Below are 54,905 nucleotides of genomic sequence, written 5' to 3'. Positions count from 1 at the left end.
TTCAAGGATCGCGGCGTCGAGGTGGATTTCCAGCCGGCCCTCGGCAAGGACAAGGACAAGCTTGCCGAGATCATCGGCAATTATGACGGCCTCGCCATCCGCTCGGCCACCAAGGTGACGCCGAAGATCCTGGCGAACGCCACGAGGCTGAAGGTGGTCGGCCGCGCCGGCATCGGCGTCGACAATGTCGACATCCCGGCCGCCACCGCCAAGGGCGTGATCGTGATGAACACGCCCTTCGGCAACTCCATCACCACCGCCGAGCACGCCATCGCCATGATGTTCGCGCTGGCCCGCGAGATCCCCGCCGCCGACGCCTCCACCCAGGCCGGCAAATGGGAGAAGAACCGCTTCATGGGCGTCGAGCTGACCGCCAAGACGCTTGGCATCATCGGCTGCGGCAATATCGGCTCCATCGTCGCCGACCGCGCCCTCGGCCTGAAGATGAAGGTCATCGCCTTCGACCCGTTCCTGTCGCCCGAGCGCGCCCTCGACCTCGGCGTCGAGAAGGTGGAGCTGGACGATCTTCTTGCCCGCGCCGACGTCATCACCCTGCACACGCCGCTGACCGACAAGACCAGGAACGTCCTCTCGGCCGAGGCCATCGCCAAGACCAAGAAGGGCGTGCGCATCGTCAACTGCGCGCGCGGCGGCCTCGTCGACGAGGCGGCGCTGGCCGAGGCGCTTCAGTCCGGCCAGGTGGGGGGCGCGGCCTTCGACGTGTTCGTCACCGAGCCGGCGACCGAGAACCCGCTCTTCGGCCTGCCCAACGTGATCTGCACCCCGCATCTCGGCGCCTCCACCACCGAGGCGCAGGAGAACGTCGCGCTGCAGGTCGCCGAGCAGATGAGCGACTATCTGCTGCGCGGGGCGATCTCCAACGCGGTGAACTTCCCCTCGATCACCGCGGAAGAGGCGCCCAAGCTGAAGCCCTTCATCGAGCTCGCCGAGAAGCTCGGCTCCTTCGCCGGCCAGCTCACCGACACCGACATCAAGACCGTGCGCATCACCTATGACGGCGCGGTGGCGAGCCTGAAGATCAAGGCGCTGACCTCGGCCGCGGTGGCCGGCCTGCTGCGCCCGGCGCTGCAGGACGTGAACGTCGTCTCCGCCCCGAGCGTCGCCAAGGAGCGCGGCATCGTGGTGGAGGAGACCACCCGCGAGGTCGCCGGTGACTATGAGAGCCTCGTCACGCTCACCGTCATCACCGACAAGATGGAGCGTTCGGTCTCCGGCACCGTCTTCGCCGACGGCCGCCCGCGCATCGTCGAGATCAAGGGCATCAAGGTGGACGCCGAGTTCGCGCCGTCCATGCTCTACGTGACCAACGAGGACAGGCCCGGCTTCGTCGGCCGCTTCGCCTCGCTGCTCGGCGACGCCGGCATCAACATCGCCACCTTCGCGCTCGGCCGCGACCGGCAGGGCGGCGACGCCATCGCGCTGGTCGAGGTCGACGGCAAGGTGCCGGCCGAGCTGCTCGACAAGGTGCAGCAGATCCCCTCGGTCAAGCAGGCCAAGCCGCTGGTGTTTTGAGGCGACTTGGTGCTTTGACGGATCATCCATGTCGGGCGATCATGTGCCCGACATGGATGGAGGACTGATCCGATGCGCGTGGTCGTCGCGAGGGCAATCTGGGATCAGGAAGCGCAGGTCTGGAGCAGCGTCGTCGAGGACCTGCGCATCTTCACCGAGGCGCCATCGATCGAGGTGCTGCGCGAACGGCTCAAGCTGGTCGTTCCCGATGCTCTCGAAATCAATGGTGAGACGGCCGACGACGTTTCGATCGAGATCATCGCGCACGTATCCGACCACGTGAAGCTCGACGCTGCATGAGCGATTTCTGGCCGGCGCTGCGCCGTATCCTGATGGACAACGGCTGGGAGCATCTGCGCGAGGCCAAGGGCGATCACGTCGTGTGGTGGCACCCGACGACGGGACGCACCCTGATCATCGACAAGGGTACGAAGTCCCGGCACACGGTAAACGGCATCCTCAAGGAAGCGGCCTGCCCAAGGCCTTCTGAGCCCGTTCTGCCTCACCCGAAATCCGACGTCGTCGGCATCACCACGATGTCGCGCACGCAGATACGCTGGGGCTGGCTCCAGCAGAAGAACACGATCTCCGCCAGCTCTTCCGCACTGATGAACTCGGGATTGCCGAGGCGACGGCAATATTCCTCGAAGCTGATGCCCATGGTGGCGTGGATATTGGTGCGCACCAGCCCCGGCGCGACGTTGATCACCCGCACATTGTCCGCCGCGCGGCCCTTCTGCAGCGAGGCGGAGAGTGAACGCACCGCGGCCTTGGCGGCGTGGTAGGGCTCGCCCTCGGGGCCGGGGGTGCGGTCGCCGATGGAGGTGATGTTGATGATGGTGCCGCTGCGCCGCGCCTTCATGCCGCCGAGCACGGCATGGATGCCGTTCAGCACGCCCTTGAACAGCACGTCGACCTCATAGCCGATGTCGGCCGGGTCGCGCTCTTCCAGCGTGCCGATATGGATGAAGCCGGCATTGTTGATCAGGCATTCGGTCGGCCCGAACGCGGCTTCGGCGCCGCGGATGGCGGCATGCATCGCCGCCGCGTCGGTGACGTCGACCGTCGCCTGGCGGATCGTGTCGCCCGACAGCTCCTCGCCCAGCGGCTCGGCATGGCGGGCGATCAGCAAGAGCGGATGGCCGTCGGCGGCGAAGCGGGCGGCGAGCGCCCGGCCGATGCCGTGGGTGGCGCCGGTGATGACGACGAGCGGCTTACCCATGCGGCGCGCTCCTGCTTCGGCCTATGGGAAGGCCGCCCGTGACAGCTTCGCCGCGGCCTTGGCGAGCGCCACGATCTGCTCCCAATCGCCGAGCGCGATGGCCTCGCTCGGGGCGACCCAGGAGCCGCCGACGGCGAGGATGTTGGACTGCGCCAGATAGGTGCCGACGTTCGACGGGCCGATGCCGCCGGTCGGGCAGAAGCGCAGGTCCGGGAGCGGGCCGGCGAGCGACTTGATCAGGCCGACGCCGCCGACCGATTCGGCCGGGAACAGCTTCAGCACCGGGAAGCCGAGCGCGTGCAGCGTCATCGCCTCGGTGGCGGTGGCGCAGCCCGGCATGACCGGCACCGGCGCCTCGGCCAGCGCCTCGGCGAGCGCCGGCGGACAGCCGGGGCTGACCAGGAAGCGCGCGCCGGCGTCGATGGAGGCTTGGATCAGCTCGGGGCGGGTCACGGTGCCCGCGCCGACGATGGCCTCCGGCACCTCGGCGGCGATGGCGGCGATGGCCTCGAGCGCGGCCGGCGTGCGCAGCGTTACCTCGATCAGCGGCAGCCCACCCTCGGTCAGCGCCTTGGCGAGCTTCACCCCGGCGGCCACGCTCGGCACGGTGACGACAGGCACGACGGGGGCGCGGGCGAGGAGGAAGCTGGGATCGGGAAGCGGCATCGGGCACCTTGGGTAGCTGTTCGCGAACATCAAGACCGCCGAGCGCGGTGTTGTCGAGAGGCGATGCAAGATTTATGCGGCGGACTTTACGCGGCGATCCTGCGGGAGTGTTCCTCACCCGCCTCTAACCGACTAGCCTGACGGCTGGACGACATCGCCTTGCCCGGGACAGCCATGTTCAAGCTCGATTCCGCCTATCCCCGCGACATGATCGGCTATGGCCGCACCCCGCCGGACCCGAGATGGCCGGGCAGCGCGCGCGTCGCCGTGCAGTTCGTCATCAATTACGAGGAGGGCGGCGAGAACAACATCCTGCATGGCGATGCCGCCTCCGAGGCGTTCCTGTCCGAGATCGTCGGCGCCCAGCCCTGGCTGGGCCAACGGCACATGAACATGGAGTCGATCTACGAATATGGCTCGCGCGCCGGCTTCTGGCGGCTGTGGCGGCTGTTCACCTCCCGCGCCATCCCGGTCACCGTCTATGGCGTGACCACCGCGCTCGCCCGCAACCCGGAAGCGGTGGCGGCGATGAAGGAGGCGGGGTGGGAGATCGCCAGCCACGGGCTGAAATGGATCGACTACCGCAACCATTCCTACGAGGCGGAGAAGGCCGACTTCGACACCGCCATCCGCCTGCACACGGAGATCGTCGGCGAGCGCCCGCTCGGCTGGTACACCGGGCGCACCTCGGAGAATTCGCGGCTGATCGTGATGGAGGAGGGCGGCTTCCTCTACGATTCCGACATCTATTCCGACGACCTGCCGTTCTGGGTCGAGGGGCCGAAGGGGCCGCACCTCTCCATCCCCTACACGCTCGACACCAACGACATGCGCTTCGCCACGCCGCAGGGCTTCAACACGGGCGAGCAGTTCTTCGCCTATCTGCGCGACAGCTTCGACGCGCTCTATGCGGAAGGGGCCGAGGCGCCGAAGATGCTGAGCGTCGGGCTGCATTGCCGGCTGGTCGGCCGGCCGGGGCGGGTGCTCGGCCTGCAGCGCTTCCTCGACCATATCGCCAAACACGACCGCGTCTGGCTGCCGCGCCGCATCGACATCGCGCGGCACTGGCATGAGAACCACAAGCCGGAGTGAAGATGATGAAGGCTGCCATCCTCGCCCTCGCCTTGCTCGTCGTGCCCGTGGCGGCACAGGCGGACAACATCGTCATCCCGCTGCCGGGCGGAGCGAAGCCGGAGACCATCAAGGCGAATTACGACTGCGGCGCCTTCGGGCCGGTGGCGGTCAGCTACATCAACGCGCCGCCGGTGGCGCTGGCGACGCTTTCCTTCAAGGGCCAGTTCCTGGTGCTGTCCAACGTGCTGTCCGGCTCCGGCGCGCGCTATGCCGGCGGGCCATACATCTGGTGGAGCAAGGGGCGCGGCGCCGACCTCTACGACCTCACCAAGGGTGAGGACGCCCCGCCCATCGCTTCCTGCACGGAGAAATAGACCTAGTCCTCGCGGTGGCGGACGAGGCGCGGCATGTGGTCCTGCAGCACGAAGATCATCAGCGCCGTGGTCCAGCCGAACATCATGATGCCGCTGCCCGCCGCCATCGGGCCGAGCAGGCGGGTGTGCTCGCCCTGCTGCAGGTCGCCGAAGCCGAGCGTCGTGTAGCCGACGAAGGCGGAATAGAAGGCGGCTTCGAGGGTCGGCACCAGTTCGCGGTAGAGAAACACGCCGGCCCAGAGGCTGACCTCGACCAGATGGGCGATGAGCAGCACGCTGCTGGTGACGAGAAGCGCGAGCGTCAGCCGCATGCGTGGAAAGGCGGCCAGCCGGTGCGCCAGCGGGCGGACGAAGGAGACGAGCAGGAACGTCGCCGCCAGATGCACGAGGATCACGGCGATGTTCACGAGGGTGCCGATGACCATTTCACCGAGCATGATGGACACTCCAGCAACGAATCAGCGGTTTCAGCAATGACCGGCTCCCTCACTATCCGTTCGCTGCGGCCGGAGGAAATAAGGCTCGCCATCGACTGGGCGGCGGGGGAGGGGTGGAATCCCGGCCTGGATGACGCCGCCTGCTTCAGTGTGGTGGACCCCGAGGGCTTCCTCGTCGCCGAGCTCGACGGAGAGCCGGCGGCGGTGATCTCGGTGGTCAACTACGACGAGGCCTTCGCCTTCCTAGGCTTCTACATCGTGCGGCCGGAGCTGCGCGGGCGTGGCATCGGCTTCAAGCTGTGGCAGGCCGGCCTTGCCCATGCCGGCGCGCGCACCATCGGCCTCGACGGCGTGGTGGCGCAGCAGGAGAACTATGCGAAGCAGGGGTTCACGTTCGCCTATCGCAACATCCGCTTCGCCGGCGCGCCGGGAGACGGCGAGGCGGGTGATACGGTCGATCTTTCGACGCTGCCCTTCGCGGTCGTCGAGGCGAGCGACGCGGCGATCTTCCCGGCGTCCCGCACGGCCTTCCTCAAGGCGTGGCTGAGCACGCCGGGCCATGCCGGCCGGGCGCTCATCCGCGACGGCGCGCTCGCCGGCTGGGGCGTGGTGCGGCCGGCGCGGGCGGGCTGGAAGATCGGTCCGCTGGTGGCGCAGGACGAAGAAGCGGCTGAGATCGTGTTCCGGGCGCTTCGCGCGGCGGCGGGAGCGGGCGAGATTGTGCTCGATGTGCCCGAGCCGAACGTCGCGGCCCTCGCCTTGGCGCGCCGGCACGGCCTCGCCCCGGTGTTCGAGACCGCGCGCATGTATACCGGCCCGATCCGGCCGGTGGCGCTGGAGAGGCTCTACGGCGTCACGAGCTTCGAGCTGGGCTGACTCGTTTGGGCGCCCAGAGGGTGGCGATGATCACCCCCGACAGAACCAGCGCGTAACCGGCGGCGTGGTAGAGGTGCGGGCGCTCGCCGAGGAAGACGATGGCGAGCGCCGAGCCGAACACCGGCATCAAGTGGAAGAACGGCGCGGCGCGGTTCGGCCCGACGAGCTGGACGCCGCGATTGAAGAACAGATAGGCCAGCACCGAGGGGAAGACGGCGACATAGGCAATGGAGCCGAGCGCGCGCGCGTCGAAGGTGATCGGCGGGCTCACCGCCCGCTCGGCAATGAAGATCGGCGTGAGCAGCAGCGCGCCGATGCTGAGCGTGAAGCCGAGGAAGCCGAGCTGCGACAGCTTCGGGCGCTGCACCAGCAGCGAGGAATAGATGCCGTAGACCATCAGCGCGGCGAGCATCCAGAGGTCGCCCTGGTTGAATTCGATGTTCGCCAGTACCGCTGGGTCGCCGCGGCAGATGATGGTGAGCACCCCCAGCAGCGACAGGCTGATGCCGATGGCCTGCCCGACGGAGAGCTTCTCGCCGTTCAGCACCAGCGACCAGAAGGCGATCATCAGCGGCCCGGTGGACTGGATGAGCAGCACGTTGAGGGCCGGCGTGAACTCCAACGCGTGGTACTGCATGGTGTTGAACAGGGTGATGCCGGTGAATCCCAGCACCGCCAGCAGCTTCCAGTGGCGCAGCGCCACCGACCAGTCGGCCTTCATCGCCCGCCAGGCGAAGGGCAGCAGGATGAGGATGGCGAGCACCCAGCGCAGCCAGGCCAGCGTCGCCGGCGGCACATGGCCGGCAATGTGGCGGCCGAGCACGATGTTGCCGGCCCAGAACAGCGACACCAGGGTGAGCAGGAGATAGGGCGCGTCGAGCAGGCGACGGAACATGGCAGGCACCGGAAGCGGGGTCGTTGGCGCGCGAATGGTTAGAGCATTTCGCGCGCGGTTAAACCCGCCCGGGCCATGAAATAATCTTATCGCTGCAACGGGGCAGCCGATGGCGGCTCAGAATCTGGCTTGCAATTCCACTTCCGTCATCCCCGGGCTTGGCCCGGGGACCCAGCCTTTTCGCCTGCACCCGGTCACTGGATGGCCGGGCCAAGCCCGGCCATGGTGAGCCTCCCAGCTTCCCGGTTGTGAACTCGTCACACCCTCACGCGGCACGTACCTGCAGCCGCGTGCCCCAGGGATCGGCGATGCTGAAGCCGCCCCCGATGGGGGTGACGCTCTCGCCGGCGGCGACGAGCCGGGCGCGCAGCGCCTCGACGGCCTTCGCATCCGGCAGGATCACCTCGAAATGCACGAGGCCGACGCTGCCGGCGGGAGCGGGGCCGCCGCCGCGGCTGTGCCAGACATTCAACCCGAGATGGTGGTGGTAGCGCCCGGCGCTGACGAAGAGCGCGCCGGGATAGCGGTCGGTGGTCACGTCGAAGCCGAGATGGTCGACATAGAAGCGGCGGGCGGCCGTGAGGTCGCCGACCTGCAGATGCACATGGCCGACCTTGGTGCCTTCAGGCATCGGCGCACCGAGCGGCACGCCGGCCGGTGCGTCGGCGATGAGCGCGCGCAAATCGAGCCGGTAGGTCGCCATCTCGATGGTGGCGCCGTCCCAGTTCCATTCGTCCGGCCGGCGGTCGCGGTAGATCTCGATGCCGTTGCCGTCGGGATCGTCGAGATAGAGCGCCTCGCTCACCAGATGGTCGGAGGCGCCGAGGCGTACATTCTGCGCGATGAGCCGGCGCGCCACCACGGCGAGCGCCGGGCGGTCGGGAACGAGAATCGCGACATGGAACAGGCCGGTGGTGCCGGGGTGGCGGGGGCGCGCCTCGGGGGAGACTTCCAGTTCGACGATGACCTCGTTGCCGGCGCCGAGGCGGATGATTCCGTCCGTGCCGGTGCTCAGCACCGCAAGGCCGACCGTGCCGGTGTAGAAGGCGAGGGAGCGGGCCGCGTCACGTACCCGCAGGCGCACCGCGCCCATCTTCAGGGCGGCGGGCAGGGGAGAGGCATCGACGGGGCGGGCGGCGAGGGTCGGACTGGTCATGGCGGCTCCTTGCGGCGTCATGGCGCCGCGCCTTGAAAATCATGCGTTGGAGCCGCCGGCGCAATCTCGTAGCGCTTGCGGGGGTGCAATACCGCCCTGCCATTTGCGCCAGCGTCAGGGCATGCCGACGGGCTTCCGATGCGGCATCCGGGCGTCCTTGCCTCACCCGGAACGATCCCTTAAGACGGTGCAGCCCCGGACGGATCGTTTCGCCGGGGTTTTGTCTGTGCGGGCAGGGCGCGCCTTGAATGGCGCCGGGCCGGTCCGCACGTCGCAAGCAGGAGCTTGGCTCGTGGCGAATGTGGTCGTCGTCGGCTCGCAATGGGGCGACGAGGGTAAGGGCAAGATCGTCGATTGGCTCAGCGAGCAGGCGGACGTCGTCGTCCGCTTCCAGGGCGGGCACAATGCCGGTCATACGCTGGTGGTGGGCAACACCACCTACAAGCTTTCGCTGCTGCCGTCCGGCCTGGTGCGCGGCGCGCGCCTGTCGGTGATCGGCAACGGCGTGGTGCTCGACCCGTGGGCGCTGGTGGACGAGATCGGCCGCATCGGCGCGCAGGGCGTCGAGGTGACGCCGGAGCGTCTGCGCGTCGCCGAGAACGTCGCGCTGATCCTGCCGCTGCACCGCGAACTCGACGCCATCCGCGAGAACGCCGCCGCCTCCGGCACCAAGATCGGCACCACCAAGCGCGGCATCGGCCCGGCCTATGAGGACAAGGTCGGCCGGCGTGCCATCCGGCTGATGGACCTCGCCTATCCCGACACGCTCGACGCCAAGCTGGAGCGCCTGCTGGCGCATCACAATCCGCTGCGCCGCGGCCTCGGCATCGCCGAGGTGGACGCGGCCAGGCTGCGCGACGAACTGCTCGAAGTGGCGCCCAAGGTGCTGCCCTTCATGGATCGCGTCTGGGCGCTGCTCGACGACGAGCGCCGGCACGGCTCGAAGATCCTGTTCGAGGGCGCGCAGGGCGCGCTGCTCGACGTCGACCACGGCACCTATCCCTTCGTCACCTCCTCCAACACGGTGGCGGCGCAGGCGGCGACCGGCTCCGGCCTCGGCCCCGGCGCCATCGGCTATGTGCTCGGCATCACCAAGGCCTACACCACCCGCGTCGGCGAAGGCCCGTTCCCGACCGAGCTCGACGACGCGATCGGCCGCAAGATCGGCGAGCGCGGGCACGAGTTCGGCACCGTTACCGGGCGGGCGCGGCGCTGCGGCTGGTTCGACGCCGCACTGGTGCGCCAGACCGTGCGCACCTCCGGCATCAACGGCATCGCGCTGACCAAGCTCGACGTGCTGGACGGCTTCGAGGAACTCAAGGTCTGCACCCGCTACCGGCTCGACGGGGAGGAGATCGACTATCTCCCGGCCGGGCAGGATGCGCAGGCGCATGTCGAGCCGGTCTACGAGACCATCGAGGGCTGGAGGACATCGACCGCCGGCGCCCGTTCTTGGGCCGACCTGCCGGCGGAAGCGGTGAAATATGTCCGTCGTATCGAGGAACTGATCGGGTGCCCGGTGGCGTTGCTGTCCACGAGCCCCGAGCGTGATGATACGATCTTGGTGCAGAATCCCTTCGAATCGTGACCGGCAACTGATTCCCTCTCATGGCCGATTATTACCCGCTCCTCGCGCGCGCCATCGGCGGCCTTCCCGACAAGTCGGCGGAGGCCCGCAAGGCGGTCTATGAGCGGGCGCGGCGGGCGCTGACCGCGCAGCTGCGCGCCGTCGAGCCGCCGCTGCCGGAGGACGACGTCGAGCGCGAGCAGCAGGCGCTGGAGAACGCGATCCGCCGCATCGAGGCCGATCATGGGGTCTCGGCGCCGGCGGCTCCGACTTCTGCACCGAATACTTCCGCTCCCGCCACTCCGTCGCCGGCCACGCCGCCCGTGACGCCGGCTCCCTCGGCGCCCGCCGTTCCTCCGCCGCCGCGACCGGCGGCGGCCGAATCGCCGTCCGCGCCAGTGCGCCCCGCTGAACCGACGGGCGATTTCGCGCCGAGCGAGGCCGAGGCGGTGGCGGCGGGCATCGAGCCGGAGGGCTATGCCGGCAAGGATGAAGGCGAGCGTCACGACTGGCGCAGCGAGGCGGCGCGCATGGTGCGTGCCCGCGAGGCCGCCGCGCTGTCCGATGACGACGAGGCCGGGCAGGCCACGGCCGACGACGGCGACAGCATCGCCGCCGAAGTTCCCGAGGAGACCTCCGGTGGCAGCGGCCGTGTCCGGCTGTTCGGCGCGCTGATCTTCCTCGCTTTGCTGATCGCCGGCGCGGTGGTCGGCTATACCCAGCGCGAGACCATATTGGCGCTGGTCGGCGGGGCTCCCGCCTCGGCGCCGCAGACCGCTCAGGCGCCGGCTCGCCCCGCGACCCCCGACGCGCCGAAGTCGACCGACCGTATCGCCCAGGCACCGGACAGCTCCCGGCCGGCGCAGTCGGGCCAGCCCGCGCAGCCGGCACAGAACGCGCCGTCAGGCACCGCGGCGCAGGGCATCGACGCTCCGCAGCGCGCCGTGCTGTTCGAGGAGAGCGCGGGCGGCGGCGAACAGGGCCTGCAGCAATATGTGGGCACGGTGAAGTGGAGCACCGAGCGCAGCCCCGGCAGCGCCGGCACGGCGCCGGATGTCGGCATCCGCGCCGACATCACGATTCCCGCCCGCGACATCTCGGCGACGCTGACGCTGCGCCGAAACCAGGACACCAGCATCCCGGCGTCCCACATCATCGAGGTGCAGTTCAAGCTGCCGCCGAACTTTGACCTCGGCAACGTCTCCAACGTGCCGGGCATGCGCGCCAAGGCGTCGGAAAGCGCGCAGGGCGCGCCGCTGGTCGGCCTCGCCGTGCGGGTGGCGCCGAGCTATTTCCTGATCGGCCTGTCGGCGCTCGACAGCGACATCCAGCGCAATCTCAGCTTCCTGATCACGCGCAACTGGCTCGACCTGCCGATCGTGTTCGAGAACGGCCGCCGCGCCATACTCGTGCTGGAAAAGGGCGAGGCCGGCGATCAGGCATTCCGGCAGGCCTTCTCGGCCTGGGGCTTGGCGGCCCCGCCGGCGAAGGAAAACAACGCTCCCGCGCCCTGAGGGCAGGGCGCGGGACTTCCCGGAGACCGATCAGCATTTCAATTTCCCTCATCCCCAGGCTTGACCCGGGGATCCATGGGAATCTGGCGCGCCCAGTCACTGGGTGGCCGGGTCGAGCCCGGCCATGAGGGCGAGACGGCGCCTATCGCCGAGACAAGCTCGTTGCGGACCGGGCTCCCGACTGTCCCGCGTGGTCATCCCCACTCGCGAAAGCTCCGCCCCTCTTTACTCATCTCCTCCAGCGTCGGGCGCCGGCCCATGCGCTGGCTGGCCGTCCTTCCGCAATCCATGTCTGTTGCTGGCGTCCGCTTAGAAGACGTCAGGCCATGCGCCTCGTGCAGGCTCGCTATCTGATATTAAGTATACCACATACCAGATACATTCGTTACGTTGCACTGCAACACGGACGATTGGAGTTACGCGCATGTTCCAGACGGTGTTTCCCGTTCTGCCGCTGCTCATCGTTGCTCATGCGTGGATGACGATCCTGATCGCCGAGACGCTGGGCCATGAGGACACGGCGGCGCTGCCGCCGGAATGCTTCCCGGTTTGACAACGAAAAAGCCCCGCGCCATGGCGCGGGGCTTTCGCTTTTAGGAGATGGCGAAGCCGCTCAGGCGGCGACGCGCTTGTTCAGCACTTCGATCAGCGTCTTGCCGAGCCGCGCCGGCGAGGGCGAGACCACGATGCCGGCCGCTTCCATCGCCGCGATCTTGTCCTCGGCGCCGCCCTTGCCGCCGGAGATGATGGCGCCGGCATGGCCCATGCGGCGGCCGGGAGGGGCGGTGCGGCCGGCGATGAAGCCGACCATCGGCTTCTTGCGGCCGCGCTTGGCCTCGTCCTTGAGGAACTGCGCCGCGTCTTCCTCGGCCGAGCCGCCGATCTCGCCGATCATCACGATCGACTCGGTGGCGTCGTCGGCGAGGAACAGCTCGAGCACGTCGATGAACTCGGTGCCCTTGACCGGATCGCCGCCGATGCCGACCGCGGTGGTCTGGCCGAGGCCCTCCTGCGAGGTCTGGAACACCGCCTCATAGGTCAGCGTGCCCGAGCGCGAGACGATGCCGACATTGCCCTTGCGGAAGATGTTGGCCGGCATGATGCCGATCTTGCACTCGCCGGCGGTGACGATGCCGGGGCAGTTCGGGCCGACGAGGCGGGACTTGGAGCCGTCCAGTGCCCGGCGCACCTTCACCATGTCGAGCACCGGGATGCCCTCGGTGATGCAGACGATGAGCGGGATCTCCGCCGCGATCGCCTCGCAGATGGCGTCGGCCGCGCCCGGCGGCGGCACGTAGACCACCGAGGCGTCGGCGCCGGTCTTCTCGCGCGCCTCGGCGACGGTGTCGAACACCGGCAGGCCGAGATGGGTCGAGCCGCCCTTGCCCGGCGAGGTGCCGCCGACCACCTTCGAGCCATAGGCCAGCGCCTGCTCGGAGTGGAAGGTGCCGTTCTTGCCGGTGAAGCCCTGGGTGATGATCTTGGTGTCTTTATTGATGAGAACCGACATCACGCAGCCTCCTTCACGGCCTTGACGATCTTCTGGGCGGCGTCGTCGAGATCGTCCGCCGGGATGACGTTCAGCCCCGAGTCGCGGATGATCTGCTTGCCTTCCTCGACATTGGTGCCTTCGAGGCGCACCACGAGGGGCACCTGCAGGCCGACCGCCTTCACCGCGGCGATGACGCCGCGGGCGATGACGTCGCACTTCATGATGCCGCCGAAGATGTTGACCAGGATGCCCTGCACCTGCGGGTCGGCGGTGATGATCTTGAACGCCGCAGTGACCTTCTCCTCCGTGGCGCCGCCACCGACGTCGAGGAAGTTGGCCGGGCTCTCGCCATAGAGCTTGATGATGTCGAGCGTCGCCATGGCCAGGCCGGCGCCGTTGACCATGCAGCCAATGGTACCATCGAGCGCGATATAGGCGAGGTCGTACTTGGACGCCTCGATCTCCTTGGCGTCCTCCTCGGTCTCGTCGCGCAGCGCGACCACGTCCGGGTGGCGGTAGAGCGAGTTGGAATCGAAGGAGATCTTGGCGTCAAGGCACTTCAGCTCGCCACCCTTGGTGACGACCAGCGGGTTGACCTCGAGCATCGCCATGTCCTTGCCGACGAAGGCGGCATAGAGCTTGGTGACGAGGTTGCCCGCCTGCTTGGCGAGGTCGCCGGACAGGCCGAGCGCCTGCGCGACGGTGCGGCCGTGATGGGGCATCACGCCGGTCGCCGGGTCGATGGAGAAGGTGTGGATCTTCTCGGGCGTCGAGTGGGCGACTTCCTCGATGTCCATGCCGCCTTCGGTCGAGACGACGAAGGCGACGCGCGAGGTGGCGCGGTCGACGAGGGCGGAGAGGTAGAACTCCTTGTCGATGTCGGAGCCTTCCTCGATGTAGACGCGGTTCACCTGCTTGCCGGCCGGGCCGGTCTGCACGGTCACCAGGGTCTTGCCGAGGATCTGCTTGGCATTGGCGGCAGCCTCGCCGGCGGACTTGACGACGCGCACGCCACCCTTCTCGCCCGCATCGGCTTCCTTGAACTTGCCCTTGCCGCGTCCGCCGGCGTGGATCTGGCTCTTCACGACCCAGACCGGGCCGGGAATCTTCGCCGCCGCGGCGTCGGCCTCGGCCGCGTCGAGAATGGCGACGCCGTTCGGCACCGGGACCCCGTATTCGCGGAGCACTCCCTTGGCCTGATACTCATGGATGTTCATTAAATCCGCTCCTCCACAACCGGACGGCCGGGAGCGCCCACGCGGCGTTCCCGTCGATTGGCGTATCCTATTCCCCTATAGGCGCTACAGCGCCAAGACGCTACTGCACGAAAGTGTTGCTGAGCGTCCCGATGCCCTCGATCACGATGTCCACCGTGTTGCTCGGGGCCTTCATGGTGCCGACGCCGACCGACGTGCCGCAGCAGATCACGTCGCCCGGATTGAGCGTCATGTCGTGCGAGATGCGGCTGACCAGCTGGGCGGCCGAGAACACCATGTCGCTGATCGGGTAGCGCTGGCGCTCCTCGCCATTGAGCACGGTGCGCACGACGAGGCTGGACGGGTCGACGCCCGTCGCCACCACCGGGCCGAAGGGCCCGAAACCGTCGAAACTCTTGGCCCGCACCCACTGCGCGAAGGTGGCGTCCTTGTTGATGATGTCGGCGGCGGTGATGTCGTTCACGCAGGTGTAGCCGAAGATGTAATCCCCGGCTTCCTCTTCGGAAACGCCCGTCGCCGTCTTGCCGATGACGATGCCGAGCTCGCCCTCATACACCACCTTGCCGTCATAGGAGGGCGGCCGGCGCACGGTGGCGCCGGGGGTGGTCAGCGACGATCCGGCCTTCAGCAGATAGAGCGGATCGGCCGGTACGGGCGAGCCCAGCTTTGCAGCCAGCGCATGGAAGTTATTCCAAAGCGCGATGACTTTCGTCGGCTCGGTTGGGGCGAGCAGCTCGACCTCGGCGAGCGCGACGCGCTCCCCGGTCGGCTGCGCGCCGTTGAACATGCTGCCGCTATGGACAGTGATGGTGTCGCCCTCGAGCGTGCCGAAGCCGGCAGCGCCCGAGCGCTGGAAACGAACCCAGTTTGCCATTGTCGCCGAACTCAGTTGTAGCAGCCGGCGATCTGCGCGCGCTGGCGGACGAGGGAGAGCACGACGTCGATTGTCGGCGTCGGGATGCCGGCAAGCTTGCCCATCTCCTGCACCACGGTGACGAGCGGGTCGATCTCCATGGCGCGGTTGCGCTCGAGGTCCTGCAGCATCGAGGTCTTGTGCGCGCCGACCGCGCCAGCGCCGTCGATGCGCCGCTCGACGCCGACGCGGAAGTTCACGCCGGACTGCACGGCGATCTCCTGCGCCTCCAGCATCATCGCCTTGGCGACCGCGCGGGTGCCCGGATCGGAAGCGATGACGTCGAGGGTGGCGTGGGTGAGGGCGCTGATCGGGTTGAAGCAGAGGTTGCCCCACAGCTTCAGCCACATCTCGTCGCGGATGTTGGGCAGAACGGGCGCGCGCAGGCCGCCGGCGGCGAAGGCCTCGGAAAGCTTGGTCACGCGCTCGGTGATCTCGCCCGAGGGCTCGCCGAGCGGGAACTTGTCGCCATAGACGTGCTTGATGACGCCCGGCTCGACCACTTCGGTCGCCGGATAGACGATGCAGCCGATGGCGCGCTCGGGGCGCAGGCCGTTCCACTGCTTGGCGCCCGGATCGACGCTCTCCAGCGTGCGGCCTTCGAGCTGGTCGCCGTGCTTGTAGTAGTACCAGTAGGGCACGCCGTTCACCGCGGTGACGACGGCCGTGTCGTTGCCGAGCAGCGGCTGCATGGCGTCGACGACGCCCGGCACCGAATGGGCCTTCAGCGCGACGATGACATAGTCCTGCGGGCCGAGTTCGGCCGGGTTGTCGGAGCACGGGATGTGCTCGACGCGCTCCTCATCCTCGATGAGCAGCTTGAGGCCGTTGCGCTTCATGGCTTCGAGATGTGCGCCGCGGGCCACCAGGCTCACGTCGACACCCGCGCGCTTGAGCTGGACGCCGACATAACCGCCGATCGCGCCGGCACCGTAGATGCAGACCTTCATTGGACTCCCTCCTCGTCCGGACTCACCCCCGCGAGGTCCGGAACTTTGTTTGGTATTTTGTATGCCATGATTGGGCAGATTGAGGCCCTCGTCAAGAGCGATGTTCATGGGCGTGATAATACGTCGCGCATGTTGGGCCGCATCGCGGGCATCGCGGGGCGTGTTAGCGACGTGTCCGACAAGTTACTTCGGGAAATGCCGGCTTGTCCACGGTGTATAGGCCAGAACAATTGTTCGTCGTGACGCTCAAAAGACTACCCCGCAGCGGAATTCCACTACCGGGGCAGCAATGCTTACTATTTCCAGAAACGCTTCGGGGGCGCAGAGCGCCCCCGAGACTTCAAAGTGAATGCAATATCGGATCGAGATCACGCATCCGGCGCGACGGTGTGATTTGCGAGCATTTCCAGCGCCTTGACCAGAGCTGAGTGGTCCCACGCCGCCCCGCCATTGGCGGCGCAGGCGCTGAACAGCTGCTGCGCCAGCGCGGTGGCCGGCAGCGACATCTGCAGCTGGCGGGCGCCGTTGAGCGCCAGGTTCAGGTCCTTCTGGTGCAGCTCGATGCGGAAGCCCGGGTTGAAGGTCCGCTTCACCATGCGCTCGCCATGCACCTCAAGGATGCGCGAATTGGCAAAGCCCCCCATCAGCGCCTGGCGCACCTTGGCCGGGTCGGCACCCGCCTTGGAGGCGAACAGCAGCGCCTCGCCGACCGCCTGGATGGTCAGCGCCACGATGATCTGGTTCGCCACCTTGGTGGTCTGGCCGTCGCCATTGCCGCCGACGAGGGTGATGTTCTTGCCCATCTTCTCGAAGAGCGGCTTCACCGTCTCGAAGGCGCCTTCCGGGCCGCCGACCATGATGGTGAGCGAGGCGGCCTTGGCGCCGACCTCGCCGCCGGAGACCGGCGCGTCGAGATAGTCGCAGCCCAGCTCGTTGACCTTCTTGGCGTATTCCTTGGTCTCGACCGGGGCGATCGACGACATGTCGACGACGATCTTGCCGGGGGTGAGGCCGGCGGCGATGCCGCCCTCGCCGAACAGCGCGGCGCCCACATGCGGGGTGTCCGGCACCATGATGATGATGATGTCGGCGTTCTTCGCCACCTCGGTGCCGTTGGCGCAGGCGACGCCGCCCTTGCCCGTCAGCTCCGCCGGCACCGGCTTGATGTCATACAGATAGAGCGTGTGGCCCGCGTCGATGAGGTGGCCCGCCATCGGGTTGCCCATGATCCCCAGACCGACAAATCCAACCTTCGCCATCGTCTTGTCCTCGTTTTCCTAGACTGCGTTTCTTGACCGATGCGACGTCACGCCGCGCCGGTGAGCGTCTTCAGCCAGCCGAGGCCGGCCGCCGTGTCGCCCTTCGGCTTGTACTCGCACCCGATCCAGCCGGTGTAGCCGATGGAATCGAGGAAGCGGAACAGGAACTCGTAGTTGATCTCGCCGGTGCCGGGCTCGTTGCGGCCCGGATTGTCGGCGAGCTGGATGTGCGGGATCAGAGCGAGGTTCGCCTCGATGGTGCGGGCGAGATCCCCTTCCATGATCTGCATGTGGTAGATGTCGTACTGGATGAAGAGGTTGTCGGAGCCGACCTCTTCGATGATCGCCTTCGCCTGCTTCGTGTAGTTCAGGAAGAAGCCCGGAATGTCGCGGGTGTTGATCGGCTCGATCAGCAGCTTGATGCCGGCTTCCTTCACCTTCGGCGCGGCGTATTTCAGGTTCTCGACGAAGGTCTTGTGCAGCACCTCGCGCTCGACCCCGGCGGGGGCGATGCCGGCGAGGATGTTCACCTGCGGCGCGCCGAGGGCGGTCGCATAGGTGATGGCCTTGTCGACGCCGGCGCGGAACTCGTCGACGCGGTCGGGCAGGATGGCGATGCCGCGCTCGCCGCCGCCCCAGTTGCCGGCCGGCATGTTGTGCAGCACCTGCGTCAGGCCGTTGGCCTTGAGCTTTCCGACCAGCTCCTCGACCGGGAAGTCGTAGGGAAACAGATATTCCACGCCGGCAAACCCGGCGGCGGCGGCCTTCTCGAACCGGTCGAGGAAGGGCACCTCGTTGAACAGCATGGTGAGATTGGCGGCAAAACGGGGCATGGACCGCTCCTAGGCAGGGACAGGATTGTTGGGCGCGGGGACATTCTCGGGCGCGAGGCCCCCGCGGTATCGCAGCACGCGCCGTCGTGGCACGAAAGCGCGCGGGGCGGAAGCGAAAGGCTCAGCCCCCGGCGCAAAACGGGGGCCGTGAGGCCCCCGCATCACTCACGCCTTGGCGGCGGCGCCTTCCAGCGGCAGGTCGAGGACTTCCTCGAACTCGTTCACCGCGTCGATCTCGGTGCCCATGGCGATGTTGGTGACGCGCTCGAGGATGAACTCCATCACCACCGGCACCTGATGCTCCTTCATCAGCGCCTTGGCCTTGACGAAGGCGTCCTTGAACTCGTTGGGCGAGGAGACGCGCACCGCCTTGCAGCCGAGGCCCTCGGCCACCGCCACATGGTCGACGCCATAGCCGGCATTCTCGTCGGCATTGATGTTGTCGAAGGCGAGCGAGACCTCGAAGTCCATGTTGAAGCCGCGCTGCGCCTGACGGATCAGACCCAGATAGGAGTTGTTCACGACCACATGGATGTAGGGCAGCTTGTGCTGGGCGCCGACCGCGAGCTCCTCGATGAGGAACTGGAAGTCGTAGTCGCCCGACAGCGCCACGATCTCTGCATCCGGGTCGGCCGCGCGCACGCCGAGGGCGGCGGGCAGGGTCCAGCCGAGCGGGCCGGCCTGGCCGCAATTGATCCAGTTGCGCGGCTTGTAGACGTGCAGCATCTGCGCGCCGGCGATCTGCGACAGGCCGATGGTCGAGACGTAGCGGGTGTCGCGGCCGAACGCCTCGTTCATCTCCTCATAGACGCGCTGCGGCTTGAGCGGCACGTTGTCGAAATGCGTCTTGCGCAGCATGGTCTTCTTGCGGCCGAGGCATTCCTTGGCCCAGTCGCCGCGGTCCTTCAGCTTGCCGGCGGTCTTGTATTCCCTGGCCACCTCGATGAAGAGGTCGAGCGCGGCGCCGGCGTCCGAGACGATGCCGAGATCCGGGCCGAAGACGCGGCCGATCTGGGTCGGCTCGATGTCGACATGGATGAACTTGCGGCCCTTCGTGTAGACATCGACCGAGCCGGTGTGGCGGTTCGCCCAGCGGTTGCCGATGCCGAACACGAAGTCCGACGCCAGCATGTTGGCATTGCCGTAGCGGTGCGAGGTCTGCAGGCCGCACATGCCGGCCATCAGGTCGTGGTCGTCGGGAATAGTGCCCCAGCCCATCAGGGTCGGGATGACCGGCACGCCGGTGAGTTCGGCGAACTCCACCAGCTTGTCGGAGGCGTCGGCGTTGATGATGCCGCCGCCGGCGACGATCAGCGGACGCTCCGCCTCGTTCAGCATGGCGATGGCCTTCTCGGCCTGCTTGCGGGTCGCGGCCGGCTTGTAGACCGCCAGCGGCTCGTAGGTGTCCTCGTCGAACTCGATCTCGGCCAGCTGGACGTCGATCGGCAGGTCGATCAGCACCGGGCCGGGGCGGCCCGAGCGCATGACGTGGAAGGCCTGTTGGAACACCATAGGCACCAGCGCGGGCTCGCGGACCATCACCGCCCACTTGGCGACCGGCTTGGCGATGGACTCGATGTCGATCGCCTGGAAGTCTTCCTTGTAGAGGCGTGCGCGCGGCGCCTGGCCGGTGATGCACAGGATCGGGATCGAATCCGCGGCGGCCGAGTACAGGCCGGTGATCATGTCGGTGCCGGCCGGGCCGGAGGTGCCGATGCACACGCCGATATTGCCGGCCTTGGCGCGGGTGTAGCCCTCGGCCATGTGCGAGGCGGCCTCGACGTGACGCGCCAGCACGTGGCGCGTCTTCCCGTGGGCCCGCATCGCGGAATAGAGCGGGTTGATCGCGGCGCCCGGGACACCGAAAGCGGTGGTGACGCCTTCCTTCTCGAGAACGCGGATCGCCGCGTCGACGGCACGCATCTTGGCCATGGCACTTCCTCCTAACGTCGTTGTCGCCGGCGGGCGTCGCCCTGTCGTTCCAGGGCTGGCGGCGTTCCGCACCGGCTTTCGGACGTGATCAAAATCTCCGGTTCCGGCGGCCGCCGGGGGCATGCGGGCGCGAGGTTCGAAGACCTGGCGCCGTGCTGCGGGGCGGCATAATTCTTTCCGCAATGCGGAATGAATTTCCGAAAGCGCGGAAAACATGCCACGTCACCCGGATTTCCGCAATATGGGATGCTTTTCTGATTTGCGAAAAAGCGGCGGATGCGCCTTTATGCTAGTACAAGGTCCGCACCACCCGTCCGCATGCGCCGGAGACGGGCGGGCAGGGCGGCCCGACGAGACGAAGCGCACGGGATAACGTGCGACTTGGGAGGATGTTCTTCGGATGACTCAGGCCGTCCCGATCGTGCGCCGCCGCGGCCGCCCGTCCTCGACCGGCGGCGCCGAGCCCGGCGGCGAGGTGCAGTCGCTCGACCGCGCCATCGCGCTGCTGGAGGTGCTGGCGCGTTCCGACGGCCTGTCGCTCAGCGAGCTGGCGCGCAGCGCCGAACTGCCGACCTCGACCGTGCACCGGCTGCTGACCACGCTGGAGCGGCGCGGGCTGGTGGGACACGATGCCGCCACCGGCTCCTGGATGGTCGGCGTCGGCCTGTTCCGCGTCGGCTCGGCCTATCTGCGCATCCGCAAGCTGCCGGAGATCGCCCGCGCGCTGCTGCGTGAACTCTCGCACGGTGTGAACGAGACGGTGAACCTGTCGCTGATCGACGGGCCGCACCTCATCTGCGTCGCTCAGGTCGAGAGCCATGCGGCGGTGCGTGCCTTCTTCCGCATCGGCGGCGACCTGCCGATCCACGCCTCGGGTGGCGGCAAGGCGATCCTCGCGACGATGAACCCGGAGGCGCGGCGCGCCTGGCTCGGCGACGACCAGCTCCAGCGCTTCACCGAGCATACCCATGTGAGCCGGCGCGCGCTGCAGGCCGACCTCGCCGAGATCGCCGCGCGCGGCTACTCGATCGACGACGAGGAGCACACGCCCGGCATGCGCTGCGTCGCCGCCGCGGTGCTCGACGAATGGCGCGAGCCGGTGGGCGCGATCTCGATCTCGGCCCCGACCGTGCGCATGCCGCCCGAGCGCATCGCCGACCTCGGCGCGCAGGTGCGCGAGGCCGCGGCGCGGCTGACCCTGCGCTATTCAGGAAGGTGAGGGGGCTTTCTGTCCCCCAAGAGGACCTCATCCTGAGGTGCCCGGCCAATGGCCGGGCCTCGAAGGATGCTCCGTCCTGGTGCGCTTGAGCGACCATCCTTCGAGGCTCGCTGCGCTCGCACCTCAGGATGAGGGTGCTCAACGTCAATCTCAGAAGAAACTGGCGGCACGCGATCCCGGATACGGCCTGCGGTCGTTCCGGGATGACGTCTTCGATTGGGGATGACGCCTTTCATCCGCACAAAAAAATGCCGGCGCTCGAAGGAGCGCCGGCAGTCGCCTAGGAGGAACCTAACGTCGGGAAACCCTTCGTGTCGGCTCCGGGAGGCTCGGAGGCCGTTCCCGTCCGCCAAGCGTCCATGTCGCAAGGCTATGTCCGGGAGGGCCGATTGGTTCCGCGGTGGACCGCGAAAGGGCGGCGCCTTGGCGCCACCCCGCATTGCCGAACCGTCGATCAAACGGCCTTGGCGTCGTGCATCGCGGAGATTTCTTCCTGCGAGTAGCCGAGCTGGGCGAGCACTTCGTTGGTGTGCTGGCCGAGCAGCGGCGAGGCGGTGACCTCGACGGTGACGTCCGAGAACTTGATCGGCGAGCCGACGGTCAGGTACTTGCCGAGCTTGGGGTGATCGACCTCGACCACGGTGCCGCTGGCGCGCAGCGACGGGTCGTTGGCGATCTCCTTCATCGACAGCACCGGGGCGCAGGGGATGTCGAACTTGCGCAGGATGTCGATGGCCTCGAACTTCGTCTTGTCGGCGAGCCAGCTCTCGATGAAAGCGAAGATGTCGAAGATCTTGTCCTGGCGCGCCTCGGCGGTGTTGTAGGCCGGGTCGTCGATCCACTCCGGCTTGCCCAGCGCCTTGCAGATCGGCGCCCAGGCATGGCCCTGGATGGTGAAGTAGATGTAAGCGTTCGGGTCGGTCTCCCAGCCCTTGCACTTCAGCACCCAGCCCGGCTGGCCGCCGCCGCCCGCGTTGCCGCCACGCGGCACCACGTCGGAGAACTCGCCGTGCGGGTACTGCGGGTACTCTTCGAGATAGCCCAGCGCGTCGAGGCGCTGCTGGTCGCGCAGCTTGACGCGGCAGAGGTTGAGCACCGAGTCCTGCATGGACACGGCGACCTTCTGGCCCTTGCCGGTCTTGATCTTCTGATGCAGCGCCGTGAGGATGCCGATGGCGAGGTGCATGCCGGTGTTGGAGTCGCCCAGAGCGGCGGCGGAAACGGTCGGCGGACCATCCCAGAAGCCGGTGGTGGAGGCGGCGCCGCCCGCGCACTGCGCGACGTTCTCGTAGACCTTCAGGTCCTCATAGGCGTGGCCTTCCGAGAAGCCCTTCACCGAGGCGAGGATCATGCCCGGGTTGAGCGACTGGATGTGCTCCCAGGTGAAGCCCATGCGGTCGAGGGCGCCGGGGCCGAAGTTCTCGACCATGACGTCCGATTCCTGGATCAGCTTGGTCAGGACTTCCTTGCCCTGCGCCGTCTTGGTGTCGAGCGTCAGCGAGCGCTTATTGGAGTTCAGCATGGTGAAGTAGAGCGCGTCCGCGTCCTTCACATGGCGCAGCTGGTTGCGCGTGACGTCGCCCGCACCGGGGCGCTCGACCTTGATCACATCGGCGCCGAACCAGGCGAGGAGCTGCGTGCAGGCCGGACCGGCCTGGACGTGCGTGAAATCGATGATCTTTATACCTTCGAGCGGCTTAGACATCTCGGTCGACTTCCCTTCTAAGCGTTAACAGTCCGGGCGGAGGCTCACCCTGCCGCCGGATTGAGAATTTCCATCCCTCTCGGATGGAAACACTTCCTTCTCCCCAAGCCCCGGTTCGCATGAACGCGAGGCAACTCCCAGGTGGTGATCGACTCCGGAATTCACGCCTTCTTTTCGTTCACCCTGGATGCAGGCCGCCGGACGAGGGGAATGCCCTTGCCCGGCGGGTCTTCTCCTTCGGGCGCCGCCGCACGGCGCCGCGAATCTCATTCCGCCGCGAGGCGGACCGCCTGGCCGATGGCGCCCGAGGCCTTGATGCGGGCGATCTCGTCGCCGCCAAGCCCGAGCACCTCGGCGAGGATTTCTTCCGTGTGCTCGCCGAGCAGCGGCGAGCGCTCCACCGGCACGTCGTTGTCGGAGAGCTTGATCGGATTGCCGACGGTCAGGTACTTGCCGCGGGTCGGATGGTCGACCTCGACCAGCGTGCCGGTCGCGTAGAGCGACTGGTCCTCGGCGATCTCCTTCATGGACAGCACCGGGCCGCAGGGGATGTCGAGCTCGTTGAGGATCTCCATCGCCTCGAACTTGGTGTGGGCCATGGTCCACGCCTCGATGCGGGTGAAGATCTCGTTGAGGTGCGGCAGGCGGGCCGCCGGCGTCGCGTAAGCCGGGTCGGTCTTCCAGTCCGGCTCGTGGATGACGTCGCAGATCTTGTCCCAGACCGGGCCCTGGGTGATGAAGTAGATATAGGCGTTGGGATCGGTCTCCCAGCCCTTGCACTTCAGGATGCGGCCCGGCTGGCCGCCGCCGGAATCGTTGCCGGCGCGCGGCACCGAATCGCCGAAGGGGATGCCCTCGCCGAACTGGCTGTATTCGCGCAGCGGGCCGCGCTCCAGGCGCTGCTGGTCGCGCAGCTTGACGCGGCAGAAGTTCAGCACCGCGTCCTGCATGGCGCAGAGCACCTTCTGGCCGCGGCCGGTGAGCGTGCGCTGGTAGAGCGCCGTCACGATGCCGAGCGCCAGGTGCAGGCCGGTGCCGGAATCGCCGATCTGGGCGGCGGTGACGAGAGGAAAGCCGTCGCGGAAGCCCGTGGTCGAGGCCGAGCCGCCGGTGCACTGGGCGACGTTCTCATAAACCTTGCAGTCCTCGAACGGGCCGGGGCCGAAGCCCTTGACCGAAGCGAGGATGATGCGCGGGTTCAGCTCCTGGATGCGCTCCCAGCTGAAACCCATGCGGTCCAGGGCGCCGGGGGCGAAATTCTCCACCATCACGTCGCAGCTTTTCACCAGCTCCTCGAGGACCTTCTTGCCCTCGGGGTTCTTGGTGTCGAGCGTTATGGAACGCTTGTTGGCGTTCAGCATGGTGAAGTAGAGGCTGTCCGCGTTGGGGACGTCGCGCAGCTGAGCACGCGTGACGTCGCCCTCGCCGGGGCGCTCTACCTTGATCACATCGGCACCGAACCACGCGAGAAGCTGCGTGCAAGTAGGGCCTGACTGAACATGGGTGAAATCGAGGACGCGAACGCCGTCCAAAGCCTTGCCCATGGGGTTCCTCTCAAGATGACCCGGCGTTTTCCGCCGTTGTGTCGTTGGATAGGGAATGGAACGGGTGGGGCCGTGGCCGCTCCCCACCCGTCCCGGCTCGATTACTTCTTCTTCACGACGCTCTGCGGGTTGAGGCTGCCGATGTTGCCGCTCTCGCTGCCGGCCGCCGGGTCGATCACCGCGTTGATGAGGGTCGGCTTGCCCGAGTCCATGGCCGCGTCGACGGCCTTCTTCAGCTCGTCCGGCGTGGTGACGTGGTAGCCGACGCCGCCGAAGGCCTCCATCATCTTGTCGTAGCGGCTGCCCGGGACGAACACGGTGGTGCCCGGATCGCGGCCGGTCGGGTCAGTGTCGGTGCCGCGGTAGATGCCGTTATTGTTGAAGATGACAACGGTGACCGGCAGGTTGTAGCGGCAGATCGTCTCCACCTCCATGCCGGAGAAGCCGAAGGCCGAGTCGCCCTCGACCGCCAGCACCGGCTTGCCGGTCTCGACCGCCGCGCCGACGGCGAAGCCCATGCCGATGCCCATCACGCCCCAGGTGCCGACGTCCAGGCGCTTGCGCGGCTGGTACATGTCGATGACGCCGCGGGCGAGGTCGAGCGTGTTGGCGCCCTCGTTGACGAGGATGGCGTCCGGACGCTCCTTGATGACCTGCTTCAGCGCGCCGAGCGCCGAGTGGAAGTCCATCGGGGTCGAGTTCTTCAAGAGGCGCTGGGCCATCTTGGAGATATTGACCTCCTTGCGGGCGTTGATTGCGTCGGTCCACTCGGCGGCCGGGGCCTGCCAGCCGGACTTGATGCCGTTGTTCAGGGCCGCGACGACCGAGCCGATGTCGCCGACGAGCGGGGCGACGATCTCGACGTTGGAGTCCATCTCCTTCGGCTCGATGTCGACCTGGATGAACTTCTTGGGCGCGTCACCCCAGGTCTTGCCCTTGCCGTGCGATAGCAGCCAGTTGAGGCGCGCGCCGATCAAGAGGACGACGTCCGCATCCTTCAGCACGGTCGAGCGCGCAGCGCCGGCCGAGAGCGGATGGGTGTCGGGCAGGATGCCCTTGGCCATGGACATCGGCAGGAACGGAATGCCGGAGGTCTCGACGAAGGAGCGGATCTCCTCGTCGGCCTGCGCGTAGGCCGCGCCCTTGCCGAGGATGATGAGGGGCTTCTTGGCCGACTTCAGAACGTCGAGGGCGCGCTTGATCGCAGCCGGGGACGGAAGCTGCTCGGGAGCGGCGTCGATGACCTTGACCAGCGACTTGGTGCCTTCGGCCGCGTCCATCACCTGGGAGAACAGCTTGGCCGGCAGGTCGAGATAGACGCCGCCCGGACGGCCGGAGACCGCGGCGCGGATGGCGCGGGCGACACCGATGCCGATGTCCTGCGCGTGCAGCACGCGGAAGGCAGCCTTGCAGAGCGGCTTGGCGATGGCGAGCTGGTCCATCTCCTCATAGTCGCCCTGCTGCAGGTCGACGATCTCGCGCTCCGAGGAGCCCGAGATGAGGATCATCGGGAAGCAATTGGTGGTGGCATTGGCCAGGGCGGTCAGGCCGTTGAGGAAGCCCGGCGCCGAAACGGTGAGGCAGATGCCCGGCTTCTTGGTGAGGAAGCCGGCGATGGCGGCGGCGTTGCCGGCGTTCTGCTCGTGGCGGAACGAGACGACGCGGATGCCTTCCGCCTGCGCCATGCGGCCCAGATCCGTGATCGGAATCCCGGGCACGCCGTAGATGGTCTCGATACCGTTGAGTTTCAGCGCGTCGATGACGAGGTGGAAACCGTCGGTGAGCTCCTGCTCGACCTCGGCTCCAGCATTCACGTCGATTACCTGTGCGACTGCGGACATCCCGTATTCCCTCCCAAACGTCCTTCGGCGGCTTCTGCCGCCCTAATCTAGGTCTACGTGGCTCTCGACGTGCCGTGCCAGCCGGAGCGTATGGTCTCGTACCAGACGCTCGGCGCGGTCCGCGTCCCGCGCCTCGAGAGCAGAGATGATCTCCAGATGGTCGGCCGCCGAACGCTGCGCCCTATCCATCTCGAAGATCGTGCGATGGCGGATGGCCCGTACATGGAAGAACAGGTTTTCCGTCATCGCGACGAGCATGCTGGAGCCGCTCAGCCGGATCAGCGCCTGGTGGAACGCGATATTCGCCGTCGAATATTCGTCGCACCGATCACGCTCGATCCGGGACAGATCGAACTCCTTGAACAAGCTCCTCAGCTCGGCGATCGCCTCGTCGCTCGCGCGTTGCGTCGCGAGGCGAGCCGCCATGCTTTCCAGTGCCGCCCACGCCTCGATCATCTCGATGATCTCCGGCTTGGAGCGGCGAACCACCATAATTCCCCGCCGGGGCACCGCGCGGAGCAGGCCTTCCTGCTCCAGCATCGCGACCGCCTCGCGGATGGGCGTCCGGCTTGCGCCGAGACGCTCCGAAATATCCCGCTCGTCGAGCAGCATCGGCTCGCTCGAGCCATAGATGTTCATGTTGGTGATGGCTTCCTTGAGAGCGGCGTAGGCCTTGCTCTTGAAGCTCTCCTTGGCCGGCAGGCGCTCGATGGTCAGGCCATTCTCACCGCCTTGCCAGCGCTTGCTCACGACTGCCTTGCTGCTCACGGAAGTGTCCTCTGCGGGCTCTCCGCCGGGGATTTCCGGGAAATTGGCATACCAAATACCAACATGTCAATTCGGTTGTCCCGGTAGAGGGACGATCGAGCTCCCTTTTCCTCAGCGTAAGGGCGTTCCGGCGCGGCGGGCGTAGCTTCGTACCAATGCAAGCTGCCGATCCGCGTTCCATCGCCTCTCGTTGCGTATGCAATATACCACGCCTCCACGGCGCTGGCGAGAGCGGCCGGGCGCGGCTTGCAGCGAACTGCGGGAGAAACGTGCTGGCGTGGAAGACCACGCCGACGTCAGTCGTAGGGACAGGAGGCGGGGTTGCCGTCGCGGTCGGTCCAGATGTCGGCCGGCAGCGAAGGGGCGCGGCGGCAGGTCAGGCCGATGTCGGGATAGGTGGTGGTGTCGGTCGCCGCGCGGGTGCCGACGATGAGGAAGCGCGCCGGCGCCGGGCCCCGATTCTCCAGCGAATGGCCGACGGGCACGCCGGCCCGGAAGGTCGCCGCGTCGCCGGGGCGCAGCAATGTCCGCGTGTCGCCCTCGACGAGGGTGACCTCTCCGTCCAGCACGTAGACCAGCTCGTCCTCCGCGCTGTGCCAGTGCTTGATGGAGGAGCGCGAGCCGGGCGGCAGAATCTCGACGAAGGCGCCGAACTGGGTGAGGCCGCCGGCCTCGCTGATCCACAGCTTGCGGCTGGGGCCGCACGGGTCGCCGGCGCGCGCGTCCTCCGCGATCATGCGGTCGGGCGTGATGGCGGTCATCGGCTCTCTCCCTGCGCGCGAGGCCGGAAGGTCGGCCTGCCCGCCGCCGGGCGGCGAGGGGCCACGTCGGTGTCCGGCCGCGGCCGCGCCCGCCCGGCCGGTCAGAGCGGGAAGCGGCCGTGCTTTTCCACATGGGCGGCGAGGCCCAGCGTATGCTCGCGCACCAGCCGCTCGGCGAGATCGGCGTCGCGCCCGACGAGCGCGGCGATGATGCCCCGGTGCTCCTGCAGCGAACGCTCCGAGCGGTTCTCCTGGCGGATGGAGACGGCGCGGATGCCGCGGATATGGATGAACAGGTTCTCCGTCATCTCCGCAATCATCTCGCAGCCCGAGAGCCGGATGATGGTCTGGTGGAAGCGGATATTGGCGTTCGAGTACTCGTTCATGTGCTCGGCCGGCGCTTCCTCGTCGAAATCGTGGAAGAGCTCGCGCAGCTCGGCGAGGTCGCGGTCGCTGGCGCGGGTGGCGGCGAGGCGCGCCGCCATGCTCTCGAGCGCCGCCCAGACGATGATCATGTCGATGATCTCGCTCTTGGACTTGCGCACCACGAAGATGCCGCGGCGCGGCACCGAGCGCACGAAGCCTTCCTGCTCCAGCACCGTGAGCGCCTCGCGGATGGGCGTGCGGCTGACGCCGAGATCATGCGAGAGCTGGCGCTCGTCGAGCCGGATCTCGCTCTCCTGGCCATACATGTCCATCTCGGTGATGGCCTTCTTGATGGCATCGTAGGCGAGGGTCCGCAGGCTTGTATTCGCGGCCAGCGGAGCAATGTTCAGTCGGGTTTGGGTGTCGGCGCTTTCCACGGGTCGTTTCCTCGTCAGTTTGCACAGCTTGTTGTTCTTGTTGAATACCGCCGCGCCACCGGCGCAGGGCGCCCGGTGGACCGGGCTTTATTCCGGTCGGCTTCCCCGATCATTGGCGATTCTCTTCGGGAAACCGATCCGAACAAGGATCGTATAACACATACAGAATGTCCATTGGCAGCCTTGTGCGGGGCATCCGGGCATAGCGCGCGTTTCCGTGCCGCCCGAACGAGGGGGGCGCCGTTCCGGGATGGTGGGTGCGCCCCCGGCTGACGCAGAGTCCAGCAGGCTTCTGTGCGGAAGGTGCCCCAACGTAATATTCGACAAATATTCCCTATCGTAATGTGACGTTACGTCAGTCATCTTACTGTTAAATGGCGTGCATTCCTGGTATGCAAAATTTTGCATAACCGAAAAACCATAGTATGGTCGCCGCAATGTCGGGTCGTTGCCCTTGCGTGTGCAGCGTGGCCTACGTGCATTCAACAAGAACAACCTAAGATTTCCACACTCATTACGTTGGGAAACGTTCGAGGATAAAATGACATCTGCCGCAACGTCATCCGTGAACAAGACGCGCTGGCTGCAGCTCGTGTTCGGCGTCATCTGCATGTGCATGATCGCCAACATGCAGTATGGCTGGACCTTCTTCGTCAATCCGATGCAGGAGACCCATGGCTGGGATCGCGCGGCGATCCAGGTGGCCTTCTCCATCTTCATCGTCACCGAGACCTGGCTGGTGCCGGTCGAGGGCTGGTTCGTCGACAAGTACGGCCCGCGCGTCGTGGTGCTGTTCGGCGGCGTGCTCTGCGGCCTCGCCTGGGTGCTCAACTCCTACGCCACCACGCTCACCATGCTCTATGTCGGCGCGGCGCTGGGCGGCATCGGCGCCGGCGCGGTCTACGGCACCTGCGTCGGCAATTCGTTGAAGTGGTTCCCCGATCGCCGCGGCCTCGCCGCCGGCATCACCGCCGCCGGCTTCGGCGCGGGCTCGGCGCTGACCGTGATTCCGATCCAGAACATGATCAAGAATCAGGGCTACGAGGCGGCCTTCTTCTACTTCGGCATCGGCCAGGGCATCGTCATCACCGTGCTCGCCCTGTTCCTCGCCGCCCCGAAGAAGGAGCAGATCGCGGCCTTCGCGGTGAACGTCGCCACCAAGGTGGCGCAGTCGGCCCGCGACTTCGCGCCGAAGGAGATGCTCTCCACCCCGCTGTTCTGGGTGATGTACGCGATGTTCGTCATGATGGCCGCCGGCGGCCTGATGGCGACCGCCCAGCTCGGCCCGATCGCCAAGGACTTCGGCATCGCCGACATCCCGGTGAGCCTGATCGGCATCACGCTGCCGGCGCTGACCTTCGCCGCCGCCATCGACCGCGTGCTGAACGGCCTCACCCGCCCGTTCTTCGGCTGGGTGTCGGACCAGATCGGCCGCGAGAACACCATGTTCGTCGCCTTCGCCATCGAGGGCGTCGGCATCTACGCGCTGAGCGTGTTCGGCCAGAACCCGGTGCTGTTCGTCATCCTGACCGGCCTCGTCTTCTTCGCCTGGGGCGAGATCTACTCGCTGTTCCCGGCGATGTGCGGCGACGCCTTCGGCTCGAAGTTCGCCACCACCAATGCCGGCCTGCTCTACACCGCCAAGGGCACGGCGGCGCTGATCGTGCCGTTCACCTCGATCCTCACCACGATGACGGGCAGCTGGCACGCGGTGTTCCTCACCGCCGCCGCGCTGAACATCGTCGCCGCGGTGATGGCGCTGGTGGTGCTGAAGCCGCTGCGGGCCTCGCACGGCAAGCGCACCGCCGAGGGCGCGGCCCGGACGGTGGCCGCCGAATAGGCTGCATCCGCCTCTTTCGTCGTCGCCTTGAGGGCGCGTCTTCGGACGCGCCCTTTTTCTTTGGTGTGGCGATACCGGCCGAATCGCTTGCCTCCTCTTTCGATCCTGAAGAATTGAAAACGTAATCGGTCGCTCTCACACGCGGTGCGGGAGGACGTCATGGTCACGCCCATGCCGGCGTCAGGTCGAATGCTCCGGCATCCATGCGTTACGATTACTTAGCGTCATCGTTAAACGTCTCTTCGACTTCCATGAAAAGGCGCAAGGGAAGGTGCCGACGAGAGGGAATTATCTTTAGCAACGATCAGCGTTGAAAAGTGACAATTAGACGTCGACTTTGAATTTACGTTGCTGTCGAAGAGTCATAAAGGGGAATTGGCATACATAATATTGTCGATTATGATCCTGTCTCAGCGGATCGGTTCCGCAACCCTGCGTCACACGCAAAGCCGGACAGCTCGCGGTGCCGGCGCGGGGGCGGAAGCCGCATCAACCTATTGGGAAAGCATGCCGCGCCAGCGGCCGTCGCGGGAGGCAGAAAGGCCGCCCGCGGCCAACGATAAGCCGGCGCCCGTCCCGTGCGGACGGAGCGACCGCAACAACAAGCCGATCCGCGGCGCTTGATAGATTTGGGAGAGGAGATCGCCCCCGTGAGTACATCCGTCGCGTCGGCCCACGCGCCGACCAACAATCTGCGCTGGATCCAGCTGATCTGCGGCATCGTCTGCATGGTCGCCGCTGCCAACATCCAGTACGCCTGGACCCTGTTCGTCCCCGAGATCACCAAGGAATTCGGCTGGTCGCGCGCGGCGATCCAGACCACCTTCACCATCTTCGTGGTGGTGCAGACCTGGCTGGCGCCGATCGAAGGCTACTTCATCGACAAGTACGGCCCGCGGGTCATGGTGTTCGTCGGCGGCGCCTTCACGGGCCTGTCCTGGATGATCAATTCCTATGCCGACACGCTGACCATGTACTATGTCGGCGCCATCATCGGCGGCATCGGCGTCGGCTGCGTGTATGCCACCTGCATCAACGCCGCGATCAAGTGGTTCCCCGAGAAGCGCGGTCTCGCGGTCGGCCTCACCGCCGGCGGCTACGGCGCCGGTTCGGCGCTGACCATCCTGCCGATCGCCAACATGCTCGCCTCCTCGGGCGTGTCCGAGACCTTCTGGTTCTTCGGCCTCATCCAGGGCAGCGTGATCATGATCGCCGCCCTGTTCCTGAAGGCTCCGCCGAAGGACCTGAAGGGCTCCGACAAGGTCGCCCAGTCCCGCCGCGACTACACCCTGCCGGAAGCCCTGCGCACTCCGGTGTTCTGGGTGCTCGGCGCCATGTTCATCGGCACCGTCACCGGCGGCCTGATGGCCGTCGCCCAGCTCGGCGTCATCGCCGAGGACCTCGGTGTGAAGAACTTCCAGGTGAACGTTTACTTCTTCACCATGGCGGCTCTGCCCTTCGCGCTGATGCTCGACCGCATCCTGAACGGCATCTCTCGCCCGCTGTTCGGCTGGATCTCCGACCATATCGGCCGTGAGAAGACCATGTTCGTCGCCTTCACCATGGAAGGCCTCGGCATCGTCGCGCTCGGCACCTTCGGCCACAATCCGTGGGCGTTCCTCATCCTCTCGGGCATGGTGTTCCTGGCCTGGGGTGAAGTGTACTCGCTGTTCTCGGCCACCACCGCCGACACCTTCGGCACCAAGAACGTCGCCAAGATCTACGGCGTGCTCTACTGCGCCAAGGGCGTGGCGGCGCTGCTTGTCCCGTTCGGCAACATCCTGATGGAGCTCACCGGCACCTGGTCGTCCGTGCTCTACACGGTCGCCGCCATGGACCTCTCCGCCGCCTTCTGCGCCCTGCTGGTGCTGCGGCCGATGCTGGTGAAGCACCACGCCGCCAACGCGGTATGGGCGAAGGAAAACGGCATCACCCTGGCGCCGGCTCCGGCCGGCGGGCACTGAGTCCGAACTCGTCCGACGTCGTCCCGGACGCCGCGCGAGCGGCGATCCGGGATCGCTCGGGAACCATCGAGGGCCTCCTCCGGGAGGCCCTTTTTTCTTGGGCTATTCCGCCTCGCGCGGGATGGCGAGCGCGAGGTCGGCGAGGAAGCCGACTTTCAGGCTGGCACTGGCGCCGAGGCCGGCCAGCGCCTCCGCGCCGAACCAGCGCGCTTCGAGGGCGTCATCGGCCGCCACGCCTTCGCCGGTGCGCCAGCGGCACAGCACCGCGATCATCGCGAAATGATGGGCGAGGGCGCCCGCCGGATCATGCTCGATGAAGTCGAGCACGGTGATGAGGCGCGGCGAATCGGCCTCGATGCCGGTCTCCTCGCCGAGCTCGCGCAGCGCCGCCTCGAGATGGGTCTCGCCCATCTCCATGCGCCCGCCGGGAAAGCCCCACAGCCCCTGGTCCGGCGGATTGGCCCGCCGCACCAGCAGCACCTCGCCGCCGCGCTCGACCACGGCGAGGACAGCGGGGATAGGGCGTACGGGGGACATGGCGCGTTCCGGATTGCTGGAGGCGGCGAGGGTAGGGGGAATCTGCCGAAGAGTCTTTGCCTCGTACCCTCATCCCGGATCGCCCTGCGGGCGTCCGGGATGAGGGTTGATGAGACCGCTACTCCGCCGCCGGGGCGTCGCGATAGATTTGCCCGCCGCCGGCGCGGAAGGCCTCGCTCATCTCGGCCATGCCCCGCTCCGCCTCCGCGGCCTTGGCCGTATCGCGGATCTCCTGGCTGATCTTCATCGAGCAGAATTTCGGCCCGCACATGGAGCAGAAATGCGCCAGCTTGTGCGCCTCCTTCGGCAGCGTCTCGTCGTGGAAGGCGGTCGCCGTGTCGGGATCGAGCGCCAGGTTGAACTGGTCCTGCCAGCGGAACTCGAAGCGCGCGCGGGAGAGCGCGTCGTCCCAGGCCCGCGCCAGCGGATGACCTTTGGCGAGGTCGGCGGCGTGGGCAGCGATCTTATAGGTGATCACCCCGGTCTTCACGTCGTCGCGGTTGGGCAGGCCGAGATGCTCCTTGGGCGTGACGTAGCAGAGCATCGCCGTGCCGAACCAGCCGATCATCGCCGCGCCGATGGCTGAGGTGATGTGGTCGTAGCCCGGCGCGATGTCGGTGGTCAGCGGGCCGAGCGTGTAGAACGGCGCCTCGCCGCAGGCCGCGAGCTGCTTGTCCATATTGGCCTTGATCTTGTGCATCGGCACATGGCCGGGGCCCTCGATCATCACCTGGCAGTCGTTCTCCCAGGCGATCTTCGTCAGTTCGCCCAGCGTCTCCAGCTCGGCGAACTGCGCCGCGTCGTTGGCATCGGCGATGGAGCCGGGGCGCAGCCCGTCGCCGAGCGAGAAGGTGACGTCATAGGCCCGCATGATCTCGCAGATCTCGGCGAAATGCTCGTAGAGGAAGCTCTCGCGGTGATGGGCGAGGCACCACTTGGCCATGATCGAGCCGCCGCGCGAGACGATGCCGGTGACGCGGTTGGCCGTCAGCGGCACGAAGGGCAGGCGCACGCCGGCATGGATGGTGAAATAATCGACGCCCTGCTCGGCCTGCTCGACGAGGGTATCGCGGAAGATCTCCCACGAGAGCTCCTCGGCGACGCCGCCGACCTTCTCCAGCGCCTGGTAGATCGGCACGGTGCCGATCGGCACCGGCGCGTTGCGCACGATCCATTCGCGGATGTTGTGGATATTGCGCCCGGTCGAGAGGTCCATCACCGTATCGGCGCCCCAGCGGATCGCCCACACCATCTTGTCCACCTCGTCGGCGACCGAGGAGGTGACGGCCGAATTGCCGATATTGGCGTTGATCTTGACCAGGAAATTGCGGCCGATGGCCATCGGCTCCAATTCGCCATGGTTGATGTTGGCGGGGATGACGGCGCGCCCGCGCGCCACCTCGTCGCGCACGAATTCCGCCGTCACCACGTCGGGGATCGACGCGCCGAAATCCTCGCCATCGCGGACGATCTCACCCATGCGCTCGCGCAGGCCGTTCTCGCGGATGGCGACATATTCCATCTCCGGCGTGACGATGCCGGCCCGCGCATAGGCCATCTGCGTGACCGCGCCGCTCTTCGCCCGCAGCGGGCGGCGGCGGAGCGGGAAGGGCGCGACGAGCTTGTCGTCGCCGACATTGCCGTTGTCCTCCGGCTTCACGTCACGGCCGTCATATTCCTCGACGTCGCCGCGGGCGCGCACCCAGGCGTCACGCGGGCGGACGAGACCGGCCTCGATGTCGATGACGGCATCCTCGTCCGTATAGGGGCCGGAGGCGTCATAGACCGCGAGGTCGGGTTCCCCCGCGCCGGGCGCGAGCAGGATTTCCCGGAAGGGCACGCGGAAGCCCCGCGCCGGGCATTCGGCATAGAGGCGGCGCGAGCCGGGAATCGGCCCGGTGGCGACGTTCTTCGGATTCTTGGTCAGCATGGTGGATCTCCTGAACCATTGGTTGCGGAGATCCGGGCTCAATGACGTTGGGGGATAATGGCGATGCCACCCTGCGCGAGGCGCAATTGCGGCACGGACGACGCCATCAGGTTCCGATCCCTTCGCCGGCATGACCCGGATCAGGTTCGAAGGGTCATCGCGTTGCCTTCCGGCCGGCGATCTCTCAGCCCCCTAGCGGGGCTCCCCTTGGAACGGGTCGATTGTCGGCCCAAGCCGGCGGCGAAGTCAATTCGCGCCCGCGCCCGTCACCCCGACGCTGCCGCATTTCCTGTAGATTGCTGATTCGCGAGGAACGACGCTCAACGATCCGGGGGAATGCATGCGCAGCCTGAAGACCCTGTTCCGGCGGGCCGCTTTTGCGGCGGCGCTCGCCGCGCCTTTCGCCGTGCCGGCCGCGGCGCTCGCCCAGCAGAGCTGCGGCAATAACGGTGCCGGCTTCGACCAGTTCATAGCGGGCTTCAAGCAGCAGGCGGTGGCGCAGGGCGTCTCGCCGCGTACCGTGGCGACGGCGCTGAACGGCATCGCCTATGCCCCCGACATCGTCGCCACCGATCGCGGGCAGAAGGTGTTCGGCCAGAGCTTCTTCCAGTTCTCCGACCGCATGGTCGCGAATTATCGCATCCAGCAGGGCCGCCAGCAGATCCAGCGCAATCCGGCGCTATTCCAGCGCATCGAGCAGCAATTCGGCGTGCCCGGCGCGGTGCTGGTCTCTTTCTGGGGGCTGGAGACCGATTTCGGCGCCAATATGGGCGACAAGTCGACCATCCGCTCGGTGGCGACGCTGGCCTGGGACTGCCGGCGCGCCGACGTCTTCCGCACCCAGCTTCTGGCGGCGCTGAAGATTATCGACCGCGGCGACCTCACCCCGCAGACCATGCGCGGGCCATGGGCGGGCGAGCTCGGCCAGTTCCAGTTCCTGCCTGACCATTATTTCAACTACGGCGTCGACTTCGACGGCGACGGGCGGGTCGATCTGATCCGCTCGGCGCCGGACGCGCTGGCCTCTGCCGCCAATTACATCCGCGCGCTCGGCTGGAAGGCCGGCCAGCCCTGGCTGGAGGAAGTGCGGGTGCCGCAAAACCTGCCCTGGGACCAGGCGGACCTCGCCATCAAGCTGCCGCGCGCGCAGTGGGCGCGCATGGGCGTGATGCGCGCCGGCGGCGGGCAATTGCCGGCCGACCAGCTTCCCGCCTCGCTGCTGCTGCCGATGGGCCGCAACGGCCCGGCCTTCCTCGCTTATCCGAATTTCGATGTTTTCACCGAGTGGAACAACTCGCTGGTCTACGCCACCTCGGCCGCCTATCTCGCCACCCGCGTGACCGGCGCCGGGCCGTTCAACCGCGGGCAGGGCAAGGCCATTCCGGTGCTGTCCATGGCGCAGGTGGTGGAGCTGCAGCGCCTGCTCAATGCGCGCGGCCATCATGTCGGGCGGGTCGACGGTATCGTCGGCGCGGCGACGCGGCAGGCGATCCGCACCGAGCAGATGCGCCTGGGCATGCCGGCCGATTCCTATCCGACGGTGGAACTGGTCACGGCGCTCCGCGCGGGGCGGTGAACGCAAGCTTGTAGAGACGTCATCCCGGGCGGCCGACAGGCCGATCCGGGATCGCTTGAAGGAAGAGAGAGGGACGCGATCCCGGCTCGCCTCTGGCGCACCCTCATCCTGAGGTGCGAGCGCAGCGAGCCTCGAAGGATGGTCGTTGAGGCGCGCTCGGATGAGCATCCTTCGAGGCCCGGCTGATGCCGGGCACCTCAGGATGAGGGTTGTCTGGAGTGAACGGGAGAAGGCCGTCCGTCACAGCACCGGCACGCCGTGCTGCTTGGCCTTGGCTTCCGGCTCGACGTGGATGGTGACGAGCACGTCGGCCACTTCGGCCTCCAGCGCGTCCTCGATGCGGTCGCAGATCGTGTGTGCCTCGCTCACCGGCATGTCGCCGGGCACGACGAGGTGGAAGTCGACGAAGATCGTCCGCCCCGCCTGCCGGGTGCGCAGGTCGTGCGCCTCGATGGCGCCGGTCGCCTCGGCGGCGATGATGCGGCGGATGCGCGAGAGCGTGTCGGCCGGTACCGCCTGATCGAGCAGCCCGCCGACGCTCTCCTTCAGCACCGACCAGCCCGACCACAGGATGTTGAGTGCCACCAGCCCGGCGAGGATGAGGTCGAGCCGCGCCCAGCCGGACATGGCGGCGACCGCGACGCCCGCCAGCACGCCGGCGGAGGAGACGACGTCGGTCATCAGGTGACGCCCGTCGGCGGTCAGTGCCGGCGAGCGCAGGCGCCGTCCCTCGCGCAGCAGCACGACGCACCAGATCGCGTTGACCACGCCGGCGGCGGCGTTGACCAGCAGCCCGCGCAGCGGCGCGTCGAGCGGGTGCGGGTCCTGCCAGCCCAGATAGACCTCGCGGAAGATCGAGATGGCGGCGACGACGATCAGCACGCCGACGATGACGGCGGAGAAATATTCCGCCTTGGCATAGCCATAGGGGTGGGCGGCGTCGGCCGGCTTGGCACTCACGCGCAGCGCCAGCACGGCGGCGACGGAGGTCCCGACGTTGACGATGCTTTCCAGCGCATCCGAATAGAGCGCGATGCTGCCGGTGAGCAGGAAGGCGACGTATTTCAGCCCCAGCACCAGAAGGCTGACGCCGACATTGATCAGCGCGATCCGCGAAGTCTGAGCCATCTGCGCCGCATACCCCTTCCGGCGCTGCGCGCGCCCTCGGCCGAGGCCTTAGTCGGTCGTGACCCCAAAATCAAGCAACCGCAAGGGTTTGCAAGTCATTCGCAGAAGCGTTCGCAGGCCGCTTCGTATTGCCCGTCAGGCGTTGGCGTGGCGGGGCAGGATGGCGCCGCGGTGGCGGATGACGCGGCCGGCGAGCGCATGGCCGGCCTCGGCCGCCGGGAGGGGCGCCTGGCCGTCAAGGCGGGCGGCGAGGTAGGCGGCGTTGAAGCTGTCGCCTGCCGCCGTCGTGTCGACCGGCTCCACCGGCTGCGGGATCGGCACGAACTGCGCCGCGCCGCCATTCACCACCAGCGCGCCCTCGGCGCCGTTCTTCACGACGATCTCCTGGACGCCGAAGGTAGCGAGCCGCTCGGCGGTGGCGGCGGGCGAGCCGTCGCCCCACAGCAGCACCTCGTCGTCGAAGGTAGGCAGGGCGATGGAGGTGCGCTTGAGCGCCTGCGCATAGACGGTGCGGGCGCGGACGAGGTCGCCCTTCCAGTTGATCGGGCGGAAATTGCCGTCGAACACGATGCGCGCGCCGCGCTCGCGGGCGAATTCCAGCGTCGCGAACAGCCGGCCGAGGCCGGTGTTGGAATAGAGCGAGAGGGTGATGCCCGAGAGGTAGATCAGGCTCGCCTCGACGATAGCCTCGGCGACGGCCTCCCAGCCCGGCAGCTCGAACAGCTCGCGCGCCGGCGCGCTGTCGCGCCAATAGGTGAAGGAGCGCTCGCCCTGGCCGTCGGTGTCGATGAGGTAGAGCCCGGCGGTGCGCCCCGGCACGCGCAGCATGAGCTGCGTCTCGATGCCCTCGCCCTGCGCCGAGCCGCGGATCTGCTCGGAATAGCGATCGTCGCCGAGCGCCGTCGCATAGGCGGTCTCGACGCCGGCGCGGGCGAGATAGACGGCGGTGTTGAAGGTGTCGCCGCCGATCGATTGGCCGAAGCGGCCGTCCGCGCCGCGCGACAGTTCCACCATCACTTCGCCGATGGAGACGACTTTCGCCATGGCGTTCCTCCGCTCTGTCCTGCCTTCGACCTCGGACCGATTCCTGGCCGAAATCGCGGGCAGCCTCGCCCCATTTGCTGCCCGGGGCAAGCGAACGGGGGCGGAGTACCGCCGCCGTCCACCGGAGGAGCTGTCAGGAATTCAGAGCTGGACGCCGCGGGTCAGTGCGCCGTCGACGACGAGGTTGGTGCCATAGACGAAGCTTGCCGCCGGGCTCGCCAGGAAGACGGCGGCGTTGGCGATCTCCTGCGGCGTCGCCATGCGGCCGGTGGGATTGAGCGCCAGCGCCTCGGCGAACAGCGTCGGATTGGTGTCTTCGATGCTGTTCCAGACGCCACCCGCGAAATAGGTGTTGCCGGGCGAGACCGTGTTGGCGCGGATCTTCTTCGGCGCGAGGCTGAAGGCGAGGCCCTGCGTGTAGTGGACCAGCGCCGCCTTGAAGACGCCGTAGGGGCCGGAGGCGAAGTCGATCTCGCGGCCGGAGACCGAGGAGATGGTGACGATGGAGGCGGCCGCGCTCTTTTCCAGATAGGGCAGGGCGGCGTTGACCAGCCGCACCGTGCCCATGAGGTCGGTGTCGAAGCCCTTCTTCCAGCTCTCCTCGTCATGGCCGATGGCCAGCGCACTGACATTGGCCACGACGATGTCGAGGCCGCCGAGCATCTCGGCCGCTTCCTCGACGAAGGCCGCCAGCGCCAGCCCGTCGGAAACGTCGGTGCCCGCGCCATAGGCGGTGATCCCGCTTTCGGCGAGCTTCGCCGCGGTGGCCTGCGCCTCGGCGGCGTTGCGGCTGCAGATGGCGACATGGCAGCCCTCGGCGGCGAGCGTCTGCGCGATGGCGAGGCCGATGCCCTTGGTGCCTCCGGTGACGATTGCACGCAGTCCTTTCAGTCCGAGGTCCATCTGTCGTTGTCCTTCGTTGCGGGGAGGCAGGCCGGCAATGCAACGACGGGGCCAAAGGTGGCCACCGCCGTCCACGCCGGCTAGGGCGTGATCTCGATGATGCGCGGGGTGCCGGCCGGCATTGCCGAGGCGGGTGGTACCTCGGCGGCGGGTGCCGCCGGGGCGAGCTCGGTTTCCTTGGCCTCTTCAGGGGGCAGTTCCGGCCAGCCGCCCGCGGGGGCGTAGCGGTCCTCGAGGTCGTGCACGCGCAGATCGTTCTGGGTGATCAGGCAGACCATCCGCTGTTCCAGCATGCCGATGCCGCCGAGGCGGCCGCCGACGCCGTGCGCGGCGCCGTCGCCCTCGAAGGGCGCGATGCTCTGGCATTCGAAGTTGCGCCATTGCACGAAGCGGCTCTGCGCTTCCTCGAACAGCGCGCGCCAGCGCCTGCGCTGCGCCGGCTGCAGGTCCTCGCGCGCGTCGATCGCCGCCTGAGCGCCGGCGACGCTGCGCGCGAGCTTGCGCTCGCTGTCCTTCTGGCGGGCGTTGAGGCAGTCGAGATAGGTGCGCGGGTCGGTGCCGTCATGGGTGCAGCCCGTCGGCACATGAGCACGGGCAGCGGACTCCGATCCGACGAGCGCGAGCGCCGCGAGGATCACCGTAACGGCGAGGCGTGCCATTCCCGCTGTCGTCCCCTCATGCCGCGCGCGCCTCGCCCAGGAAGGCGCCCATGCGTTCGAGCGCGCGAGCGATGTTCTCCGCCGAATTCGCATAGGACAGCCGGATATAGCCTTCGCCGAAGATGCCGAAGTCCGGCCCGCCTATGGTGGCGACTCCCGCCTCGTCCAGCAAGGCCGCGGCGAGCTTTTTCGCCGAGCTCCAGCCGGTGCCGGAGATGTTGGGGAAGGCATAGAAGGCGCCCTTAGGCACGGCGCAGGAAATGCCCGGCAGGGCGTTGAGCCCTTCCACCACGAGGTGCCGTCGCCGGTCGAACTCCGCCACCATCTGCGCCACGCAATCCTGCGGGCCGGTCAGCGCGGCGAGCGCGCCGTACTGGGCGGGAGCGTTGACGCAGGACCAGGCATTGACCGCGAGCTTGCGCGCGGCCTCGAACAGCCCTTCCGGCCACAGCGCCCAGCCGAGCCGCCAGCCGGTCATGGCATAGGTCTTGGACCAGCCATTGAGCAGGATCAGCCGGTCGCGGATCTCAGGGTAGGAGAGCAGCGTGGTGTGCGCCTCCCCGTCGAACAGGAACTGGTCATAGATCTCGTCGGAGAGGATGGCGACGTGCGGGTGCTTCTCCAGCCCGGCGACGAAAGCGTCGATCTCGGCCTTCGGCGTCACACCGCCGGTCGGGTTGGCGGGCGAGTTGAGGATGACGAGCCGCGTCTTCGGCGTGATCAGCGCAAGCGCCTCCTGCGCCGAGAAGCCGAAGCCGTTCTCCTCGCGGATCGGCACCGGCACCGGGGTGGCGCCGGTGAATTCGATCATCGAGCGGTAGATGGGAAAGCCCGGATCGGGATAGAGGATCTCGGCGCCCGGCTCGCCCAGCATCAATATGGCGCTGAACATGGTCACCTTGCCGCCCGGCACGATCACCACCTTGCCCGGATCGATCTCGGTGCCGAAGCGGCGGTGCACGTCGGCGGCGACCGCCGTGCGCAGCGGCTCGATGCCGACCGAAGGCGTATAGCCGTGATGGCCGTCGCGCAGCGCCTTGATCGCCGCCTCGACGATATGCGGCGGGGTCGGGAAGTCCGGCTGGCCGATGCCCAGATTGATGATGTCGCGGCCCTGCGCGGCGAGAGCGGCGGCCCGCGCCAGCACGGCGAAGGCATTCTCCTCGCCGATACGGTCGAAGGCGGCGATCGGGTGGAGCGGAGAGCGGGCGGCTGACGTCATCGGTTCCTCGCGAAGCTGCCTCCGGGTCGGCTTTCCCGGTGGCCCTGGCGCATCAAAGCGCTTGCAGTCTTTGCATTCCTGTCACATGGGACGGCGTGTGGTTCAAGGGCCAGCTCATGGCCGAGGCGCGAAGCGGGTGACGTGCTCATGAACATGCGGGAAGGTTCGCCGCCGGTCGGCGAGGTGGTCGATACGACGCCGGCGCCGCGGCCCGCGCGCATCGCGCTCACCGGGCGGCACGTCGACATCGTGCCCTTCGACGTGGCCGTGCACGGGCCGGATCTCTATGCCGCCAGCCACGGGCCGGAGCGGGAGGCGCTGTGGGCCTATCTCGGCGCCGGTCCCTTCGCGGATTACGAGGCGTTCGAGACCTATTACCGCGCCGCCGCCGAGCGCGAGGACCCGCTGCTCTTCGCCATCCTCGACAAGTCCGGCCAGGCGGTCGGTCACGCCACCTATATGCGCATCGACACCGCGAACCGGGTGATCGAGGTCGGCAATATCCTCTACACGCCCGCGCTGATGCGCACGCCGGCCGGCACCGAGACCATGTACCTGATGGCGAGGCACGTCTTCGAGACGCTGGGCTACCGGCGCTACGAATGGAAGTGCAACGCGCTCAACGCCCCCTCGCGCCGCGCCGCCGAGCGCTATGGCTTCCGCTTCGAGGGGCTCTTCCGCCACCACATGATCGTCAAGGGCCGCAATCGCGACACCGCCTGGTTCTCCATCCTGTCGGAGGAATGGCCGCAGGTCGCGGTGGCGATGGAAGCCTGGCTGGCGCCGGAGAATTTCGACGAGGAAGGGCACCAGTTCGTCCCGCTCGCCACGCTCAACGCGCGCAAGCTCGAGGTCGAGGACAAGGTGCTGCGCCGGGCCGACCTCTCCGACCTCGCCGCCGTCGAGGCGCTGCAGAAGGCGGCCTATGCCGGCAACCGTATCCTGCTCGGCGTCGAGCCGGTGCCGCTGCTGTGGGATTATGCCCGCGTCTTCCGGGACCGCGAGGTGTGGATGCTCGACGGACCTGACGGGCTCGCCGGGGTGCTGATCCTCGAGGCGCGCGCGGACGACCTGCTCACCGACAGCATTGCCACGTCCCCCGAGGCGCACGGCAAGGGCTACGGCAACCTGCTGCTGGCGGCGGGCGAGGCGCGTGCCCGCACGCTCGGCCGGCGCACCGTGCGGCTTTATACCGGCGAGCCGCTTTCGGCCAACATCCATTGGTACCGGCGCAAGGGCTACGCCATCGAGCGGGTCGAGCAACTGCCTGACCGCCGGTTGGTGCATATGGTCAAGGCGGTGGGGTGAGGGGGCACTCCGACGGGCTTTCCTTGCGCCGGGCGGCGGATGGCTTACATTCGGCAAATCTCGCATTCGCGACGGGTTGAGTTTCTGGACTTCAGACGATGAGCTATGTGGAGGCGGCCGGCGCGCCGCTGCGCAAGACCGGTCATATCAAGCTGCACGGCCCGGAAGGGTTCGCCGGCATGCGCAAGGCGGGGCAACTCGCCGCGCAGGCGCTCGATCTCGTGCACGAAATGGTGGAGCCGGGCGTTTCCACCGACGCCATCGACAAGCTGGTGTTCGACTTCGCCATGGACCACGGCGTGTATCCGGCGACGCTGATGTATCGCGGCTACCGCAAGTCCACCTGCACCTCGATCAATCATGTCGTCTGCCACGGCATCCCCAACGAGAAGCCGCTGCGCGAGGGCGACATCGTCAATGTCGACGTGACGCTGATCGTCGACGGCTGGCACGGCGATTCCAGCCGCATGTATGCGGTGGGCGAGATTCCGCGCCGGGCCGAGCGGCTGCTCGAAGTCACCTATGAATCGATGATGCGCGGCATCGCCGAGATCCGTCCCGGCGCGCATGTCGGCGACATCGGCGCGGCGATCCAGGAATTCGTCGAGCCGTTCCACATGAGCGTGGTGCGCGATTTCTGCGGCCACGGCCTCGGCCAGCTGTTCCACGACGAGCCCAACGTCGTCCATGTAGGCCGCCGCGGCGACGGGCCGGAGCTGCTGCCCGGCATGATCTTCACCGTTGAGCCGATGATCAATCTCGGCCGCCCGCATGTGAAGGTGCTGTCCGACGGCTGGACCGCGGTGACCCGCGACCGCTCGCTTTCGGCGCAGTTCGAGCATTCGGTCGGCGTCACCGAGACGGGGGTCGAGATCTTCACCCTTTCCCCGAAGGGCTACGACAAGCCGATCTTCCAGAACGCCTGACCGACGCGGGAGCCCGCATGGCGCGCAACAGGGCAGGGCGGAACGGCGGGGCGGATCCGCAGCCGGAGCCGCCCGATGCCGTTGGCGGCCTTGAGGAGCCGGCGCCGCATTTCCTCGGCCATCGCGAGCGGCTGCGCGAACGCTTCCGGCAGGCCGGCGGCGAGGCGTTGCCCGATTACGAGCTCCTTGAGCTGGTGCTGTTCCGGGCGGTCACCCGCGCCGATGTGAAGCCGCTGGCCAAGGCGTTGATTGACCGCTTCGGCTCCTTCGGCGAGGTCGTCGCCGCCCCGCCCGGACGGCTGCGCGAGGTGAAGGGCGTGGGCGAGGCCGTCATCACCGAACTGAAGCTGATCGGTGCCGCGGTGGAGCGGGTGACGCGCGGCAAGGTGCGCGAGCGCCCGGTGCTCTCCTCCTGGAGCGCGGTGATCGCCCATTGCCGCGCCGCCATGGCCTTTGCCGAGCAGGAGCAGTTCCGCATCCTGTTCCTCGACAAGCGCAACCAGCTGATCCTCGACGAGGTGCAGCAGCGGGGCACGGTCGATCACACGCCGGTCTATCCGCGCGAGGTGGTGAAGCGGGCGCTGGAGGTGGCGGCGAGCGCCGTCATCCTCGTCCACAACCACCCGACTGTAGCGTTTTGGGATGCCGTGTCGCGCTGTGATGTATCATAGAACAAGTGCTGTGGTTGTTGGATTTTAGCGCTTGTCGTGCTCCCGGTGGCTGTGGGATAGTGGGGGCGGTAAAAGGGACAGAGGATCGCTTTCAGATCCCAGTCGGCGATCCCGCTTCTCCTCGACCGATCCCAGTGCCCAAGTGGGAGATGCGCCATGCCAAGCCTGACCGACACCTCCATCCGCCACGCCGTGAGGCGGGTGGAGACGAGCCGTAAGCAGGAGAACCTGCCGGACGGGGAGGGGCGGGGAACAGGTCGCCTGGTGCTGGTCCTGAAGCCCATGCCGAAGCGGGTCACCGCCGACTGGATGGCGCAGCAATGGCGGGACGGTAAGCGGACGAAGAAGAAGCTCGGTGCCTACCCGTCCATGTCGCTGGCGCAGGCGAGGGAGGTGTTCAAGCGCGACTTCGCTAACGTGATCCAGAAGGGCCGGAGCATCAAGATCGCGACCGATACCCGACCGGGTACGGTCGCGGATCTATTCGAGGGCTATGTTGCCTCGCTCAAGGCGGCGAACAAGCCATCCTGGAAGGAGACTGAGAAGGGCCTTAACAAGATCGCCAGAACATTAGGGCGGAACCGCTTGGCACGGGAGATCGAGCCGGAGGAGATCGTCGAGCTGATCCGACCGATCTATGAGCGCGGCGCGCGGTCTATGGCTGACCATGTCCGGGGCTACATCCATGCCGCCTATGGCTGGGGCATGAAGTCAGACAATGACTACCGCCATGCCTCACCCCGACGCTTCCGCATTCCGTTCAATCCGGCCTCTGGCATTCCGACCGAGCCGAAAGTGCAGGGAACCCGGTGGCTGAACGAGGACGAGTTCGTACGGCTCTATCGCTGGCTGGAATGTCCGGACACTCCGATCCACCCTTCCTATGCCCGAGCGGTTCAACTGATCATGCTGACCGGGCAGCGCGTGGAGGAGATCGCCCGTCTTCATGTTGATCAGTGGGACGCCAAGGAGCGGATCATCGACTGGTCGACGACCAAGAACCTGCAGCCGCACGCAGTCCCTGTTCCTTCACTCGCGGCAGAGCTCATCGAGTCGATCAGGCCGAATGAGTTCGGCTGGTTCTTCCCTTCGGCTAAGGATCCGACCCGACCTGTCAGCCACGCCACGCTCTACAGCTTCGTCTGGCGTCAACGGGATCGCGGTGTCATCCCGAGCGTAACCAACCGAGATCTGCGCCGGACCTTCAAGACGCTCGCCGGCAAGGCGGGCGTCACCAAGGAAATCCGTGACCGGCTTCAGAACCATGCACTGCAGGATGTCAGCTCACGTCACTATGACCGCTGGAACTACATGGCCGAGAAGCGCGCCGGTATGGCCAAGTGGGACAAGTTCATCCGGGCAATGCTCGCGAAAAAGCGCGGCGGGATTGCCGCTTGAAGTCGACGGCAGGCGTTGATTGATCTGATCCCCGAAAACTGGACCGTTTGAAGCTGGAGTTTTCCGCATCAAAATCCCTGGGCTGGGAGGAGCGGAAGACGACGAAGGCATCGAAGTTCTCGGACGCGCAGAAGGCGTTCATCCTGAAGCAGGGAGCGGGCGGTGTGCCGATAGCGGGTATCTGCCGGCGGGCTGGGATCGGTTGCCTGCTGCCGGTCACTCATCTGCCGGCGTGAGGTCGAACGTCTCATCAGGAAAGAAGCGTGCCAGGCGTATATCCGCGGTGCGAGCGTGGCCTTCCATGCCCTCCTTGCGGGAGATGCGGGCAGTGACCAGGGCAAGGTCGCGAGCGGCCGTGCGGGTCGCGCGCTGCCACGTTACCGTCTTCATGAACTTGTGCACGGAGAGGCCGCCCGTGTAGCGCGCCGCTCCGGAGGTCGGCAGCACGTGGTTGGGGCCGGACGTCTTGTCGCCGAACGCGACCGTCGTCTCCTCGCCGAGGAACAGCGAGCCATAGGCGCGTAGCCGCCCGAGCCACCAGTCGAGGTCGGCGGCCTGGACGTGCAGGTGCTCAGGCGCGTGGCGGTCGGCAACATCCGCCATCTCCTGCGCCTCGTCGCACAGGATCACTTCGGCATAGTCCGTCCATGCCGCCCGCGCGCTGGAACGGTTCGGTTCCGGTAGTGCCTCGATGAGGGTCGGCACGCGCTCCATCACCGCCTCAGCAAGCGAACGTGACGTCGTGACCAGCCAGACCGGCGAGTTGTAGCCGTGCTCGGCCTGGCCTATCAGGTCGCCGGCGACGAGGTCGGCGTCCGCCGTCGCGTCGGCGAGGACCATGCTGTCGGTCGGCCCGGCGAACATGTCGATGCCGACGCGGCCATAGAGGATCCGCTTGGCCTCGGCCACATACTGGTTGCCGGGTCCGGCCAGCACGTCCGCCTTCGGCAGGCCGAAAAGGCCGTTGGCCATCGCCGCCACGCCCTGCACGCCACCGAGATTGAGGATCGCGTCCGCCCCGCACAGATCCATTGCGAAGACAATTTCCGGGGGGATGCCTAGCCCCGGACGCGGCGGCGAGCAGGCGGTGACATGGCTCACCCCCGCCACGCGCGCGGTGGTGATGGTCATGATGGCACTGGCGATGTGCGCATAGCGCCCTCCCGGCACGTAGCAGCCGGCGGCCTCCACGGGAATCTGCTTCTGTCCCGCGGTGAGGCCGGGAATTACCTCGATGCTGCAATCCAGCACCGTCGCCTTCTGCGCCTCGGCGAAGCGGCGGATGTTGCGGTGGGCGAAGCGTATGTCGTCCTTGGTCCGCTCGGGAACGGCGGCGATCGCCGCCTGCCGCGCCGCATCGGAGAGGACGATCTCGCCCTCCCAGCGGTCGAACTGCCGGGAGAGGCGGCGCACCGCCTCCTCGCCTTCGGCGTCGATGGTGGCGAGCATCCCGGCGACGGCCTTGCGCACGTCGCTTTCGTCGGAATGGGCGGTACGGAGGGCCTTCTTGAGATAGGTCACGGTCATGGCGAGGCTCACATCTTGCCCTTCCAGGGCACAATCCTGCGCTCGATCAGGCGCATCAGCATGTCGAAGAGGCAGGCGATCGCGGCGATGACGACGATGCCCATGATGACGGTGGAGGTCTGCAGGAACTGGCTGGCGGAGAGCACCATGTAGCCCAGCCCCTCGGTGGCGGCGATCATCTCGGCGGCGACCAGCGTGGTCCAGCCGAAGCCGATGCCGATCCGCATCGCGGTGAGGATTTCCGGCAGCGAGGCCGGCAGGATGACGTGGCACAGCACCTTCCAGCGCGAGGCGCCGAAGGAATAGGCGGCGTGGATCTGTTCGATCGCCGCCGACTTGACGCCCGCCCGTGCGCCGAGCGCCACCGGCGCGAAGACGCTGAGGAAGATGAGCAGGACCTTCGACAACTCGCCGATGCCGAACCAGATGATCATCAGCGGCAGATAGGCGAGCGGCGGGATCGGCCGGTAGAATTCGATCGGCGGGTCGAGAAGGCCGCGGATCGCGGGGCTCATGCCCATGGCCAGGCCCAGCGGAATGCCGACGTAGACGTAGTTCTCCGTTTCATCGCTCGCGGCCCGCCATATTATCGGCGTAACATATTCTGTTATCACGATATTTCGATATCGCTTGCCGGCTTACCCCAACAACGGCCCCAAAATCTGACGGCGCTAGCCGGGATTTTGCGGGAGGACGCGGGATCTGACGGGAATGCTCCGCCGCACTCGACACCGTCGTTAGACCGAACCCATGCTGCCTCCTACTGGAGGAAGCTGCGATGGTTGATCTGCGGGTGATCGAGGGCAGTGGAAGCCCGGAGGAGAGAGAGGCGGCCTATGCCGAGGCATTAGCGGCCGAGGCGTTCGAAGCGCTCGTTATTGAAGTCCTGCGGGCGGTTGGACGGGGACCCGACAATTCCTACAGAGTGATGGATGCGCTGAGGGAACTGTATGGAAAGTGGACTGCCGGCGGGGTGCGCTTTGGGCCGCCTATCCGCACCGGAGTTCTTGGCGTTCATGAGCGGCTTCTTCCGAGCGATGAAGATCCTTATGACGCGGAGCTACGCTATCTCCTGAGTTGCGCGCTCCGGCTGACAGCCGAGAGATTGGCGACCGACGGTTTCGCCAAGGGGCGCGCCTCACAGAGGGAGGATGACTTCAGGAGGGCGCTTGAGAGCTATCTACTGGAGAAGGAGGAGAGGACGCGGCGATATGGCGGCAGCTACCTAACCTTACTGCTCAGCCAACTCCCGCCTCTTCCTCCACCGAAGCGGGCAGCGCCTCGCAAGCCCACAAAGCGCAAGTAGGCCAAAGCCCGACCCTCAACGTCACCAGAAAGCTGATCAGCTATTCCGGGACTGGCTCCACCGAATCCGCCTCCTTGTATGTGCTGGCGTTCATCTTCTCCGTGACGCGCCAGCGCTGCAGCTCGGCATCGCTCGCCGGCACAAGCAGATCCTTGCGGGGGGCGTCGAGCCGGGCGTCCCAATTCTCCTCCGCCAGTATCACCGGCATGCGGTCATGGATCTCGCCCATGAAAGGGTTGGCGTCCGTGACGATGATGGTGAATGAGGAAATCACCTCGCCCGTCTCCCGGTTCTTCCAACGGTCGTAGAGCCCGGCGAACTTCAGCGGCTGATTGTCGGTGCTGCTGCTGAAGTGCGGTTTGCGGGCCTTGCGGTCGCCGGTCCACTCGAAGAAGCCCGAGGCCGGCACCAGACAGCGCGTGCGCTTGAATGCGTCGCGGAAGGCCGGCTTGGTGTCGACCTCTTCGGCGCGGGCATTGTGCATCGGCGCCATGCCCTTAATGGGACGCGACCACCAGCGCGGGATCAGGCCCCAGCGCATCACTTCGTAATGCCATCGGCTGTCCTCACCTTTCCAGATCACGCCGGCTTGGTCGGTCGGAGCGATGTTGTATTGCGGCGGGAAGTTCGAGGGCGTCTCGACCACGAGCGGGCGAGAGATGGCGTGGATCTCTGGCTGCGGAATGCCGCTTGTTCTCTATTCGTTCTCATGGAATCAATCTCGGCATCAACGAGGACCGCCGACCATGCCGAGCGAGCACGCGCCCGCCGAACGGGAAACCATTGCCATTGAGGAGGCCGATGTAGACGAGGTGTTGGCGATGAGTGGGGGAGACCCGCGCGCCGCCATCAAGGCTTTGCTGATCGGACAGCAATTCCTAGAGATGGAACTGCAGAAAGCGCGGCAGGAAGCCTCATGGGGCTATGTCCGCGGACGGCCGTCGCGGGAGACTCGCGATGCGTCGGAAGGGTGAGATCAGTCCCGGCGCGATCCGCCGGGAATATCCGTTCCGGCTGCTCTTTCCGGAGGAGCATGGGCGCGACCTGCTAGAGGGCGGCAGGTTCTATCCATCCTGCGCCCCACGCACTTCGGTGGAGCTGGTCGGCGGCCTCCGCCACATTGCCGTGCACTTCGCGGATGAGGCCGACGCCCTGAAATTCTAGCGCCATGCCGGCGGTGAGCTCCGGCGCAAGGGAGACTGACATGAGCGTCACCTATTACGTCGCCCTGCCGTTCGTCGAAGACGACGATGGCGACCTTCAGCCCGGCGAGGCGCAGGAGGCGCAAACGGCTATGGCCGCCATTGGGCGCGCGGCGGCGCTCGCTCAGAAGCATGCCGGCGCTATAGCCTTCTCCCGCAACGGCGATCCCGGCTTAGGCGAGTTCGAGCCGGCGGTCGTCCTGGCGCGCTATGGCCGCGCCCCAGATGAGATGGAATAGTCACACGTAGCATTTAGCTCTTGCCGACCACGATGGGAGACCATTGCAGCGGCATCGAGGGTCGTCCGTAGCCACCACGGGCCGGCTAGACTTCAACCTTTCCCATGATACCGTAAGTTGCGGGTCAGGGGGCAAGTATGAAGTGGGCGGCCATATCGGCGGCGGCGCTATTGTGCGTGGGCTGCGCGAAGTCAGCAGACAAAATCGCGGCGGCATATGTCTCGCCGCTCTCTTATGAACAGTATAGCTGCCAACAAATCGGCATGGAGGCCGAGCGGATCTCCGCTCGGGTCATGCAGGTCACCGGGGCGCAAAACCAGAAAGCGACAAATGATGCCGTGGCCACTACGGTCGGGATCGTTATCTTCTGGCCCGCCCTCTTCTTCATCGGCGGCGATGATGCCACCAGTTATGAGCTGGCGCGGCTCAAGGGTGAGATGGAGGCAGTCGAAAAGGTGTCCATCGCGAAGAACTGCGGCATTGAATTCCGCCGCTTTCATGGGCTTATTCCATCGTTGAGTAGAGAGATACGCCTGGACCCATTGTTGTGCTACTCCAATAACGCCAAGAAAGGTACCCCTCCTAGACAACGTGTAGCGCTGAAATATTGTTATGCGGTGCAAAATAAGAGCGAAATACCACTTTGGAAAATCCCGGAACTACTGAAATTGCACAAGTAGACATAACGGAGCGGGAGGGAACCATCGCTCCAAAAGACCGTTTCTCTCGCGCGGCATCATCCGCATAGGGAGAACTACAATGGCCAATAATCCGGACAACAAGCAGGGCATGGGTGATCGGGACCAGCACAGGCAGGATCCGAATCAGAAGCCCGGTCAACAGAACCCCGGCCAGCAGCACACCAAGAATCCGGGTGGGCAGAAGCAGCACGGCGAGGAACGCCGTGACCAGAATGAGCAGCACAAGGGCGGTCAGCGCTAAGACGTGGCACGACCGGCCCCCGCCCGCTTCAGCCTACCGCTGGAGCGAGCGGCTCTTTGTCCGCATCGTTCTGGCAACACATGGGCGCGACGCCCGTTGTCTCCTCACTGGCAGGCGAATGGACGCTCGGCCGAACGAGGGGGTGACGGCATGAAGACGAGAGACGAGATCCTGTATGCGATCCAAGAGGCGGCCCAACAGCGGCTGGGGCCGATACGGCGCGGCGAGGTGCTAATCCTCCAGGTCGCATCCGAGCACAATGGTGCAAACTGGACAGCCGAGCTGGTTGAACTTTTCCCTGATGACGCGGAGTTTTCCGGCGAGCGCATCAGCCTATTGAGCGACATCATCGACGATATTCGGGGAGAACATCCGGTCATCGACTAGAGCCGGCTTTGAGACGGGGGAGGGTGTCGCTCCCAAATTGAATGCTGATGAACTTTAACCGTCGAGCCGGCCGACGGCCTGCCGCACCATCTCCAGGAAACGCCGAGCTTCAAGAAATCGATGGTGCGCCGCCCGTGCCTGTAATTGCCGTTGGACGGCTCGCGAGGAGCCCCGGCTCCGGCAACTCCGTCGTGCATGCGGCAGCGCTTCGTACGGTGCACCGCTGGAGATTGGCACGGGCTCCCGCTCCGGGTCTTCGCTCCACACCGGGGACGCAGGTGCAAATGCGAGGGGTCGGGCGTCGTCCGCATAGGCTTGTCGGGCATTTTCCATTTCTCCCATGTCTTGCCGGTATGGGTGACGTTGCCAACAACGGCCTGTCCGCCGGCATGGACGTGGACATGTTCGACGGGTGACCTTTTGCTCTCCCTTGCGGCGGAGCTTGGTCAAAGCCTCCACCTGGGCCGTGAAGGTGCGGGAGAGCTTCACCGCGAGATTGCCGGCCGCTTCCATGTGCGGGAGCATCGATGCGTTCTGTGACCACGACATCATGGTCATCGTCATGGCGTGAGTTGCGGCCGTCTGCACCGCCAGCGTGGCCTCGACCTCGTTCTCCGACTGGATACCGTCGACAACGGCAAGCGCGGCGTTGAGGCGCCTCATATCCGGTTCGGAACCCGAGGATACGACCGAAATCAGTCGGTTCAGCTCGACATTGGCGAAGTCGGAAGAAGTGGTGCCGAACGCGTTCAGGTACTGAAGGCACCAGCGAACCTTGTCAGAGTGAGGCGTGTCGATTTCGCCGTCCCGCGCCTTTGCCTCCAGCCGGTAGACCTTCGGTTCGGGCACATTGGCAGCTTCAGAAACCGTCTCGATCGAGCGTTTGGCCTTCAATGCTGGCATGGCGTCTCGTCGGCAGCTTCGCTGATCTCCAGGCCCGCTGCTGCCGCAGTGGCATTGATGACGGCCATCAGCTCGGCGTCGCTCAGCTCGCGGAGATCCGGTGCGTCGAGCTTCACCTCACGAGGCAGGAGGCTAGCGACCACCTTCAGATACACCTCCGGCTTCGTCTCCCGCACCTTGGCGATCACGCTCGGCTCGTGCTGCCGGAAGTTGATATACAGATCGCTGAGGAGGTCCTCGCCCAGCTTATGCTTGGAGCCCTTCGGACGGCCGGCTGGATTCCCGCTCTGCCCAGGCTTGAAAGGCACGCCGCGCTGCTTTTCCGCTGTTGATTCAGCGGAGCTTGCCGCATGTCGGCTGACATCTGCGCGGTTGAGCTCAAGGACGCATGTTGAACGGCCGGGGCACGGAGGGCTCCGTTATGGAGGCGGTGGCCCCGACCGGCTGAACATTCTTAGAGGCGGTGCTCTTTGCAGGAGGGGCATCCGGAAGAGATGTCTTGGCCTCCGAATTTCCGACTTCTGAGCTACTGTCCCGAGCATTGACGGAAATCGTCGAAAGTCGCCAATTGCCGTTGACGGCCTGGAATCCAAGATCAAAGCCGATGCGAAGCGGCTCGGTCGGGAAATACCCAGCGAGTTGAAGCACGCCATGCTCGTCTATCGAGGGTGCGCGCGACAGCTTCGCATCGAGCAAAAGGATCGCAGCGAAATCCAGGGAGTTATCGCGCCATGGGCGGAAGCGATCCGCCAACTGAGCGGGATTGTAATTCTCGCGGAACGCCGGCGAGCCCAAGTCGCGCAGCACTGAGTAATTGCCGGTTACATTGGCCTGGTTGACAGCGGCGAGCGTACTCCTCAGCAGCGCCATCAGAACTGGCGGTGAAGGCACCTGCAAAGTCTGCCGGGGGGACGTTGACGGCGAATGGCTAGCTGGAGGCTCTGGCGTTGAGCTGACAAATCCCGTCGGCGTACTCGTGACAGCGGGCATCCCGAGGATGATGCCGAATACTGCCGCGAGGGCGAGCATGGCGGGTCGGGCGATCACCATGCCATCATCAGCCCCGCCTTGCCGCCAATCGTCCCTTCATTAAGGCCGACGCCCACACCGCCGGTCAGGAAAAGGCTGTCATCCATCAAGCGGGCAATGCCAGAGAACGCCATCGCGTTCTGACCGCCGAAAGTCCCCCACTGCGCGCTTACGGCGACGTCCTTGCCATAGGGGAGATGCGGCGTGTCCATCGCAATGGCCATGGCCACTCCCTCCTGGACCCGGTCGATGTCGCGATAAATCTCGTCGATACCAAACAGCTGGCTGACGGATGCCGAGGCGAGGTTCCCCGAGGCATCGGTGGTCACGACCTGCAACGGTCCCGACTGTGCCGCTTGGCTTTTCGCGGAAGTGAGGCCTGGCATCGTGTAGGTGTTCGAGCCGCTGCCAAGCGCGATTTGGTCAGCTCTCGTAGTGGCCGCGCCATAGCCGATGGCAGTGGAATTCTCGAACGCCGCAGCAGAGCCGTACCCGATAGCGGTAGCGCCGGCCGCCGAGGAGTTGGCTCCTTGCCCGAGAGCCGTGGAGCCTTGAAATGCAGCAATTGAACCTTGCCCAAGCGCCGTGGACCCGACGCCGTTCGCCGTAGCGTTCCAGCCGAGCGCCGTTGAGCTCGCCGCGTTAGCCGCAGCGATGGTGCCGACGGCGGTAGCTCCCTCCGCGTTCGCAGCAGCGTTCTGGCCGAGCGCTGTCGAGCTATTGCCATTGGCAATGGCGTTCTGGCCTACCGCGGTCGAAGCAACGCCATTTGCTGCGGCAGTCTGGCCGATGGCCGTGGACTGCGCAGCGGCGGCCGCGGCTCCTTGACCGAGCGCCGTAGCACCAGATGAATTCGCCTGCGCGCCATAGCCGAAAGCCGATGCGTTCACCCCCTGCGCCGCGGCTTCAGCTCCAACGGCCGTGGTGAAGTCGAGATTGGCATTCGCGCCTTGGCCGACCGCTGTCGCGTATCGTCCGTTCGCATTCGTGGCCTGTCCGATTGCTGTCGCCGCGATAGAGTTAGCCGCGGCATCCGCTCCCAACGCGGTGGTTCGATCCGCATTCGCAGCGGAGTTACGCCCAAAAGCCGATGAGGCAGTTCCGTTGGCCACACTGTTCTGGCCGACTGCTGTTGAGGAAACGCCGTTCGCAACCGAAAGCTGCCCAAAGGCACTTCCGTTGGCGCCGAACGACTTCGCCCCCTGACCAACCGCCGTGCCGGACGCCTGGGTCGCTTCAGAGTTGTCGCCTAGTGCTGTGGAGTCGGCGCCAGTCGCGGATCCCGCACAGCTCAGCGAACTGGAGGTGAGGTCGCACGATATGTCTTCGGCGGGAGCTTGCGTCGTCGACAATGCGGCAAGTACGAGCACGGCGACAGGAAGGGCTCGCCCAGCCAAGCTCCGCGCCTGGATAGGCGAGGAGACGGCGATGATTCTCGTGTCGACGGTTGTCGCGGCCATACTTCGTCGCTCTACCCGTGGGCCCGAATCACTAGACCGGCCCGTAACATAGCAGAATTGACGCTTGGTGGCCGCGCCTCGGGTTGCTGAGGCACGCGGGGGCTGGTGTATCTCACCACATGCCGGCGCCCCAGGTCGCTGACCGAAATGCGGCTCGCGCGGCGGGCGCCGGTGTGTGGCAGGGGCGGTTCACACCACCGTGGGAGTGGCGGAGGCGACAGGTTGCTCTACCTTGAGCACCGTCAGCACGTGC

The 54,905-nt window shown here is 66.6% G+C and carries 55 protein-coding genes, 2 pseudogenes and 1 riboswitch (2 of these 58 only partly in view); of the genes and pseudogenes, 23 read left to right on the top strand and 34 right to left on the bottom strand.

Annotated elements, in window-relative coordinates:
• From serA to SNOV_RS24330, 3 genes and pseudogenes are all read left to right on the top strand, one after another.
• Positions 1 to 1,533 carry the 3' portion of a phosphoglycerate dehydrogenase gene (gene serA / locus SNOV_RS14890; RefSeq protein ID WP_013167781.1) on the top strand. 54 nt of this gene lie to the left of the window's left edge, so 1,533 of the gene's 1,587 nt are visible here — the last part of the coding sequence; the start codon falls outside the window, past its left edge; it ends in the stop codon at positions 1,531 to 1,533.
• Between the two features lie 72 nt (positions 1,534 to 1,605).
• Positions 1,606 to 1,833, top strand: coding sequence for a DUF1902 domain-containing protein (locus tag SNOV_RS14885; protein WP_013167780.1), 228 nt, complete (start codon positions 1,606 to 1,608; stop codon positions 1,831 to 1,833).
• Positions 1,830 to 1,991 (top strand): annotated as a pseudogene (locus SNOV_RS24330) (type II toxin-antitoxin system HicA family toxin); the annotation flags it as partial. The gene SNOV_RS14885 and the pseudogene SNOV_RS24330, both read left to right, overlap by 4 nt.
• A gap of 44 nt (positions 1,992 to 2,035) precedes the next feature.
• Here SNOV_RS24330 and SNOV_RS14880 read toward each other — a convergent pair.
• Positions 2,036 to 2,755, bottom strand: a complete 720-nt coding sequence (locus SNOV_RS14880; protein WP_013167779.1) for an SDR family oxidoreductase — start codon at positions 2,753 to 2,755, stop codon at positions 2,036 to 2,038.
• Positions 2,756 to 2,776: 21 nt separating this feature from the next.
• Complete coding sequence (eda, locus tag SNOV_RS14875; RefSeq protein ID WP_013167778.1) at positions 2,777 to 3,421, bottom strand: bifunctional 4-hydroxy-2-oxoglutarate aldolase/2-dehydro-3-deoxy-phosphogluconate aldolase; 645 nt, start codon at positions 3,419 to 3,421, stop codon at positions 2,777 to 2,779.
• A 174-nt stretch (positions 3,422 to 3,595) separates the two neighbouring features.
• Between eda and puuE the strand changes: the two genes are divergently transcribed.
• Complete coding sequence (gene puuE, locus SNOV_RS14870; RefSeq protein WP_013167777.1) at positions 3,596 to 4,513, top strand: allantoinase PuuE; 918 nt, start codon at positions 3,596 to 3,598, stop codon at positions 4,511 to 4,513.
• A gap of 2 nt (positions 4,514 to 4,515) precedes the next feature.
• Positions 4,516 to 4,869 carry an MliC family protein gene (locus SNOV_RS14865; protein WP_041782304.1) on the top strand — a complete coding sequence of 118 codons (354 nt, stop codon included), beginning with the start codon at positions 4,516 to 4,518 and terminating at the stop codon, positions 4,867 to 4,869.
• Between the two features lie 2 nt (positions 4,870 to 4,871).
• Here the strand turns inward: SNOV_RS14865 and SNOV_RS14860 are convergent, their stop codons facing one another.
• Entirely contained in the window at positions 4,872 to 5,306 is a 435-nt protein-coding gene (locus tag SNOV_RS14860) for an ion channel (protein ID WP_013167775.1), read from the bottom strand.
• 36 nt (positions 5,307 to 5,342) lie between these two features.
• Between SNOV_RS14860 and SNOV_RS23260 the strand changes: the two genes are divergently transcribed.
• Positions 5,343 to 6,182 carry a GNAT family N-acetyltransferase gene (locus SNOV_RS23260; RefSeq protein ID WP_013167774.1) on the top strand — a complete coding sequence of 280 codons (840 nt, stop codon included), beginning with the start codon at positions 5,343 to 5,345 and terminating at the stop codon, positions 6,180 to 6,182.
• Here the strand turns inward: SNOV_RS23260 and SNOV_RS23255 are convergent.
• Both SNOV_RS23255 and SNOV_RS14845 read right to left on the bottom strand, forming a co-directional pair.
• Complete coding sequence (locus tag SNOV_RS23255) at positions 6,160 to 7,077, bottom strand: DMT family transporter (RefSeq protein WP_013167773.1); 918 nt, start codon at positions 7,075 to 7,077, stop codon at positions 6,160 to 6,162. The two genes, SNOV_RS23260 and SNOV_RS23255, sit on opposite strands and share 23 nt — an antisense overlap.
• Before the next feature lie 265 nt (positions 7,078 to 7,342).
• Entirely contained in the window at positions 7,343 to 8,233 is an 891-nt protein-coding gene (locus tag SNOV_RS14845; RefSeq protein ID WP_013167772.1) for a VOC family protein, read from the bottom strand.
• A 292-nt stretch (positions 8,234 to 8,525) separates the two neighbouring features.
• Here SNOV_RS14845 and SNOV_RS14840 point away from each other — a divergent pair, with 292 nt between their 5' ends.
• From SNOV_RS14840 to SNOV_RS24270, 3 genes are all read left to right on the top strand, one after another.
• Positions 8,526 to 9,821 (top strand): adenylosuccinate synthase, encoded by a 1,296-nt coding sequence (locus SNOV_RS14840; protein ID WP_013167771.1) that lies wholly within the window; start codon positions 8,526 to 8,528, stop codon positions 9,819 to 9,821.
• Between the two features lie 20 nt (positions 9,822 to 9,841).
• Entirely contained in the window at positions 9,842 to 11,314 is a 1,473-nt protein-coding gene (locus tag SNOV_RS14835) for a hypothetical protein (RefSeq protein WP_013167770.1), read from the top strand.
• Between the two features lie 424 nt (positions 11,315 to 11,738).
• Positions 11,739 to 11,867 (top strand): hypothetical protein, encoded by a 129-nt coding sequence (locus SNOV_RS24270; protein ID WP_013167769.1) that lies wholly within the window; start codon positions 11,739 to 11,741, stop codon positions 11,865 to 11,867.
• A gap of 60 nt (positions 11,868 to 11,927) precedes the next feature.
• Here SNOV_RS24270 and sucD read toward each other — a convergent pair whose 3' ends face one another.
• The 7 genes from sucD to gcl all read right to left on the bottom strand — a co-directional run bounded on the left by sucD (position 11,928) and on the right by gcl (position 19,910).
• Positions 11,928 to 12,824 (bottom strand): succinate--CoA ligase subunit alpha, encoded by an 897-nt coding sequence (gene sucD, locus SNOV_RS14830; RefSeq protein WP_013167768.1) that lies wholly within the window; start codon positions 12,822 to 12,824, stop codon positions 11,928 to 11,930.
• Complete coding sequence (sucC, locus tag SNOV_RS14825; RefSeq protein WP_013167767.1) at positions 12,824 to 14,023, bottom strand: ADP-forming succinate--CoA ligase subunit beta; 1,200 nt, start codon at positions 14,021 to 14,023, stop codon at positions 12,824 to 12,826. The genes sucD and sucC overlap by 1 nt, the downstream gene beginning before the upstream one ends.
• A 100-nt stretch (positions 14,024 to 14,123) precedes the next feature.
• Positions 14,124 to 14,897, bottom strand: coding sequence for a fumarylacetoacetate hydrolase family protein (locus SNOV_RS14820; protein ID WP_013167766.1), 774 nt, complete (start codon positions 14,895 to 14,897; stop codon positions 14,124 to 14,126).
• An 11-nt stretch (positions 14,898 to 14,908) separates the two neighbouring features.
• Positions 14,909 to 15,886, bottom strand: a complete 978-nt coding sequence (locus tag SNOV_RS14815) for a 2-dehydropantoate 2-reductase (protein WP_013167765.1) — start codon at positions 15,884 to 15,886, stop codon at positions 14,909 to 14,911.
• 368 nt (positions 15,887 to 16,254) lie between these two features.
• Positions 16,255 to 17,145, bottom strand: coding sequence for a 2-hydroxy-3-oxopropionate reductase (locus SNOV_RS14810; protein WP_013167764.1), 891 nt, complete (start codon positions 17,143 to 17,145; stop codon positions 16,255 to 16,257).
• A 47-nt stretch (positions 17,146 to 17,192) separates the two neighbouring features.
• Complete coding sequence (gene otnI / locus SNOV_RS14805) at positions 17,193 to 17,978, bottom strand: 2-oxo-tetronate isomerase (protein ID WP_013167763.1); 786 nt, start codon at positions 17,976 to 17,978, stop codon at positions 17,193 to 17,195.
• A 165-nt stretch (positions 17,979 to 18,143) separates the two neighbouring features.
• A complete protein-coding gene (gene gcl, locus SNOV_RS14800; protein WP_013167762.1) occupies positions 18,144 to 19,910 on the bottom strand; it encodes a glyoxylate carboligase in 1,767 nt (588 codons plus the stop codon).
• Positions 19,911 to 20,310: 400 nt separating this feature from the next.
• On the opposite strand from gcl, the gene SNOV_RS14795 reads away from it, so the two are divergent.
• Positions 20,311 to 21,129 carry an IclR family transcriptional regulator gene (locus SNOV_RS14795; RefSeq protein ID WP_013167761.1) on the top strand — a complete coding sequence of 273 codons (819 nt, stop codon included), beginning with the start codon at positions 20,311 to 20,313 and terminating at the stop codon, positions 21,127 to 21,129.
• A 454-nt stretch (positions 21,130 to 21,583) separates the two neighbouring features.
• On the opposite strand, the gene frc (SNOV_RS14790) is transcribed toward SNOV_RS14795, so the two are convergent.
• From frc (SNOV_RS14790) to SNOV_RS14765, 6 genes are all read right to left on the bottom strand, one after another.
• Positions 21,584 to 22,834 (bottom strand): formyl-CoA transferase, encoded by a 1,251-nt coding sequence (gene frc, locus SNOV_RS14790; RefSeq protein WP_013167760.1) that lies wholly within the window; start codon positions 22,832 to 22,834, stop codon positions 21,584 to 21,586.
• A 266-nt stretch (positions 22,835 to 23,100) separates the two neighbouring features.
• The gene (gene frc / locus SNOV_RS14785; protein ID WP_013167759.1) at positions 23,101 to 24,378 is read right to left on the bottom strand and encodes a formyl-CoA transferase; all 1,278 of its coding nucleotides are present in this window, start codon (positions 24,376 to 24,378) and stop codon (positions 23,101 to 23,103) included.
• A gap of 101 nt (positions 24,379 to 24,479) precedes the next feature.
• The gene (gene oxc, locus SNOV_RS14780) at positions 24,480 to 26,219 is read right to left on the bottom strand and encodes an oxalyl-CoA decarboxylase (RefSeq protein ID WP_013167758.1); all 1,740 of its coding nucleotides are present in this window, start codon (positions 26,217 to 26,219) and stop codon (positions 24,480 to 24,482) included.
• 42 nt (positions 26,220 to 26,261) lie between these two features.
• On the bottom strand, positions 26,262 to 26,987 hold the full coding sequence (locus tag SNOV_RS14775) for a GntR family transcriptional regulator (RefSeq protein WP_013167757.1): 726 nt from the start codon (positions 26,985 to 26,987) through the stop codon (positions 26,262 to 26,264).
• A 296-nt stretch (positions 26,988 to 27,283) separates the two neighbouring features.
• Positions 27,284 to 27,748 (bottom strand): cupin domain-containing protein, encoded by a 465-nt coding sequence (locus tag SNOV_RS14770; RefSeq protein WP_013167756.1) that lies wholly within the window; start codon positions 27,746 to 27,748, stop codon positions 27,284 to 27,286.
• A gap of 101 nt (positions 27,749 to 27,849) precedes the next feature.
• Positions 27,850 to 28,551, bottom strand: a complete 702-nt coding sequence (locus SNOV_RS14765; protein WP_013167755.1) for a GntR family transcriptional regulator — start codon at positions 28,549 to 28,551, stop codon at positions 27,850 to 27,852.
• Positions 28,552 to 29,092: 541 nt separating this feature from the next.
• On the opposite strand from SNOV_RS14765, the gene oxlT (SNOV_RS14760) reads away from it, so the two are divergent.
• Both oxlT (SNOV_RS14760) and oxlT (SNOV_RS14755) read left to right on the top strand, forming a co-directional pair.
• Positions 29,093 to 30,391 (top strand): oxalate/formate MFS antiporter, encoded by a 1,299-nt coding sequence (gene oxlT / locus SNOV_RS14760; protein ID WP_013167754.1) that lies wholly within the window; start codon positions 29,093 to 29,095, stop codon positions 30,389 to 30,391.
• A gap of 650 nt (positions 30,392 to 31,041) precedes the next feature.
• Positions 31,042 to 32,355, top strand: a complete 1,314-nt coding sequence (oxlT, locus tag SNOV_RS14755; RefSeq protein ID WP_013167753.1) for an oxalate/formate MFS antiporter — start codon at positions 31,042 to 31,044, stop codon at positions 32,353 to 32,355.
• Between the two features lie 102 nt (positions 32,356 to 32,457).
• Here oxlT (SNOV_RS14755) and SNOV_RS14750 read toward each other — a convergent pair whose 3' ends face one another.
• On the bottom strand, positions 32,458 to 32,892 hold the full coding sequence (locus SNOV_RS14750; RefSeq protein WP_013167752.1) for an NUDIX hydrolase: 435 nt from the start codon (positions 32,890 to 32,892) through the stop codon (positions 32,458 to 32,460).
• Positions 32,893 to 33,010: 118 nt separating this feature from the next.
• Complete coding sequence (gene thiC / locus SNOV_RS14745; RefSeq protein WP_013167751.1) at positions 33,011 to 34,822, bottom strand: phosphomethylpyrimidine synthase ThiC; 1,812 nt, start codon at positions 34,820 to 34,822, stop codon at positions 33,011 to 33,013.
• Between the two features lie 100 nt (positions 34,823 to 34,922).
• A riboswitch (TPP riboswitch) is annotated at positions 34,923 to 35,040 on the bottom strand.
• A 122-nt stretch (positions 35,041 to 35,162) separates the two neighbouring features.
• On the opposite strand from thiC, the gene SNOV_RS14740 reads away from it, so the two are divergent.
• The gene (locus tag SNOV_RS14740; protein WP_013167750.1) at positions 35,163 to 36,398 is read left to right on the top strand and encodes a lytic murein transglycosylase; all 1,236 of its coding nucleotides are present in this window, start codon (positions 35,163 to 35,165) and stop codon (positions 36,396 to 36,398) included.
• Positions 36,399 to 36,638: 240 nt separating this feature from the next.
• On the opposite strand, the gene SNOV_RS14735 is transcribed toward SNOV_RS14740, so the two are convergent.
• The 5 genes from SNOV_RS14735 to SNOV_RS14715 all read right to left on the bottom strand — a co-directional run bounded on the left by SNOV_RS14735 (position 36,639) and on the right by SNOV_RS14715 (position 41,354).
• Positions 36,639 to 37,526, bottom strand: coding sequence for a cation diffusion facilitator family transporter (locus tag SNOV_RS14735; RefSeq protein ID WP_013167749.1), 888 nt, complete (start codon positions 37,524 to 37,526; stop codon positions 36,639 to 36,641).
• A 135-nt stretch (positions 37,527 to 37,661) separates the two neighbouring features.
• Positions 37,662 to 38,570: a sugar kinase gene (locus SNOV_RS14730; RefSeq protein WP_013167748.1), complete on the bottom strand. Its 909-nt coding sequence runs from the start codon at positions 38,568 to 38,570 to the stop codon at positions 37,662 to 37,664.
• 141 nt (positions 38,571 to 38,711) lie between these two features.
• Positions 38,712 to 39,473, bottom strand: a complete 762-nt coding sequence (locus tag SNOV_RS14725; RefSeq protein WP_013167747.1) for an SDR family NAD(P)-dependent oxidoreductase — start codon at positions 39,471 to 39,473, stop codon at positions 38,712 to 38,714.
• Between the two features lie 80 nt (positions 39,474 to 39,553).
• Positions 39,554 to 40,132: a lysozyme inhibitor LprI family protein gene (locus tag SNOV_RS14720; RefSeq protein ID WP_013167746.1), complete on the bottom strand. Its 579-nt coding sequence runs from the start codon at positions 40,130 to 40,132 to the stop codon at positions 39,554 to 39,556.
• Positions 40,133 to 40,148: 16 nt separating this feature from the next.
• On the bottom strand, positions 40,149 to 41,354 hold the full coding sequence (locus SNOV_RS14715) for a pyridoxal phosphate-dependent aminotransferase (protein WP_013167745.1): 1,206 nt from the start codon (positions 41,352 to 41,354) through the stop codon (positions 40,149 to 40,151).
• A gap of 147 nt (positions 41,355 to 41,501) precedes the next feature.
• On the opposite strand from SNOV_RS14715, the gene SNOV_RS14710 reads away from it, so the two are divergent.
• The 4 genes from SNOV_RS14710 (at position 41,502) to SNOV_RS14695 (ending at position 45,657) form a co-directional block, all read left to right on the top strand.
• Entirely contained in the window at positions 41,502 to 42,662 is a 1,161-nt protein-coding gene (locus SNOV_RS14710) for a GNAT family N-acetyltransferase (RefSeq protein WP_013167744.1), read from the top strand.
• 98 nt (positions 42,663 to 42,760) lie between these two features.
• Positions 42,761 to 43,588 carry a type I methionyl aminopeptidase gene (gene map / locus SNOV_RS14705; RefSeq protein ID WP_013167743.1) on the top strand — a complete coding sequence of 276 codons (828 nt, stop codon included), beginning with the start codon at positions 42,761 to 42,763 and terminating at the stop codon, positions 43,586 to 43,588.
• A 17-nt stretch (positions 43,589 to 43,605) separates the two neighbouring features.
• On the top strand, positions 43,606 to 44,259 hold the full coding sequence (locus SNOV_RS14700) for a JAB domain-containing protein (RefSeq protein WP_013167742.1): 654 nt from the start codon (positions 43,606 to 43,608) through the stop codon (positions 44,257 to 44,259).
• A 156-nt stretch (positions 44,260 to 44,415) separates the two neighbouring features.
• The gene (locus tag SNOV_RS14695) at positions 44,416 to 45,657 is read left to right on the top strand and encodes a tyrosine-type recombinase/integrase (protein ID WP_013167741.1); all 1,242 of its coding nucleotides are present in this window, start codon (positions 44,416 to 44,418) and stop codon (positions 45,655 to 45,657) included.
• A gap of 216 nt (positions 45,658 to 45,873) precedes the next feature.
• Here the strand turns inward: SNOV_RS14695 and hisD are convergent, their stop codons facing one another.
• Complete coding sequence (hisD, locus tag SNOV_RS14690) at positions 45,874 to 47,184, bottom strand: histidinol dehydrogenase (RefSeq protein ID WP_013167740.1); 1,311 nt, start codon at positions 47,182 to 47,184, stop codon at positions 45,874 to 45,876.
• Positions 47,185 to 47,192: 8 nt separating this feature from the next.
• A pseudogene (locus tag SNOV_RS14685) lies at positions 47,193 to 47,723 on the bottom strand (ABC transporter permease subunit); the annotation flags it as partial.
• A 239-nt stretch (positions 47,724 to 47,962) separates the two neighbouring features.
• Between SNOV_RS14685 and SNOV_RS14680 the strand changes: the two are divergent.
• The gene (locus tag SNOV_RS14680; protein ID WP_013167738.1) at positions 47,963 to 48,490 is read left to right on the top strand and encodes a hypothetical protein; all 528 of its coding nucleotides are present in this window, start codon (positions 47,963 to 47,965) and stop codon (positions 48,488 to 48,490) included.
• Between the two features lie 40 nt (positions 48,491 to 48,530).
• Here the strand turns inward: SNOV_RS14680 and SNOV_RS14675 are convergent, their stop codons facing one another.
• Positions 48,531 to 49,136 (bottom strand): SOS response-associated peptidase, encoded by a 606-nt coding sequence (locus SNOV_RS14675; protein WP_244412766.1) that lies wholly within the window; start codon positions 49,134 to 49,136, stop codon positions 48,531 to 48,533.
• Between the two features lie 100 nt (positions 49,137 to 49,236).
• Between SNOV_RS14675 and SNOV_RS14670 the strand changes: the two genes are divergently transcribed.
• Entirely contained in the window at positions 49,237 to 49,464 is a 228-nt protein-coding gene (locus SNOV_RS14670; protein ID WP_013167736.1) for a hypothetical protein, read from the top strand.
• A 73-nt stretch (positions 49,465 to 49,537) separates the two neighbouring features.
• On the opposite strand, the gene SNOV_RS23855 is transcribed toward SNOV_RS14670, so the two are convergent.
• Positions 49,538 to 49,696: a hypothetical protein gene (locus tag SNOV_RS23855; RefSeq protein WP_187291068.1), complete on the bottom strand. Its 159-nt coding sequence runs from the start codon at positions 49,694 to 49,696 to the stop codon at positions 49,538 to 49,540.
• On the opposite strand from SNOV_RS23855, the gene SNOV_RS14660 reads away from it, so the two are divergent.
• The 4 genes from SNOV_RS14660 to SNOV_RS14645 all read left to right on the top strand — a co-directional run bounded on the left by SNOV_RS14660 (position 49,695) and on the right by SNOV_RS14645 (position 51,260).
• Positions 49,695 to 49,931: a hypothetical protein gene (locus SNOV_RS14660; protein ID WP_013167734.1), complete on the top strand. Its 237-nt coding sequence runs from the start codon at positions 49,695 to 49,697 to the stop codon at positions 49,929 to 49,931. The two genes, SNOV_RS23855 and SNOV_RS14660, sit on opposite strands and share 2 nt — an antisense overlap.
• A 137-nt stretch (positions 49,932 to 50,068) precedes the next feature.
• Complete coding sequence (locus tag SNOV_RS14655) at positions 50,069 to 50,611, top strand: hypothetical protein (RefSeq protein WP_013167733.1); 543 nt, start codon at positions 50,069 to 50,071, stop codon at positions 50,609 to 50,611.
• 79 nt (positions 50,612 to 50,690) lie between these two features.
• Positions 50,691 to 50,873, top strand: coding sequence for a hypothetical protein (locus tag SNOV_RS22680; RefSeq protein WP_013167732.1), 183 nt, complete (start codon positions 50,691 to 50,693; stop codon positions 50,871 to 50,873).
• A gap of 150 nt (positions 50,874 to 51,023) precedes the next feature.
• On the top strand, positions 51,024 to 51,260 hold the full coding sequence (locus SNOV_RS14645; protein ID WP_013167731.1) for a hypothetical protein: 237 nt from the start codon (positions 51,024 to 51,026) through the stop codon (positions 51,258 to 51,260).
• Here SNOV_RS14645 and SNOV_RS24265 read toward each other — a convergent pair.
• The 5 genes from SNOV_RS24265 to rnk form a co-directional block, all read right to left on the bottom strand.
• Positions 51,257 to 51,571 carry an HGGxSTG domain-containing protein gene (locus SNOV_RS24265; RefSeq protein ID WP_272481031.1) on the bottom strand — a complete coding sequence of 105 codons (315 nt, stop codon included), beginning with the start codon at positions 51,569 to 51,571 and terminating at the stop codon, positions 51,257 to 51,259. The two genes, SNOV_RS14645 and SNOV_RS24265, sit on opposite strands and share 4 nt — an antisense overlap.
• A gap of 579 nt (positions 51,572 to 52,150) precedes the next feature.
• Positions 52,151 to 52,471 (bottom strand): DUF5681 domain-containing protein, encoded by a 321-nt coding sequence (locus tag SNOV_RS14640; protein ID WP_013167729.1) that lies wholly within the window; start codon positions 52,469 to 52,471, stop codon positions 52,151 to 52,153.
• A 70-nt stretch (positions 52,472 to 52,541) separates the two neighbouring features.
• Positions 52,542 to 53,192: a hypothetical protein gene (locus tag SNOV_RS23555; RefSeq protein WP_187291067.1), complete on the bottom strand. Its 651-nt coding sequence runs from the start codon at positions 53,190 to 53,192 to the stop codon at positions 52,542 to 52,544.
• A 14-nt stretch (positions 53,193 to 53,206) separates the two neighbouring features.
• Entirely contained in the window at positions 53,207 to 54,652 is a 1,446-nt protein-coding gene (locus SNOV_RS14635) for a Hep_Hag repeat-containing protein (protein ID WP_013167727.1), read from the bottom strand.
• Positions 54,653 to 54,841: 189 nt separating this feature from the next.
• A protein-coding gene (gene rnk, locus SNOV_RS14630; protein ID WP_013167726.1) for a nucleoside diphosphate kinase regulator crosses the window boundary here: on the bottom strand, positions 54,842 to 54,905 show its 3' end. The gene runs 365 nt beyond the window's last position; only the last 64 of its 429 coding nucleotides appear in the window; the start codon falls outside the window, past its right edge; the stop codon is at positions 54,842 to 54,844.

This window comes from Ancylobacter novellus DSM 506, assembly GCF_000092925.1.
Taxonomy (GTDB): domain Bacteria; phylum Pseudomonadota; class Alphaproteobacteria; order Rhizobiales; family Xanthobacteraceae; genus Ancylobacter; species Ancylobacter novellus.
This window is presented reverse-complemented; position numbering and strand designations above follow the sequence as displayed.

Coding starts and splice junctions, on each gene's coding strand:
- SNOV_RS14835 (WP_013167770.1), top strand. CDS start 9,842: ATGGCCGATTATTACCCGCTCCTCGCGCGCGCCATCGGCGGCCTTCCC.
- SNOV_RS14715 (WP_013167745.1), bottom strand. CDS start 41,354: ATGACGTCAGCCGCCCGCTCTCCGCTCCACCCGATCGCCGCCTTCGAC.
- SNOV_RS23255 (WP_013167773.1), bottom strand. CDS start 7,077: ATGTTCCGTCGCCTGCTCGACGCGCCCTATCTCCTGCTCACCCTGGTG.
- gcl (WP_013167762.1), bottom strand. CDS start 19,910: ATGGCCAAGATGCGTGCCGTCGACGCGGCGATCCGCGTTCTCGAGAAG.
- SNOV_RS14730 (WP_013167748.1), bottom strand. CDS start 38,570: ATGGCGAAAGTCGTCTCCATCGGCGAAGTGATGGTGGAACTGTCGCGC.
- SNOV_RS14710 (WP_013167744.1), top strand. CDS start 41,502: ATGAACATGCGGGAAGGTTCGCCGCCGGTCGGCGAGGTGGTCGATACG.
- oxlT (WP_013167754.1), top strand. CDS start 29,093: ATGACATCTGCCGCAACGTCATCCGTGAACAAGACGCGCTGGCTGCAG.
- oxc (WP_013167758.1), bottom strand. CDS start 26,219: ATGTCCGCAGTCGCACAGGTAATCGACGTGAATGCTGGAGCCGAGGTC.
- puuE (WP_013167777.1), top strand. CDS start 3,596: ATGTTCAAGCTCGATTCCGCCTATCCCCGCGACATGATCGGCTATGGC.
- hisD (WP_013167740.1), bottom strand. CDS start 47,184: ATGACCGTGACCTATCTCAAGAAGGCCCTCCGTACCGCCCATTCCGAC.
- SNOV_RS14860 (WP_013167775.1), bottom strand. CDS start 5,306: ATGCTCGGTGAAATGGTCATCGGCACCCTCGTGAACATCGCCGTGATC.
- SNOV_RS14700 (WP_013167742.1), top strand. CDS start 43,606: ATGGCGCGCAACAGGGCAGGGCGGAACGGCGGGGCGGATCCGCAGCCG.
- sucD (WP_013167768.1), bottom strand. CDS start 12,824: ATGTCGGTTCTCATCAATAAAGACACCAAGATCATCACCCAGGGCTTC.
- frc (WP_013167759.1), bottom strand. CDS start 24,378: ATGGGCAAGGCTTTGGACGGCGTTCGCGTCCTCGATTTCACCCATGTT.
- SNOV_RS14735 (WP_013167749.1), bottom strand. CDS start 37,526: ATGGCTCAGACTTCGCGGATCGCGCTGATCAATGTCGGCGTCAGCCTT.
- sucC (WP_013167767.1), bottom strand. CDS start 14,023: ATGAACATCCATGAGTATCAGGCCAAGGGAGTGCTCCGCGAATACGGG.
- otnI (WP_013167763.1), bottom strand. CDS start 17,978: ATGCCCCGTTTTGCCGCCAATCTCACCATGCTGTTCAACGAGGTGCCC.
- SNOV_RS14740 (WP_013167750.1), top strand. CDS start 35,163: ATGCGCAGCCTGAAGACCCTGTTCCGGCGGGCCGCTTTTGCGGCGGCG.
- SNOV_RS14770 (WP_013167756.1), bottom strand. CDS start 27,748: ATGACCGCCATCACGCCCGACCGCATGATCGCGGAGGACGCGCGCGCC.
- SNOV_RS23260 (WP_013167774.1), top strand. CDS start 5,343: ATGACCGGCTCCCTCACTATCCGTTCGCTGCGGCCGGAGGAAATAAGG.
- thiC (WP_013167751.1), bottom strand. CDS start 34,822: ATGCTGACCAAGAATCCGAAGAACGTCGCCACCGGGCCGATTCCCGGC.
- eda (WP_013167778.1), bottom strand. CDS start 3,421: ATGCCGCTTCCCGATCCCAGCTTCCTCCTCGCCCGCGCCCCCGTCGTG.
- SNOV_RS14635 (WP_013167727.1), bottom strand. CDS start 54,652: ATGGCCGCGACAACCGTCGACACGAGAATCATCGCCGTCTCCTCGCCT.
- map (WP_013167743.1), top strand. CDS start 42,761: ATGAGCTATGTGGAGGCGGCCGGCGCGCCGCTGCGCAAGACCGGTCAT.
- SNOV_RS14660 (WP_013167734.1), top strand. CDS start 49,695: ATGAGCGTCACCTATTACGTCGCCCTGCCGTTCGTCGAAGACGACGAT.
- SNOV_RS23555 (WP_187291067.1), bottom strand. CDS start 53,192: ATGCTCGCCCTCGCGGCAGTATTCGGCATCATCCTCGGGATGCCCGCT.
- SNOV_RS14655 (WP_013167733.1), top strand. CDS start 50,069: ATGAAGTGGGCGGCCATATCGGCGGCGGCGCTATTGTGCGTGGGCTGC.
- SNOV_RS22680 (WP_013167732.1), top strand. CDS start 50,691: ATGGCCAATAATCCGGACAACAAGCAGGGCATGGGTGATCGGGACCAG.
- SNOV_RS14695 (WP_013167741.1), top strand. CDS start 44,416: ATGCCAAGCCTGACCGACACCTCCATCCGCCACGCCGTGAGGCGGGTG.
- SNOV_RS14795 (WP_013167761.1), top strand. CDS start 20,311: ATGACTCAGGCCGTCCCGATCGTGCGCCGCCGCGGCCGCCCGTCCTCG.
- SNOV_RS14845 (WP_013167772.1), bottom strand. CDS start 8,233: ATGACCAGTCCGACCCTCGCCGCCCGCCCCGTCGATGCCTCTCCCCTG.
- SNOV_RS14815 (WP_013167765.1), bottom strand. CDS start 15,886: ATGAAGGTCTGCATCTACGGTGCCGGCGCGATCGGCGGTTATGTCGGC.
- SNOV_RS14670 (WP_013167736.1), top strand. CDS start 49,237: ATGCCGAGCGAGCACGCGCCCGCCGAACGGGAAACCATTGCCATTGAG.
- SNOV_RS14880 (WP_013167779.1), bottom strand. CDS start 2,755: ATGGGTAAGCCGCTCGTCGTCATCACCGGCGCCACCCACGGCATCGGC.
- SNOV_RS24265 (WP_272481031.1), bottom strand. CDS start 51,571: ATGCGGACGACGCCCGACCCCTCGCATTTGCACCTGCGTCCCCGGTGT.
- SNOV_RS14865 (WP_041782304.1), top strand. CDS start 4,516: ATGATGAAGGCTGCCATCCTCGCCCTCGCCTTGCTCGTCGTGCCCGTG.
- frc (WP_013167760.1), bottom strand. CDS start 22,834: ATGTCTAAGCCGCTCGAAGGTATAAAGATCATCGATTTCACGCACGTC.
- SNOV_RS14810 (WP_013167764.1), bottom strand. CDS start 17,145: ATGGCGAAGGTTGGATTTGTCGGTCTGGGGATCATGGGCAACCCGATG.
- SNOV_RS14720 (WP_013167746.1), bottom strand. CDS start 40,132: ATGGCACGCCTCGCCGTTACGGTGATCCTCGCGGCGCTCGCGCTCGTC.
- SNOV_RS14885 (WP_013167780.1), top strand. CDS start 1,606: ATGCGCGTGGTCGTCGCGAGGGCAATCTGGGATCAGGAAGCGCAGGTC.
- SNOV_RS14680 (WP_013167738.1), top strand. CDS start 47,963: ATGGTTGATCTGCGGGTGATCGAGGGCAGTGGAAGCCCGGAGGAGAGA.
- SNOV_RS14820 (WP_013167766.1), bottom strand. CDS start 14,897: ATGGCAAACTGGGTTCGTTTCCAGCGCTCGGGCGCTGCCGGCTTCGGC.
- SNOV_RS24270 (WP_013167769.1), top strand. CDS start 11,739: ATGTTCCAGACGGTGTTTCCCGTTCTGCCGCTGCTCATCGTTGCTCAT.
- SNOV_RS14750 (WP_013167752.1), bottom strand. CDS start 32,892: ATGTCCCCCGTACGCCCTATCCCCGCTGTCCTCGCCGTGGTCGAGCGC.
- SNOV_RS23855 (WP_187291068.1), bottom strand. CDS start 49,696: ATGTCAGTCTCCCTTGCGCCGGAGCTCACCGCCGGCATGGCGCTAGAA.
- SNOV_RS14725 (WP_013167747.1), bottom strand. CDS start 39,473: ATGGACCTCGGACTGAAAGGACTGCGTGCAATCGTCACCGGAGGCACC.
- SNOV_RS14645 (WP_013167731.1), top strand. CDS start 51,024: ATGAAGACGAGAGACGAGATCCTGTATGCGATCCAAGAGGCGGCCCAA.